The 57,671-nt window shown below is 69.3% G+C and carries 45 protein-coding genes (1 of these 45 running past the window's edge); 29 read left to right on the top strand and 16 right to left on the bottom strand.

The window, feature by feature from the left end; all coding sequences use genetic code 11:
* Together ACFY36_RS13135 and ACFY36_RS13130 are read left to right on the top strand one after the other, a co-directional pair.
* On the top strand, positions 1–285 hold the end of the coding sequence (locus ACFY36_RS13135; protein WP_499746163.1) for an HD domain-containing protein. The gene continues 294 nt to the left of window position 1, outside the view; only the last 285 of its 579 coding nucleotides appear in the window; its start codon lies beyond the left edge, outside the window; the stop codon is at positions 283–285.
* Between the two features lie 21 nt (positions 286–306).
* Positions 307–1,074, top strand: a complete 768-nt coding sequence (locus tag ACFY36_RS13130; protein WP_499746162.1) for an SAM-dependent methyltransferase — start codon at positions 307–309, stop codon at positions 1,072–1,074.
* On the opposite strand, the gene ACFY36_RS13125 is transcribed toward ACFY36_RS13130, so the two are convergent.
* The gene (locus ACFY36_RS13125; protein ID WP_499746161.1) at positions 1,035–1,979 is read right to left on the bottom strand and encodes a methyltransferase domain-containing protein; all 945 of its coding nucleotides are present in this window, start codon (positions 1,977–1,979) and stop codon (positions 1,035–1,037) included. The genes ACFY36_RS13130 and ACFY36_RS13125 overlap by 40 nt on opposite strands.
* A gap of 227 nt (positions 1,980–2,206) precedes the next feature.
* On the opposite strand from ACFY36_RS13125, the gene chvE reads away from it, so the two are divergent.
* From chvE to ACFY36_RS13090, 7 genes are all read left to right on the top strand, one after another.
* Positions 2,207–3,325 carry a multiple monosaccharide ABC transporter substrate-binding protein gene (gene chvE, locus ACFY36_RS13120; protein ID WP_499746160.1) on the top strand — a complete coding sequence of 373 codons (1,119 nt, stop codon included), beginning with the start codon at positions 2,207–2,209 and terminating at the stop codon, positions 3,323–3,325.
* Positions 3,322–4,854, top strand: a complete 1,533-nt coding sequence (mmsA, locus tag ACFY36_RS13115; RefSeq protein WP_499746159.1) for a multiple monosaccharide ABC transporter ATP-binding protein — start codon at positions 3,322–3,324, stop codon at positions 4,852–4,854. Before chvE ends, mmsA begins: the two co-directional genes overlap by 4 nt.
* Positions 4,851–6,101: a multiple monosaccharide ABC transporter permease gene (mmsB, locus tag ACFY36_RS13110; RefSeq protein WP_499746158.1), complete on the top strand. Its 1,251-nt coding sequence runs from the start codon at positions 4,851–4,853 to the stop codon at positions 6,099–6,101. Before mmsA ends, mmsB begins: the two co-directional genes overlap by 4 nt.
* A gap of 34 nt (positions 6,102–6,135) precedes the next feature.
* A complete protein-coding gene (locus ACFY36_RS13105) occupies positions 6,136–6,447 on the top strand; it encodes a hypothetical protein (protein ID WP_499746157.1) in 312 nt (103 codons plus the stop codon).
* Complete coding sequence (fxsT, locus tag ACFY36_RS13100) at positions 6,444–9,509, top strand: FxSxx-COOH system tetratricopeptide repeat protein (RefSeq protein ID WP_499746156.1); 3,066 nt, start codon at positions 6,444–6,446, stop codon at positions 9,507–9,509. Before ACFY36_RS13105 ends, fxsT begins: the two co-directional genes overlap by 4 nt.
* A 204-nt stretch (positions 9,510–9,713) precedes the next feature.
* Positions 9,714–16,901 carry a SpvB/TcaC N-terminal domain-containing protein gene (locus tag ACFY36_RS13095; protein WP_499746155.1) on the top strand — a complete coding sequence of 2,396 codons (7,188 nt, stop codon included), beginning with the start codon at positions 9,714–9,716 and terminating at the stop codon, positions 16,899–16,901.
* A 19-nt stretch (positions 16,902–16,920) separates the two neighbouring features.
* The gene (locus ACFY36_RS13090; RefSeq protein ID WP_499746154.1) at positions 16,921–22,353 is read left to right on the top strand and encodes a Tc toxin subunit A-related protein; all 5,433 of its coding nucleotides are present in this window, start codon (positions 16,921–16,923) and stop codon (positions 22,351–22,353) included.
* Positions 22,354–22,363: 10 nt separating this feature from the next.
* On the opposite strand, the gene ACFY36_RS13085 is transcribed toward ACFY36_RS13090, so the two are convergent.
* Entirely contained in the window at positions 22,364–23,221 is an 858-nt protein-coding gene (locus tag ACFY36_RS13085) for an alpha/beta fold hydrolase (protein ID WP_499746153.1), read from the bottom strand.
* A 99-nt stretch (positions 23,222–23,320) separates the two neighbouring features.
* Between ACFY36_RS13085 and ACFY36_RS13080 the strand changes: the two genes are divergently transcribed.
* Positions 23,321–24,745 (top strand): pectate lyase, encoded by a 1,425-nt coding sequence (locus ACFY36_RS13080; protein ID WP_499746152.1) that lies wholly within the window; start codon positions 23,321–23,323, stop codon positions 24,743–24,745.
* Between the two features lie 96 nt (positions 24,746–24,841).
* Here the strand turns inward: ACFY36_RS13080 and ACFY36_RS13075 are convergent, their stop codons facing one another.
* The 5 genes from ACFY36_RS13075 to ACFY36_RS13055 are packed head-to-tail and all read right to left on the bottom strand — an operon-like array spanning position 24,842 to position 29,656.
* A complete protein-coding gene (locus ACFY36_RS13075; protein WP_499746151.1) occupies positions 24,842–25,315 on the bottom strand; it encodes a GNAT family N-acetyltransferase in 474 nt (157 codons plus the stop codon).
* Positions 25,308–26,201 (bottom strand): hypothetical protein, encoded by an 894-nt coding sequence (locus ACFY36_RS13070; protein WP_499746150.1) that lies wholly within the window; start codon positions 26,199–26,201, stop codon positions 25,308–25,310. Before ACFY36_RS13070 ends, ACFY36_RS13075 begins: the two co-directional genes overlap by 8 nt.
* Positions 26,198–26,605: a PadR family transcriptional regulator gene (locus tag ACFY36_RS13065; RefSeq protein WP_499746149.1), complete on the bottom strand. Its 408-nt coding sequence runs from the start codon at positions 26,603–26,605 to the stop codon at positions 26,198–26,200. Before ACFY36_RS13065 ends, ACFY36_RS13070 begins: the two co-directional genes overlap by 4 nt.
* A gap of 24 nt (positions 26,606–26,629) precedes the next feature.
* Positions 26,630–27,961, bottom strand: a complete 1,332-nt coding sequence (locus tag ACFY36_RS13060) for a serine/threonine-protein kinase (protein ID WP_499746148.1) — start codon at positions 27,959–27,961, stop codon at positions 26,630–26,632.
* 21 nt (positions 27,962–27,982) lie between these two features.
* Positions 27,983–29,656 carry a GMC oxidoreductase gene (locus ACFY36_RS13055; protein ID WP_499746147.1) on the bottom strand — a complete coding sequence of 558 codons (1,674 nt, stop codon included), beginning with the start codon at positions 29,654–29,656 and terminating at the stop codon, positions 27,983–27,985.
* A gap of 48 nt (positions 29,657–29,704) precedes the next feature.
* On the opposite strand from ACFY36_RS13055, the gene ACFY36_RS13050 reads away from it, so the two are divergent.
* On the top strand, positions 29,705–30,469 hold the full coding sequence (locus ACFY36_RS13050; RefSeq protein ID WP_499746146.1) for an alpha/beta fold hydrolase: 765 nt from the start codon (positions 29,705–29,707) through the stop codon (positions 30,467–30,469).
* Positions 30,470–30,634: 165 nt separating this feature from the next.
* Here ACFY36_RS13050 and ACFY36_RS13045 read toward each other — a convergent pair whose 3' ends face one another.
* Entirely contained in the window at positions 30,635–31,246 is a 612-nt protein-coding gene (locus tag ACFY36_RS13045) for a hypothetical protein (RefSeq protein ID WP_499746145.1), read from the bottom strand.
* A 145-nt stretch (positions 31,247–31,391) separates the two neighbouring features.
* Between ACFY36_RS13045 and ACFY36_RS13040 the strand changes: the two genes are divergently transcribed.
* Positions 31,392–32,834, top strand: coding sequence for a flavin-containing monooxygenase (locus ACFY36_RS13040; protein WP_499746144.1), 1,443 nt, complete (start codon positions 31,392–31,394; stop codon positions 32,832–32,834).
* On the opposite strand, the gene ACFY36_RS13035 is transcribed toward ACFY36_RS13040, so the two are convergent.
* Positions 32,813–33,298 (bottom strand): cysteine dioxygenase family protein, encoded by a 486-nt coding sequence (locus tag ACFY36_RS13035; protein WP_499746143.1) that lies wholly within the window; start codon positions 33,296–33,298, stop codon positions 32,813–32,815. The genes ACFY36_RS13040 and ACFY36_RS13035 overlap by 22 nt on opposite strands.
* A gap of 10 nt (positions 33,299–33,308) precedes the next feature.
* A complete protein-coding gene (locus ACFY36_RS13030) occupies positions 33,309–33,716 on the bottom strand; it encodes a hypothetical protein (protein ID WP_499746142.1) in 408 nt (135 codons plus the stop codon).
* Between the two features lie 93 nt (positions 33,717–33,809).
* On the opposite strand from ACFY36_RS13030, the gene ACFY36_RS13025 reads away from it, so the two are divergent.
* From ACFY36_RS13025 to ACFY36_RS13015, 3 genes are read left to right on the top strand one after another with little or no spacing between them, the layout of a single operon-like run.
* Positions 33,810–34,223 (top strand): DUF1810 domain-containing protein, encoded by a 414-nt coding sequence (locus ACFY36_RS13025; RefSeq protein WP_499746141.1) that lies wholly within the window; start codon positions 33,810–33,812, stop codon positions 34,221–34,223.
* A 54-nt stretch (positions 34,224–34,277) separates the two neighbouring features.
* A complete protein-coding gene (locus ACFY36_RS13020) occupies positions 34,278–34,601 on the top strand; it encodes a YciI family protein (protein WP_499746140.1) in 324 nt (107 codons plus the stop codon).
* Positions 34,598–35,812 carry an RNA polymerase sigma factor gene (locus tag ACFY36_RS13015; RefSeq protein ID WP_499746139.1) on the top strand — a complete coding sequence of 405 codons (1,215 nt, stop codon included), beginning with the start codon at positions 34,598–34,600 and terminating at the stop codon, positions 35,810–35,812. Before ACFY36_RS13020 ends, ACFY36_RS13015 begins: the two co-directional genes overlap by 4 nt.
* Here the strand turns inward: ACFY36_RS13015 and ACFY36_RS13010 are convergent.
* Together ACFY36_RS13010 and ACFY36_RS13005 are read right to left on the bottom strand one after the other, a co-directional pair.
* Positions 35,809–36,834, bottom strand: a complete 1,026-nt coding sequence (locus tag ACFY36_RS13010) for an alpha/beta fold hydrolase (protein ID WP_499746138.1) — start codon at positions 36,832–36,834, stop codon at positions 35,809–35,811. The two genes, ACFY36_RS13015 and ACFY36_RS13010, sit on opposite strands and share 4 nt — an antisense overlap.
* Positions 36,831–37,823 carry a LacI family DNA-binding transcriptional regulator gene (locus ACFY36_RS13005; protein ID WP_499746137.1) on the bottom strand — a complete coding sequence of 331 codons (993 nt, stop codon included), beginning with the start codon at positions 37,821–37,823 and terminating at the stop codon, positions 36,831–36,833. The genes ACFY36_RS13010 and ACFY36_RS13005 overlap by 4 nt, the downstream gene beginning before the upstream one ends.
* 161 nt (positions 37,824–37,984) lie before the next feature.
* Here ACFY36_RS13005 and ACFY36_RS13000 point away from each other — a divergent pair, with 161 nt between their 5' ends.
* The 10 genes from ACFY36_RS13000 (at position 37,985) to ACFY36_RS12955 (ending at position 45,913) form a co-directional block, all read left to right on the top strand.
* Positions 37,985–38,875 (top strand): carbohydrate ABC transporter permease, encoded by an 891-nt coding sequence (locus ACFY36_RS13000; protein WP_499746136.1) that lies wholly within the window; start codon positions 37,985–37,987, stop codon positions 38,873–38,875.
* Positions 38,875–39,798, top strand: a complete 924-nt coding sequence (locus ACFY36_RS12995; protein ID WP_499746135.1) for a carbohydrate ABC transporter permease — start codon at positions 38,875–38,877, stop codon at positions 39,796–39,798. Before ACFY36_RS13000 ends, ACFY36_RS12995 begins: the two co-directional genes overlap by 1 nt.
* Positions 39,799–39,809: 11 nt before the next feature.
* Complete coding sequence (locus ACFY36_RS12990) at positions 39,810–41,156, top strand: ABC transporter substrate-binding protein (protein ID WP_499746134.1); 1,347 nt, start codon at positions 39,810–39,812, stop codon at positions 41,154–41,156.
* A gap of 8 nt (positions 41,157–41,164) precedes the next feature.
* The gene (locus ACFY36_RS12985) at positions 41,165–43,132 is read left to right on the top strand and encodes a beta-galactosidase (protein ID WP_499746133.1); all 1,968 of its coding nucleotides are present in this window, start codon (positions 41,165–41,167) and stop codon (positions 43,130–43,132) included.
* 130 nt (positions 43,133–43,262) lie between these two features.
* Complete coding sequence (locus ACFY36_RS12980) at positions 43,263–43,880, top strand: endonuclease V (RefSeq protein ID WP_499746804.1); 618 nt, start codon at positions 43,263–43,265, stop codon at positions 43,878–43,880.
* Positions 43,843–44,481 (top strand): lipoyl(octanoyl) transferase LipB, encoded by a 639-nt coding sequence (gene lipB, locus ACFY36_RS12975; RefSeq protein WP_499746132.1) that lies wholly within the window; start codon positions 43,843–43,845, stop codon positions 44,479–44,481. Before ACFY36_RS12980 ends, lipB begins: the two co-directional genes overlap by 38 nt.
* A complete protein-coding gene (locus ACFY36_RS12970; RefSeq protein ID WP_499746131.1) occupies positions 44,478–45,158 on the top strand; it encodes an MOSC domain-containing protein in 681 nt (226 codons plus the stop codon). The genes lipB and ACFY36_RS12970 overlap by 4 nt, the downstream gene beginning before the upstream one ends.
* A complete protein-coding gene (locus tag ACFY36_RS12965; protein WP_499746130.1) occupies positions 45,149–45,427 on the top strand; it encodes a TM2 domain-containing protein in 279 nt (92 codons plus the stop codon). The genes ACFY36_RS12970 and ACFY36_RS12965 overlap by 10 nt, the downstream gene beginning before the upstream one ends.
* Positions 45,424–45,666: a hypothetical protein gene (locus ACFY36_RS12960; RefSeq protein ID WP_499746129.1), complete on the top strand. Its 243-nt coding sequence runs from the start codon at positions 45,424–45,426 to the stop codon at positions 45,664–45,666. Before ACFY36_RS12965 ends, ACFY36_RS12960 begins: the two co-directional genes overlap by 4 nt.
* A 4-nt stretch (positions 45,667–45,670) precedes the next feature.
* Complete coding sequence (locus ACFY36_RS12955) at positions 45,671–45,913, top strand: hypothetical protein (protein ID WP_499746128.1); 243 nt, start codon at positions 45,671–45,673, stop codon at positions 45,911–45,913.
* Between the two features lie 303 nt (positions 45,914–46,216).
* Here ACFY36_RS12955 and ACFY36_RS12950 read toward each other — a convergent pair whose 3' ends face one another.
* Positions 46,217–46,921: a GNAT family N-acetyltransferase gene (locus tag ACFY36_RS12950; RefSeq protein ID WP_499746127.1), complete on the bottom strand. Its 705-nt coding sequence runs from the start codon at positions 46,919–46,921 to the stop codon at positions 46,217–46,219.
* A gap of 18 nt (positions 46,922–46,939) precedes the next feature.
* On the opposite strand from ACFY36_RS12950, the gene ACFY36_RS12945 reads away from it, so the two are divergent.
* Complete coding sequence (locus ACFY36_RS12945) at positions 46,940–47,599, top strand: hypothetical protein (RefSeq protein ID WP_499746126.1); 660 nt, start codon at positions 46,940–46,942, stop codon at positions 47,597–47,599.
* 53 nt (positions 47,600–47,652) lie between these two features.
* Here ACFY36_RS12945 and helR read toward each other — a convergent pair whose 3' ends face one another.
* Positions 47,653–49,773: an RNA polymerase recycling motor ATPase HelR gene (gene helR / locus ACFY36_RS12940; RefSeq protein ID WP_499746125.1), complete on the bottom strand. Its 2,121-nt coding sequence runs from the start codon at positions 49,771–49,773 to the stop codon at positions 47,653–47,655.
* A 159-nt stretch (positions 49,774–49,932) separates the two neighbouring features.
* On the opposite strand from helR, the gene ACFY36_RS12935 reads away from it, so the two are divergent.
* Positions 49,933–51,177 (top strand): vanadium-dependent haloperoxidase, encoded by a 1,245-nt coding sequence (locus ACFY36_RS12935; RefSeq protein ID WP_499746124.1) that lies wholly within the window; start codon positions 49,933–49,935, stop codon positions 51,175–51,177.
* Between the two features lie 1,003 nt (positions 51,178–52,180).
* Here ACFY36_RS12935 and ACFY36_RS12930 read toward each other — a convergent pair.
* Complete coding sequence (locus ACFY36_RS12930; RefSeq protein WP_499746803.1) at positions 52,181–52,411, bottom strand: hypothetical protein; 231 nt, start codon at positions 52,409–52,411, stop codon at positions 52,181–52,183.
* A gap of 356 nt (positions 52,412–52,767) precedes the next feature.
* Positions 52,768–53,493, bottom strand: a complete 726-nt coding sequence (locus tag ACFY36_RS12925) for an RNA polymerase sigma factor sigma-70 region 4 domain-containing protein (protein WP_499746123.1) — start codon at positions 53,491–53,493, stop codon at positions 52,768–52,770.
* A gap of 445 nt (positions 53,494–53,938) precedes the next feature.
* Between ACFY36_RS12925 and ACFY36_RS12920 the strand changes: the two genes are divergently transcribed.
* Positions 53,939–54,379: a hypothetical protein gene (locus ACFY36_RS12920; RefSeq protein ID WP_499746122.1), complete on the top strand. Its 441-nt coding sequence runs from the start codon at positions 53,939–53,941 to the stop codon at positions 54,377–54,379.
* Positions 54,376–57,671: NB-ARC domain-containing protein (locus ACFY36_RS12915; protein ID WP_499746121.1), on the top strand; the 3,296-nt coding region annotated here is incomplete at its 3' end. The genes ACFY36_RS12920 and ACFY36_RS12915, both read left to right, overlap by 4 nt.

Below are 57,671 nucleotides of genomic sequence, written 5' to 3'. Positions count from 1 at the left end.
TGTCATACCGGGGTCGGCATCACCCGCGAGGACATCGAGCGGCAAGGGCTGCCGCTGCCTCCGGGGGACTATGTGCCCAGCAGTGGCGAGGAGGCCCTCGTCATGTACGCGGACAAGTTTCACAGCAAGACGGCGCCGCCCGTTTTTGTCAGCGCCGCCACCTACCGGGCCGGTGTGGGCCGGTTCGGTGCGGGCAAGGCCGAGCGGTTCGATGAGCTCGTACGGGAGTTCGGTGTGCCCGAGCTGGGGGATCTGGCCGCCCTTCACGGGCACGCGGTGACCTGACGCCGGTGCCACACTGGGGCGGTGAGCGACTACACAGTGGACACCAGCGTTCCCCATTCGGCACGGGTCTGGAACTACTGGCTCGGTGGCAAGGACAACTACGCGGTCGATCGGCGGGTCGGCGATCAGGTGCGGGCCGTCTTTCCCGAGATTGTCGACGCGGCCCGGGAGACCCGGGCCTTTCTTCGGCGGGCCGTCCGGTTCCTCGACGGGCAGGGGGTGCGGCAGTTCCTCGACGTCGGCAGTGGGCTGCCGGCCGCCGGCAACACTCATGAGCTGGTGGGGCCGGGCAGCCGGACCGTTTATGTCGACAACGATCCTCTGGTGCTCGCCCACGCCCGCGAGCTGCTGCACGGCGGCGACGTGCACTTCGTCGACGGGGATCTGCGGGACGCCGGCGCCGTCGCCGAGCGGGCCGGAGCGTTCCTCGACTTCGAGCGGCCGGTCGCGCTGCTCATGCTCGGGGTGATGGGCCACGTCGAGGATCCGGCCGCGGCCCGGGGCATCGTCGGCGGGCTCGTCGGGCGGTTGCCGGCGGGCAGCTATCTGGTCATGTCGGACGGCACGGCCACCAGCGAGCGCGTCATCGAGTCGCACCGGCAGTACAACGAGAGCGGCGCCGTGCCGTACCACCTGCGCGAAGTCGTTGACTTCGAGGCGTTCTTCGGCGGGCTCGAGCTCGTCGCGCCGGGCGTGGTCCCGCTGACCCAATGGCGGCCCGAGGGCGGGCCGGGCAAGGACGTCGACGGCTACGCGGGGGTCGCGGCGAAGACCTTCGGGCGGGCGTAGACCGTCAGCTCGGTGGTGCACAGATCGACCGGGTCAAATTCCTGGAAATCCTTGTGTACGGGGAAAGCGCCGCTCAGCGCCGTCCGGGACTCCTCGTCGACGACGCGGTCGCACCGTTCCAGGCCGAAGCCGGCGTCGGCGAACATGCGGATCAGCTGCGGGGCGCGCAGGCGGTTGCAGTAGGCGTACTCGTTGCCGGCGAGGCGGATCCACTGCTTCGCCGAATAGCGCAGGAAGTTGATGCGGGTGATCGCGCTGTCCTGGTGGGCGAAATGGTCGCTGGGGTCGATGAGGTGCGCGGCGAAGCCGGACGGGCCGAGCAGGCGGCGCGACTCGGACAGGATCGCCCGCAGGGCGCGCGGCGTGACGTGCTCGAAAACGGTCATCGAGAAGCTCAGGTCGAAACTGCCGCCGGGGTCCGGCATGCGGGACGCGTCGCCGGGGGCCAGATAGCGGATGCCGATGCGGCGGAACAGCTCGCGCGGGCGGTCGGCCAGGTCGGCGATCACGGAGAGTCGCGCTCGCAGTGTGATGGGTGAGACCAGACCGTCGTACAGGGAAAGAATTTGATCCTCGGCCTTGACCATCCTGTGCAGCATCTCGGTGGTCAGGTCGGGCTGGAGGCGGCGGTGCAGGTCGACGGTGACGATCTCGCGCGCCCCGCAGAGATGCATGGCCACCGGCGCGATCGGCAGATGGCCGGTGCCGATCTCCAGGACGCGCATCCCGTCGAGCCGCAGGCCGAGACCGTCGAGCCGGCGCATCATCGCGGCGTGCTGCGGCAGGCGCCGGAACGGGTCGGCGGCGAGGCGGCCGAGACGGCGCTGGATCTGCCGGTACGCCATGTCGCCGCCCGGCGCCGCGGCGCAGAACCGCTGGATACGGGCCTTGGTGGTCCACCGCATAAGGTCACCCTAGAGGCCCGCGGGCGCCGCGGCGGGGATACCACGAATGGCGCCGGAATGCGCCCGTCGAGACCCACCTGTTATCGATAACAAAGTTTCGGCCTCGTGTCCGCAACGTTGCTTTGAACGGTTGACATGTTCCTATGTGAGCGTTCACACTCGACCGCACCCCCGCCTCAAGAGCGAGTTATTTCATTGAAGGAGTTCCCCGCATGAGACTGTCCAGGATGAGTGCGGTGGTTTCCGCCGCCGTGCTGGCGACAGCCCTGACCGCGTGCGGTTCGGCCGAGAAGACCGTCGATAAAGAGGCCGGCGCCGGCGGCGACAACGCGGGCGCGCTGATCGGCGTCACCATGCCCACCCGCACCTCGGAGCGGTGGATCAGCGACGGCGACAACGTCAAGAAGCAGCTCGAGGGTCTCGGCTACAAGGTCGACCTCCAGTACGCCGGCGACGACATCCCGACGCAGACGCAGCAGCTCGACAACCAGATCACCAAGGGCGCCAAGCTGCTGATCATCGCCTCGATCGACGGCACCGCGATCACCACCCAGCTGGAGAACGCGAAGGCCAACAACATCCCGGTCATCGCGTACGACCGCCTGATCCGTAACAGCCCGAACGTGGACTACTACGCCACGTTCGACAACGAGAAGGTCGGCGTGCAGCAGGCCACCTCGCTGCTGACCGGTCTCAAGGTGCTCAACGCCGACGGTTCGAAGGGCTCGGCCAAGGGCCCGTTCAACGTCGAGCTGTTCGCCGGCTCGCCCGACGACAACAACGCCACGTTCTTCTTCAACGGCGCCATGAAGGTGCTCAAGCCGTTCCTCGACGACGGCACGATCGTCGTCAAGAGCAAGCAGACCGACTTCAAGACCGTCGCGATCCTGCGCTGGCAGCCGAAGGTGGCCCAGGAGCGCATGGAGAACCTGCTGACCTCGACGTACAAGGACGGCGCGAAGGTCGACGGCGTGCTGTCGCCCTACGACGGCCTCTCGATCGGCATCCTGTCTGCCCTTAAGAGCAACGGATACGGTACGGCCGCGCAGAAGTACCCGATCGTCACCGGTCAGGACGCCGAGGCGGCGTCGGTGAAGTCGATCATCGCCGACGAGCAGTACTCGACGATCTACAAGGACACCCGCCAGCTGGCCAAGACCACCGTCGAGATGGCCGACGCGGTGCTCAAGGGCAACAAGCCGACGACCAACAACGACAAGGACTACAACAACGGCGTCAAGGTCGTCCCGGCGCAGCTGCTCGACTCGGTCATCGTCGACAAGGGCAACTACAAGAAGGAGCTCATCGACACCGGCTACTACACCGAGGCCCAGCTCGGGTCATGAGTGACACCATCCTGCAGATGCGGGGCATCACCAAGACGTTCCCGGGCGTGCGCGCGCTCGACGACGTCAACCTGGAGGTGCTCCGCGGCGAGATCCATGCGATCTGCGGGGAGAACGGCGCCGGAAAGTCCACCCTGATGAAGGTGCTTTCCGGCGTCTACCCCCACGGTGAGTACGACGGTGCGATCGAGTTCGACGGCGAGCCGTGCCAGTTCGGCGGCATCCGCGACAGCGAGCACAAGGGCATCGTCATCATCCACCAGGAGCTGGCGCTCGCCTCGAACCTCTCGATCGCCGAGAACATCTACCTCGGCAACGAGCTCGCCACCCGCGGCATGATCGACTGGAACCGCACCAACGCGGCGGCGGCCGAGCTGCTGCAGCGGGTCGGCCTGGCCGAGAACCCGACCACCCCGGTCCTCGACCTCGGTGTCGGCAAGCAGCAGCTGGTCGAGATCGCCAAGGCGCTGTCCAAGAAGGTGCGGCTGCTGATCCTCGACGAGCCGACCGCGGCGCTCAACGACGACGACTCGGCCCACCTGCTCGGGCTGCTCCGCGGGCTGCGCGAGGAGGGGATCACCTGCGTGATCATCTCGCACAAGCTCAACGAGGTCCTCGACATCGCCGACCGGGTGACCATCCTGCGCGACGGCCACACGATCACCACGCTGCCGTCCGAGGGCCTGACCGAGGAGCGGATCATCTCGGGCATGGTCGGGCGCGACCTCGACAACCGCTTCCCGCCGCACGTTTCTTCTGTTGGCGAGGAAGTTCTCCGGGTCGAGGACTGGACGGTGCACAGTCCGACCCAGCACGGGCGCGTGCTGGTCAAGGACGCCAATCTGACCCTGCGGCGCGGCGAGATCGTCGGGCTGGCCGGGTTGATGGGCGCGGGACGCACCGAGCTGGCGATGAGCATCTTCGGCCGCTCCTACGGCACGAACATCTCCGGGCGTCTCTTCAAGGACGGCAAGGAGATCAAGTTGCGGTCCGTCGGCGAGGCCATCGAGCACGGCCTGGCGTACGCCACGGAGGACCGCAAGCGCTACGGCCTCAACCTCATCGAGGACATCAAGCGCAACGTCTCGGCGGCGGCGCTCAGCCGGCTCGCCAAGGGCGGCTGGGTCGACGACAACGAGGAATACAAGGTCGCCGACGGCTACCGCAAGAGCCTGAACATCAAGGCGCCCAGCGTCTCGAGCATCACGGGCAAGCTCTCCGGCGGCAACCAGCAGAAGGTCGTCCTCGCGAAGTGGATCTTCACTGACCCGGACGTGCTGATCCTCGACGAGCCCACCCGCGGCATCGACGTCGGCGCCAAGTACGAGATCTACACGATCATCAACGAGCTCGCCGACCAGGGGAAGGCCGTGCTCGTCATCTCCTCCGAGCTGCCCGAGCTGCTCGGACTCTGCGACCGCATCTATACGCTCTCGGCGGGGCGGATCACCGGCGAGGTGCCGCGCGCCGAGGCCACCCAGGAGGGCCTCATGACCCTGATGACCGCCGGGCAGGAGGTTTCCTCGTGAGCAGCCTCGCCCCGACCAACGCCGACCTCTCGGTCGACGCGCCGCCGCCGGTGCCCGACCGCAAGGGCCGGCCCGGACTTTCGATAAACCTTCGCCAGAGCGGGATCTACTTCGCGTTCGCGGCGATCATCTTGCTGTTCACGATTCTGACCGGCGGCGACCTGCTCGCCCCGCAGAACATCAGCAACATCATCGTCCAGAACTCGTACATCCTGATCCTCGCCATCGGCATGATCCTGATCATCATCGCCGGGCACATCGACCTGTCGGTGGGCTCCATCGTGGCCGCCTGTGGCGCCGTCGCGGCGGTGCTGATGGTCGAGCACAGCGTGCCGTGGCCGCTCGCCATCCTGATCACGCTGGTGGTCGGCGGGCTGATCGGCGCCTGGCAGGGCTACTGGGTGGCGTACTTCGGCATCCCGGCCTTCATCGTGACGCTGGCCGGCATGCTGCTGTTCCGGGCGGTCACCCTGATGATCCTGGGCAACCGGGGCATCGGCCCGTTCCCGGACGAGGTCCGCACCCTGTCCAACGGCTTCATCGACGGCTACCTGGGCAACATCGGGCTGGGCGCGCTGGGCGGCGCCGACCTGCTGAGCCTGCTGGTGGGCGTGGCCGCGGTGGTGGGCATCGTGGTCGTGCAGTGGCGCGCCCGCGCGGGCCGCCTGAAGTACGGCCAGTCGGTCGAGGCGTTCCCGCTGTTCATCACGAAGATCGTGGTGGCGGCGGCGGTGGTCATGTTCGTGGTGGTCCAGCTGGCCCGCTTCCGCAACCTGCCATGGGTGCTGGTGCTGCTGGCGGCGCTGGTCCTGGGCTACTCGGTCCTGACGAACAGGGCGGTCTTCGGCCGCCAGATCTACGCCATCGGCGGCAACCTGCAGGCCGCCACGCTCTCCGGCGTCAAGGTCAAGTCCGTCATCTTCTGGATCTTCGTCAACATGGGCGTCCTGTCGGCGCTGGCCGGCATCATCTTCGCCGGCCGCCTGAACCAGGCCAACCCGACCGCGGGCAACAGCTTCGAGCTGGACGCGATCGCCGCCGCCTTCATCGGCGGAGCCGCGGTCCAGGGCGGCGTGGGCAAGGTGGTGGGAGCCATCACCGGCGGCCTGATCATGGGCGTCATCAACAACGGCATGTCCTTGATCGGCGCCGAGTCCGAAGAGGTCATGCTGGTCAAGGGCGCGGTCCTGCTGGCCGCGGTCGCCTTCGACATCTGGACGAAGCGCCGCGCGGGCGCGTCGCGCTGATCCGCTGGGCGGGCGCTTGATCGAGCGCCCGCCCATGGACCCGGTTGCCGCGGTGACCGATGATGTAGTGATGGTTCTGCGACGTTGGGTGATCATCGGCGCTGGCATCGTGTCGGTTGCCGCAGTGGGCGTGACCGCGTGGCTGTTCGGGCCCGACGGCGTCGAATATGCCAGCTGGCTCGCCGGCATAGCCGGTCTCATGATCACCGCGGGCACCCTCGCCCTCGCACGCCAGCACCAAGGCCGGCCGGAGATCCAGTCGCTACCGTCGTCCATTCACATCACTGGCAGCAATGACGGAATTCTGTCGACCGGCGACCACGCGTCGAATACTCAACAGAAGTGAGCCCGTGGCGGCGCGAAGGGCGCCGATCCGGTGACCCGGAGGTCACTGTGGAGGGCGGCAACTCCGGAATCATCTCGACCGGCCTGTTCGCCACCAACACGCAGGTGTCGCTCGAGAACGCGACCGTCCTGCCGCCGGAATATCTGGTCGCGCCGGAGAACATCCCGGCGCCGCCCGGGCTGATCAACCTGCCGGTGCGGCCGGACCTGTTCGTCGGGCGCGACGCCGCGTTGACGATGCTCGACGCGGGAGCCGCCGGGCGGATCGCCCAGGTGGTGCACGGGCTGGGCGGAATCGGCAAGAGCACCCTCGTCGCGCGCTGGGCGGCTCAACGGTCCGGGACGTTCCCGGTGGTGTGGTGGGTCACCGCTGACACTCCGGGGAACCTCAGTGCCGGCTTGGCCGGGCTGATCGAAGCGCTGCAGACGGGCGCCTCCGGTTTTCTCAAGGAGCCGGTGCTGCGGGAACGCGCGATCCGCTGGCTGGCGTCGCACGAGCGGTGGCTGCTCGTTCTCGACAACGTCACCGACCCTCGGCACATCACCGAGCTCATGGCTCGGATGCCTCTCGATACGACGGGCAGGATCGTCGTGACCAGCCGGCGGGCCACCGGCTGGCCGGAGTCCGCCGCCGTTTCACGCTTGGGCGGCATCGGACTGGACGCCGCGACCGTACTGCTGACGGCGATAGCCGCGCGGGGTGGCGTCGGTGTCGATCCGGCGGCGGCCGGTGCGGTGTGTGCGGAGTTGGGCTCGTTGCCGCTGGCCGTCGAACAGGCCGGCGCTTACATGGCACAGACCGGGACCGGACCGAACGACTATCTGCGCCTGCTGGCCGCACAGCCCGCGGCCATGTACCGCGACGCCGACGAGGGGCGGCCCGAGGAACGGACCATAGCCCGGGTCTGGCAGGTCACTCTTGATGCTCTCGTGAGGGAGAACGACGACCTTCCGGAAAGAGTCCTGCGAGCACTGGCCTGGTACGCCCCGGACGCGATCCCGCGTTTCCTGACGGACGCTCACCCGGCCGGTGAAGTGAACGTCCGCCGCGCGCTCGGCAGGTTGGCCGCATACAACATGATCAGCATCGATCACGGCAGCGACACTGTCAGCGTCCACCGCCTCGTCCAAGCCGTCACGCGCACTCCGGACGCCGGCGATCGGCACCGCCAGGCGGAAGACATCGAGGGCGCCAGCGCGGCCGCCAACTACGCGATCCTTCAGGTCCTGCCGGCGGACGACGAAGGGGTGTCCGGCTGGCCGCGCTGGCGTGCGCTGATACCTCATCTGAGCGCGCTCGTCGCCCACTCCCTGGCCGCCACAAGTCAAGGTGGACCCGGCAGCCTGGACCGGGATGACGCGCTCATCAAGGCCATCTGGCTGAATCGGGCCGGCGTGTTCCTGAGCGACCAGGGATCTCTCGACACCAGCATCACGTTCCTGGAGCTGGCGCGACAGATCTTCAGCCGTTTCGGAACGGGCGCCGAGGCGAGCCTTCTCGCGGCGACGAACAATCTCGCTCTCGGCTACGTGAAGTCGCGTGATTTCGGCCGCGCGGTCCCTCTCCTCGAACAGGCGGTGGCCGACTATCACCGGACTTTCGGCGCCGAGCATCCGAGCACCATCAACGCCGAGGGCAGTCTCGCTCACGCCTACAGCGAGCTGGGGCATATCGGTGCTGCCATATCTCTCCAGGAGAAGATTCTCGCCAAGAGCCGGAGAACCCGGGGCGAGGACCACGAGGGCACCATTCAGATCCTGAGCAACCTCGCCGCCGGCTACGAGTCGATCGGCGATTTCGGTCGCGCTCTGCCCATGTTGGAAGAGGCGCTGGCCAGTCGTCGCCGGGCGCTGGGCGACGAGCATCGGGACACCATTCTGTCCATGAACAACCTCGGTGCCACGCTTGTCTCCGCGGGGCAGATCCAGCGAGGCATCGCGTGGTGCGAGCAAGCTGCCGCCACTGGCGATTCCGTCCTGGGCGACGGCCATCCCCAGGCCATCGGTATCACGAGCAGCCTGGCCCGCGCGTACGAGGCGGCCGGCGACGTGTCCCGGGCCGTTGTTCTGAGGGAGCGAGTCGTCGCTCGAACCAGGCGCGTCCTGGGCGCCGATCATCCCGACACTCTCATGGCGGTCTCCTTACTGGCTGGTACCTACTCTTCGGCCGGTCAATACGAGCGAGCCGTCACCACTTCGCAGAAGGTGATCGCCGAGCTTCGTGGCGTGCTGGGTGACGCTCATCCGGAAACCGTCAAGGCGATCACCCGACTCGCCTTGATCCATCGGTCGGCCGATGATCATCGGCTCGCGGTCCAGCTGCTCGAGCAAGCGCTCGCCCATTGTCAGAACGAGCTGGGTGACGTTCACCCGGTCACGATGAACGTGGCCGGCAACCTCGTCGACGCCTGCCGAGAGGCGGACGACCTCGAGCGTGCCACCCAGCTATCGAGATGGCTGCTGGCCTACGCCGAGCAGGCGAACGGCACCGACCATCCCGGCACCCTGGCGCTGACCGATCTGCAGGCCGAGCTCGACGAGGCCGCCGGCGACCTGCGGTCCGCCATCTCGCTGCGGCAGCAGGCCGTCGACGGCCGCCGGCGGACTCTGGGTGACGCACACCCGGCGACGCTGGACTCGATGACCGTTCTCGCCTTCGCCTGTCTTCGTTCGGGCGAGGCGGAACGCGCCGTACCTCTCTTCGAGGAGCTTGTCAGCCACCGTCGAAGCGCTCTGGGAGGCGACCACCCCGTCGCGCTTCTCGCCCTCAACAATCTCGCCGGCGCCTACCAGGCCGTCGGTGACCTGGCCCGCGCTCTTCCGATCTTCGAGAGAGTCCTGGCGGCACGGCGCCGAGTAGTCGGTGAGAACCACCCGGACACACTCACCTCGGCCAACAACCTTGCCTACTGCTTGTACCAACGAGGTGACCGTGGATCCGCTGTCGCGATGCTGCGGCAGACACTCGCCACGTGCCGTGAGGTGCTCGGCGAGGAGCATTCATTGACGCGGACAGTGAGGTCTGGACTGCGAGCGACAGGCGCGGAGGCGGACGCCGGCTGACCAGACCAGTTGACGACAGTTCCCGCGAGTGGGCAAGCGTATCGTGAGTGCCTCGTAGAGGATCCTGCCGGCGACATCTCGTTCACGCCGTCCATGTCGGCCACGGGAACTCCATCGGACGTTTCGTGACGGGGTACCTAACCGGGAGTCGGCATGGTCACGACATCGAAGGCCGCGGCGACAGCTCCTGGTGCACAAGGTTCGGTGATCTCTCTGCCCAAGGGTGGTGGCGCGATCAACGACCTGGGTGAGAAATTCTCCGCCGACCTGTCCTCCGGATCCGGCTCGCTGTCGGTACCGGTGCCCGTGCCGGCCGGCCGGTCCGGTGCGACGCCGCAGCTTGCGCTCGAGTACAGCAGCGGCCACGGCAACGGGCTGTTCGGGTTGGGCTGGCATCTCGGTCTGCCCGGAGTGTCCCGCAAGACCTCACGGGGAATCCCTCTCTTCCGCGACGAGCAGGATGTGTTCCTGCTGTCCGGCGGTGAGGATCTGGTGCCGGTCGACGGGGGTGCGGCCGGCCGGCAGCGATATCGGCCCCGCACCGAGGGCCCGTTCGCGCGCATCGAGCATGTTCGCGGCGGCGGGAACGACTACTGGGAGGTGCGCGGCACCGACGGCTCGCTGACCTGGTTCGGCACCCCGCGTCCGGACGGCGCACCCGCGGATTGGCGAGATCCGGCCGTCGACGCCGATCCTGGCGGCCGAGGACGGGTGTTCGCCTGGCAGATCTCCGAGAGCCGGGACCCGCTGGGCAACATTGTCCGGTATGAGTACGGGCGCGATGCCGGCCAGGACCTCGCGCACAGCTGGGACCAGCCGTTGCTCACCGCAGTCGCGTACGCCGACTACGGCGACCGGGCGGCGCCCGCGTTCCTGGTCCGGGTGGAGTTCGACTACGAACCGCGTCCCGACCCGTTCTCGGACCGCCGGGCCGGGTTCGAGCTGCGGACGTCGACGCGGTGTCGCACGATCCGGGTGTCCACGCACGCGGCCGACGGCGTCGCGCGGATGTCACAGGAACTCCGCCTCAGCTACCGGCCGGCCGCGTTCACCGGCGCGTCGCTGCTCGTGCGGATCGAGCCGGTCGGCGTCGACGACCAGGGGCCCGCGCCGGTCGAGGAGGCGTTGCCGCCGCTGAGCCTCACCTACTCGGAGTTCGACCCGGCCAACCGTCGCCTGGATCGATTGTCCGGGGCCGGCCTGCCGGCCGTGCCCTTGGACAGCCCCGGCTTCGCCCTGGTGGACCTGCACGGCACCGGGCTGCCCGACATCGTCGAACTGGGCGCGGCGAAGCGGTTCTGGCGCAATGCCGGAAGCGGCCGGTTCGAGTTGCCGCGCTCACTGCCGGAGGCGCCGCCGCTCTCGCTGACCGACGACGGCGTGGAGTTCATGGACGCGAACGGCGATGGCCGCCCCGATCTGGTCGTGTCCGCGGTGACCACGGACGTTGCCAGCAGAGGGCTACCGGCCGGATATTTCCCCATGACGTTCGCCGGTGGGTGGTCACGTCGCTCCTTTCAAACCTATCGGCAGACGCCGGCCGTCAGGTTCGACGATCCGAGCACGAGGCTGGTCGACCTGGACGGCGACGGGCTCACCGATGTGCTGCGCTCAGGCAGCCGTCTCCAGGCCTGGTTCAACGACCGGGATCCGCGGGTGGCCTGGCAGCGCACCTCGGTGAGCAACAGCGCCGCGCAGCCGCCGGATCTGGCCGACCCCAGGGTCCGGCTGGCTGACATGACCGGCGACGGGCTGCAGGACATCGTGCTGATCACCAACGGCAACGTGTCGTACTGGCCGAACCTCGGCCACAACCGGTGGGGCGCGAAGGTGACGATGCCCCGGTCGCCGCGTTTACCAGGCGACGCGGGCGGCGGCATCGGCTACGACCCCCGCCGCGTTCTCCTCGGCGACGTAGACGGGGACGGCGTGGCCGACCTGATATACGTCGGGGACGGACGAGTTCTGTTCTGGGTGAATCAGTCCGGGAACGCGTGGACCGACGCCCCGTTCGTCATCACCGGCACGCCACGCTTCGCCGGCGCCGACTCCGCGCAGATGGTCGACCTGCACGGCACGGGGATGGCCGGGCTGCTGTTCAGCCGCTCGGCGGACCGGGCCGATCCGCGCTTCCTGAACTTCACCGGCGGGCTCAAGCCCCACCTGCTGGCCGGTTTCGACAATCACCTCGGTGCGATCACCCGGGTGGAGTACGGCACCTCGACAGCCGAATACGTACGCGACCAGGGCGACCCCGCGACGCGCTGGCGAACCCCGCTGCCGGTCCCGGTCCATGTCGTGTCACGTGTCGAGGTCACCGACGCGATCTCCGGCAGCCGGATGGTCACGCGGTACCGGTACCGCCACGGCTATTGGGACGGCGAGGAACGCGAGTTCCGAGGATTCGGTCTGGTCGAGCAACTCGACAGCGAGACCTTCGCCGATCCTTCGGTGCCGGACGGGCACTTCTCGCCGCCGGTGCTGACCAGGAACTGGTTCCATCTTGGACCGGTCGCGACCGTCGAGGCTGACACGTGGACCGAGCTGGACCTGAGTGCCGAGTACTGGCAGGACGATCCGCCGAAGCTGGCCGCCCCGGCCGGGCACGCCGAATTCCTGGCCGGTCTGTCTTCCGGCGCGAGGCGGGACGCGATCCGGGCCATGCGAGGACACCTCCTGCGCACCGAGCTGTTCGCCCTCGACGGCACGGCCCTGGAGTCGCGGCCGTACTCGGTGAGCGAGTCCGTCGTCGGCGTACGGCAGGAGGCGGACCGGGTCTTCCTGCCGTTCACGGCGGCCGGCCGGACCACCCAATGGGAACGGGGCACCGACCCGCACACCGAGTTCACGTTCCCAGCGGGCATCGACCGCTATGGCTTCCCGCTCGGGCAGATGCACGTCGCCGTGCCCCGCGGCCGCGATCCCATGACCGCCGGCCCGTCCGGCGCGCCGTACCTCGCGACGTCCTCGACGGTGGAGTACGCCACCCGGGACGACGCCGACCACTACCTGGCCGGACGGGTCGCCCGCACGAGCACCTTCGAGGTGGTCAACGACGGGCACCTCACGATGGCCGATCTGCGCGACGCGACACTCGCCGGTTCCGGTCAGGGTGTCTCACTCAGGCTGATCGGGCACAGCCGGACGTTCTACGACGGAGCCGCCTTCGAAGGGCTGCCACTGGGCGTCCTCGGCGAGCATGCGCTGCCTGTCCGCGAGGAGTCGCTGGTATTCACCGACGGGTTCCTCACCGGGCTGTTCGCCGCGACCGGCGCCCGGCCTGTTTACCTGGATCCCGACGGGGTCGCCTCCTGGCCGGCCGAGTACCCGGTCGAGTTCCGTACGCTGCTGCCGGCGCTGGCCGGATATGTGCACTACACCGGCGACAGCGTCACCGGCTCGCCGGGCGGGTATTACACGGTGACCAACCGGTTCCGCTACGACGTCCATGAACCCGGCCGTGTGCCGCGCGGCCTCCGCACGCGGTCGATGGACCCGCTGGGCAGCGTCAGCTCGATGGCGTACGACGTTCACGACCTGCTGCCGGTGTTGTCGATCGATGCCGCCGGACTGGAAACTTCGGCGGAGTACGACTACCGCGTGCTGCGCCCGCACACCGTCACGAACGCGAACGGCAACGGCAGCCGGGCCGTGTTCTCGCCGGCCGGGCTGGTCACGGCCGTGTTCGTGCGGGGCAAGGACGGCGAGGGCGACAGCTCCGAGCCCAGCACCCGCACGGAGTACGACCTCCACGCGTTCGACTCGCACGGCCGGCCGGCGTCGGCGCGTACCGCCGGGCGCGTGCACCACGACACGGACGTCGACGTCCCGGCCGCCGACCGGGCCGAGGTCATCGTTTCGGTCGAGTACTCCGACGGGTTCGGGCGCATCGTGCAGACGCGCACGCAGGCCGAGGACGTGCTCTTCGGCGACACGGCCGTCGGCGGCGGGGTGCTGCCGGCGGACCAGAACGCGCCGGCCGGCGGCGACGTGGCGGGCCGGGTCCGGGCACCGGCGGACCCGGAGAACGTCCGGGTCTCCGGCTGGCAGCTCTATGACAACAAGGGCCGGGTGGTGCGGGCGTACGAGCCGTTCTTCGCGACCGGGCTCGAATACGGCCGGCCGGGCGACGCATTGCTCGGGCCGATGGCCACGATGTTCTACGACCCGCGCGGCGAGGTCGTCCGCACCGTGCATCCCGACGGCAGCGAACAGCGAGTGGTCCACGGCGTCCCGTTCGACCTGTCCGACCCCGACCGGTACGCCCCCACACCATGGGAGTCCTACACCTACGACGCGAACGACAACGCCGGCCGGACCCATGCGGGCACCAGCATCGCGTTCCGCGACCACTGGAACACGCCGGCCAGCATCGAGGTCGACGCGCTAGGTCGTACCGTCAGCGCCGTGGCCCGCAACCGGCCCGATACCACCGACTCGATCGTCATCCGCCAGTCGTACGACATCACGGGCAACCTCCTGTCGGTCACCGACGCACTCGGAAGGGTGGCCTTCCGGTACACCTACGATCTGGCCGGGCGCCGCTGGCGCGCTGACGGCCTGGACGGCGGCCGCCGGGACACCGTGCTGGACGCGCTCTCCGAACCGGTCGAGAGCCGGGACAGCAAAGACGCGCTCGGCCTGCTCGCGTACGACGTCCTGCACCGGCCGATCCGCGGCTGGGCGCGTGATGCCGCCGACGGGAGGGTCACTCTCCGGCAGCGGATCGTGTACGGCGACGCCGGCGGGCCCGGCCAGCCGGCGGCCGATCGCGCCGTCGCCCGGGCGGCGAATCTGCTGGGCAGGCCGGTCCGGCAGTACGACGAGGCCGGTCTGGTGGTCACCGAGGCGTTCGACTTCAAGGGCAACCTTCTGCGGGCGACACGTCGCGTGATCGCTGACGCGCCGCTCCAGGACACGTATGTGCGGGCACAGGCCAACGGCTGGGTGGTGCCGGGATTCAGCGTGGATTGGCAACCCGCCCCCGGGCAGACCCAGGATCAGCGTGACGCGGAGCTGCTGGAACCGGCCGGCTACACCACCACCACCACGAGATACGACGGGCTGAGCCGGCCCACAGCGCACCTGCTGCCGGTCGACGTCGAAGGCGGGCGCCGGGAGATCCGGGCGGCCTACGACCGGTCGGGCGCACTGGTCCGGATGAGCCTCGACGGCACGGTGTACGTACAGCACATCGCCTACGACGCCAAGGGGCAACGGCAGCTGATCGCCTACGGCAACGGCGTGATGACCCGGTACGCCTACGACCCGCGGACCTTCCGCCTCGTCCGGCTCCGCACGGAGTCGTACAGCCGGCCGCAGGCAGCGACGTACCGGCCGGCCGGGCCGGTGCTGCAGGACTGCGGCTACACGTACGACCTGGTCGGCAACACCCTCGCGGTCCGTGACCGCACGCCCGGGGGCGGCCTGCCGCTGAGCCCGAACGCGCTCGACCGGCAGTTCGGCTACGACCCGGTCTATCGGCTGGTGTCGGCGACCGGCCGGGAACAGGCCACCCCGCCCAACCAGGATCCGTGGATCAACCTGCCGCGCGGGGTCGACGTCACGACCACCCAGGCCTACACGGAACAGTACCGGTACGACGCGGGAGGCAACCTGACCCAGCTGGTCCACAGCAGTGCGGGCGGGTACACACGGGACTTCACGCCGGCGCCGGGCACCAACCGGGTGCTCCGGATGGAGGCCGGAGGCAACCCGTTCGACTGCGTCTTCGACGCCAACGGCAACCTGTGCCTCGAGGCCGGCACTCGCCGCTTCGGCTGGAACCACGCGGACCGGCTGATGACGTTCGCGACGCAGACCGAGGGCGCCGAGCCGTCGGTGCACGCCCACTATCTTTACGACGCGACCGGCGAGCGGGTGAAGAAACTGGTCCGCCGCCAAGGCGGAGGGGTCGAGGTCACCCACTACATCGGTGGCCTCTTCGAGCACCATCGCTGGTCCGGCCCGACCGCCGGATCCACCAGTGGCGCCAACAACGCGGTGCATGTACTGGACGACCAGCACCGCGTCGCGGTCGTGCGGATAGGGCCGGCCCACCCTGACGACCATGGACCGAGGGTTGCCGTGCACCTCACCGACGACGTGGGCAGCAGCACGGCAACGGTCGACGGCAGCGGCGCGCTGACCAACCGTGAGGAATACTCCCCGTACGGTGAGACGACCTTCGGAAGCTACACCCGCAAGCGGTACCGCTTCACCGGCCGGGAACGCGACGAGGAGAGCTCACTGAGCTACCACGGCAGCCGGTACTACGCGCCGTGGCTGACGAGGTGGACCTCGGCCGATCCGGCCGGCGCGTCCGGCGGCGCCAACCAGTACGCCTATGCCGCGAACAACCCGATCCACTTCACCGATACCGACGGCCGCAGCCCGAAGAAGAAAGCGCCGGGCCGGCAGTCGAACTACGGCGTCGGCACCCACGGTCCGTACAAGGAACTGAAGAAGACCTACGCCAGCAAAGTGGGCAGGAACCAGGTCACCTTCCTCGAACATCCCATGCCGGGCTCCCACGTGGAGCTCATGATGACCGACCCGACGACCGGGAAGAGCGACTACAAGCAGAAGGGCGGTTACGAACGAGCCGAGGTCATGCGCACGGAGAAACGGGGCAAGGTCCCCAAGGACCGGCTCGACAACGCGCACCTGAAAAGGTTGAAGGAGCGGGTGGCCCGGGGCGAAGGGATCAACTACAAGAAGGACATCCTCATCCGGTCGAAGCGGGACTGGGACAGAGTCATGAACGGCGTCGAGTCCGCTTCCACCAGGGCGCAGCGCGGCGCGACGATCGTGGGGCAGGACGGCAGTCACTTCCAGACACTGTCGCTCCGGGAGGCGGGGAAGAAGACCGCCCAGTTCGAAGCCCGCTTCGAGCGCCAGATGGAGCGCAGACTCGCCCGCGCCGAGGTGCTCGCCAAAGGCGCCAAGGGCGTGGCCGCCAAGGCCATCGGGATCGGGGTCAAGGGCCTTGCCGTCGCCGGCAAGGTGACCATGGCATGGACGGTCGCCAAGCACTCCTTCCTGGCCGGTGCGCACCTGCGTGAGGGCAACTGGCGAGCGGCCGGGGGTGAGGTCGCGACCATGGCCTACGAGCTGTTGCCGGTCGACCCCCTGCTGTTCAAGCCGGACCACATGCGCATGCCGGGCTTCGGGCCGAACCAGACCATTTTCAAGGCCCGGATCGAGGGCTCCATGGGTGGCGGGGCCGGCGGAGGATGCCAGGCCTGCCACGACGCGGTCGCCGCGGACAACTATCTCAAGACCACCGTAGAAGGAACGACCTGGGAACTCGTGAACGGCGCGGGCATCGGCGGCAACGGGATACCGACGGACGCCGGCTGGAAGGCGTACGAGAACCGTTTCCGGCACTGAGCGGGAGGGGCCGAGATCCATGGCAGTCGTCCATTACTACGATCCCCGGATCGGGATCGGCGCACCGGCGCCCGGCGCCGTCGTGGGCGGTAGCTTCACCGTGAGCGGAACCGCCTCCTGCGACCTGTTCAAGGACATGCCGGGCGAGCCGCGGATCTTCATCCGGCACGCCGACGAGGCCATCACGGCCGTCCGCGTACGCCTAGGCAGCGGCCCGTTCGTCACCGCCACACCGACGGGGCCCTCGGCCGGCTGGACCAGATGGACGTGCACGATTAACGGCGTACCCGGCGGCGCGGTCACGATCACCGCGCTGGTGTTCGCGTCGGGCCCTTCGGGCGACGACGGCAGCGCCGGCGGCTCCCTGTCGGTGACCGTCGACGTGACACCGCCGTCGCTCACCGTCGGTCAGCCGGCGGACGTGGTCCTGCCCGCACCGCCGTACCTGGCGACGATCACGGGAACGGCGTCGGACAGCCCGGCCGGCGTGGCCCGGGTCGAATGGCAGTTCGGTAGTGGACCATGGACCACCGCGAGCGGTACAACCAGTTGGACGGCACGGGTGGCGCTGCCGGCCCTGGGGCTGCACACCGTCTCGTTCCGGGCGCGCGACAACGCCGCGAACCTCAGCGCCACCCGCACGGCGCAGGTCCGGGTCGGTGATATCACCGCGCCCTCGCTGACCATCACCACCCCGCAGGCCGCCGAGACGTTCACGCTCGCCAACGGCCAGGTCACCGTTTCGGCAAGCGGGACCGCGTCCGACACCCAGACCGGCGTCGGGCGCGTGGAGTGGGCGGTCGACGGCCAGAACGCCTTCACACAGGCCACGCCGCGCGCGGCGAACGACTGGTCGACCTGGACCGCGCAGGTGCCCATCGTCATCGCGGGCAATCATCGGCTGACCGTACGGGCCCTGGACAAGGCGTCCCCGGCGAACACCACCACAGCGCACCGCGAGTTCGTCGTGGCCGAGCCGTTCGAGCCCCAGGACCCGGAGGCCGTCTTCAGCCCCACCGCGTACCTCGACGACCTGCTCTCCTACGCCACGCGCCGGGTCAGGACGGCCGCGAACGGTGCGCTCGTCACCCGGCAGGACCTGGTGGACACGTTCCTTCAGCCCTATGTCGCACTGGTCGCCCAGGGCAACCGCGCTGTGGCGAATCAATCGACCAGCCAGGTGCGGCTGTGCGTCGAGGTGCTGCGCCGGTACTTGGCGAAGCACGGTGGCAGTGTGCCGGCCAGGGATGAGGTGGCCTACCGGCAGGCGGCCTACACCGCCGTGTTGCAGCAGCTCGGGGTGTCGTTCGACGAGGTGCGCCTGGCCCGCGTGGCCGACGACGCGACACGTGCCGCGCTGGCCGCCCGGCTGGGCATCGCGCTCAGCCAGTTCCGCCCGGACCGGCTCGACGATCTGCTGCTGCAGCCGTCCGCGCTGAACGAGGCCGCCCTCAAGACCCGGTTCGGCCTGGAGGAGACGACCGTCAGGCCGCTGATGGAGAGCCTGTTGCCGGAGCCGAGCCTGCTGATCTGGCAGAAGGAGTTCCTGCGCGGCACGTGGCAACAGCAGGACGATGCGGCCCAGTCGGATTTCGATCTGCCGCTGCCGGTGATCGACCCGGATCTGCTCGGCACCCGGGATCTGCGGCAGCCGAACCGGGGCAACGCCGCGTACGACCTCTGGAAGGCCAGGGCCGATGCGCTCATCGAGCTGACCCGGAACTTCGACACGCTGCGCCGCGCGGAGCCGACCCAGCAGGCCGGCTTCGACCGCATCGTCGGTGACACCGCCGGGCCCGTCGCCGGCCTGCTGACGATGCTCCAGACGCGGGAGGACGGCGACAGCATCGACGCCGAGCTGCGCTCCAGGCGGCTCACTCTGGCGGCGTTCCTGCACCTGATGCGTGTCCGCCGGCTCGCGGTGGCCGGCAGCATGCTCGACGCGGAGTGGAGCGACGTCTACGCCATCCTGGTGGAGATCAGGAAGTGCGGTCTGCGTACCGCGTGGCGGGCCGGGGAACGGCAGAGCGGACTGATCCTCGGGCCCGAGTTCTTCCGGCTCAGCGGGGGAGCGCCGGGTGAGGTCCCAGCATTGCCCAGGTGGCGGGCGACGCCGCACGCGAGACAGGTCTGGCGGCGGACGCTCGAGTCGCGCATCCAGCAGGAGGAGACGGTCACTCAGGCGATCCAGGCGGCTGTCAGCGCGGCCGAGGAGATCGCACTGCCGATCCTGCGGCACTCCTGCGTCGCCGCCATCGCCGGCACCCGCGACCCGGACGTGATCGCCGACCGGCTGACGCGAGAGCTCGGCATCGACTGCAAGGACAGCGGGCACCAGCGGACCACCCGCGCCCAGCAGGCGCTCGCGACCCTGCAGGAGGTGCTGATGTCACTGCGCACCGGCCGGTTCCGCGACGTACCACCGGTGCTCGGCACGGCGAACCCGGCCGCGAACTGGGTGCTGGCGCTCGATCCGGCCAAGCCGTTCACCGAGGCGGATTTCGACGAGGAGTCGCGCTGGATGGGTGGCTACGCGACGTGGAGCGCCGCGATGCGGGTGTTCGCGTACCCGGAGACGTTCCTCCTGCCCGAGCTTCGACCGCCGGCCGCACAGACTGCCGCGTTCCGCACTCTGATGGGGGATCTGCGCGACCAGCCCCGGCTCACCGCGAGACAGGCGCGCAGCCGGGCCGCGGCCTATCTGACGGCGCTGACGACCGAGCTGGGCGGCGCGCTGCCGACGAGCCTGATGGCGGGCGCGTTCGTCATCACCGAACAGCTGACCGACACCCAGCTCACCACGCGCAAGGCGTTCATCGCGAGTCTGTTCGGCGCGGTCACCAACCCGGCCCAGGCGCCGCTGTACCTGCAGGAGATCTTCTACCTGGTACCGATGGCTCTGGCGCTCCAGCTCCAGAGGTCCGGCCAGTTCCTGCCGGCGCTGGACTGGATCGAGACCTTCTACGTCGACCACTTCGCCCCCGCTGACCGCAAGATCTACCGCGGTCTCGTACTGGAAGAGACGCTGGCCACTCAATATCAGCGTAATCCCGACAACTGGCTGCGCATGGGACTGAATCCGCACGAGATCGCCACCGTGCGCGCCAGTGCGCACACCCGGTTCACGCTCACCACCCTGGTCCGCCTGTACCTCGACTTCGCCGACGCCGAGTTCACCCGCGACGACAGCGAGTCCATCTCACGGGCACGTGGCCTCTACGGCACGGCGCTGGACCTGCTCGCGCTGCCGGAGATGCAGGCGCCGACCGGCACGAACGCCAGCCCGTTCCCCCCGACCCCGGTACCCGAGGCACTTCGGCTGCGGGCCGAATTGAACCTGGCCAAGTTGCGCAGCGGACGCAACATCGCGGGCCTGGAACGCCAGTTGACCCCGCTGACGCAGCCGGCCCTGACGCTGGACCGGCTGACGGCAGCCGGCGCCCGGGGCTCGTTCCGGCCCACGCCGTACCGCTACGGCGTGCTTGTCGAGCGTGCCAGGAATCTGGTGAGCGTGGCCCAGCAGGTCGAGCAGGCGTTCCTGGCCGCTCTGGAGAAGCGAGACGCGGAGGTCTACAACCTGCTCAAGGCCGGCCACGACCTACAACTGGCCGGTGCCGCCGTGGCACTGCAGTCGCTGCGGGTCCGGGAGGCGGAGCAGGGCATCGGTCTGGCCGAACGGCAGCTCGACCGCGCCACGGTCCAGCGCGACACCTATCAGGGATGGATCGATGCCGGCCTCAACGACTGGGAACGCGACATGCTCGACGACTACGCCGAGATCGGCCGGCGCCGAAACCTCCTGGCCGACATCGACGCGGCCCTGACGGTCGCGCAGACCCTCGCCGCCGTGGAGTCCGGTGGCTTCCTCGGCACCGGCTTGGGTGCCGGGCTGGGCGGCACGCTCGTGGTCGGCGGCTTCGCCTACGCGCGGGCGTCCACGTCGAAGATGCTCAACAACGCCGAGACCTCCGCGCAGATCAACGCGGCCACGGCGAGCTTCGAACGCCGCGCGCAGGAGTGGGAGCTGCAGCGCCAGCTCTCCCAGAGCGACATCGCCATCGGAGAGCAACAGATCGCCATCGCACAGGCGCACACCGACACGATCCGCCAGGAGGAGGCCATCTCGCGCATCCAACACGAGCAGGCCCAGGCCACGGTGGACTTCCTGGCTCACAAATTCACCAACGCCGAGCTGTACGCCTGGATGAGCGGCGTCCTCGGCGGCGCGTACAGCTACTTCCTCCAGCAGGCCACAGCCATGGCGCAGCTGGCACAACACCAGCTCGGGTTCGAACGGCAAGAGGTGCCGCCGGTGTTCATCAAGGCGGACTACTGGGATACTTCCGGCGACAAGGCGGAGCAACCGGCCGGAGCGCCCGGGCCGGACCGGCAAGGGCTCACCGGCTCGGTACGGCTGCTGCAGGACATCACCCGTCTGGACCAGTTCGCCTTCGACACCAACCGGCGAAAGCTGCAGCTCGCCGAGACGTTCTCGCTCGCGCGGCTCTTCCCCCTGGAGTTCCAGCAGTTCCGGGCCAGCGGGCGGCTCCCGTTCACCACGTCCATGGCCCTGTTCGACCGGGGCTTCCCCGGCCATTATCTGCGGCTGATCAAACGGGTACGGATGTCGATCGTGGCCCTGGTCCCGCCCGTACAGGGGGTGCGCGCGACGCTGATCGCCTCCGGCATCTCGCGGGTGGTCAGCGGTGGTGACGTGTTCCAGACCGTCATCGTGCGCCGCGACCCGGAGGCCATCGCGTTCACGTCCGCCACCGGCGCCACCGGCGTCCTGGACCTGGAACCGGAAACCGGGATGCTTCTCCCGTTCGAGAGCATGGGCGTGGACACGAGCTGGGAACTGCAACTGCCGAAAGCCGCCAATCCCTTCGACTTCGGCAGCATCGCCGATGTGCTGTTCACTGTCGAGTACACGGCACTGCAGGACCTCTCGTACCGGCAGCAGGTCATCCGGCAGCTGGCGGACACATCGAGCGCCGAGAGCGCGATGAGCGTTCGCGACCAGTTCCCCGATCAGTGGTACGACCTGAACAACTCCGGCCAGTCCAGTACGCCGATGTCGGTGACACTGCCGCTGAATTCCGCGGCCTTTCCACCCAACGCGGTGGACCCACGCATCCAGCACGTGATGCTCGCGGTGGTCCGCGCCGAGGGCCAGGCGTTCGAGATTGCGAACATCCGGCTGATGGTGACATCGCAGGGCGAAACCGTGGCGGTCGGCGGTACGGTCCCCACCACCAGAGATGGCATCATCAGTACGCGCCGGGGCAACGCGAGCGCCTGGACCACCCTCATCGGCAGATCCCCCGCGGGGGCCTGGGAGCTGACGTTTCTCGACAACGAGGACCTGCGCACCCGGTTCCAGAACGAGCAGATCACCGACCTGGTCCTCGTGGTGACGTACAGGACAGAAAGTCCGGCGTGGCCCGCATAGGCCGCCGGGCTTATCGCAGGAAGCCGGTCAACGCGGCCGCCAGTGCCTCCGGATTCTCCTCGGCCATGTGGTGGCCGGAGTCGATCGGAAGGCCTTGGACGCCGGGGGCCCAGCGGCGCCAGATGGACAGCGGGTCGCCGTAGAGCTCTTCCATGTCGTCTCGCGTGGACCACAGGAACAGGGTGGGGCACGTGATGGTCCGGCCCTCGGCCCGGTCGGTCAGTTCGTGCTGGTTGTCCACGCCCAGGCCCGCTCGGTAATCCTCCAGCATCGCCCTGACCGTGTCGGGGTCGTTGGTGGCCTCCCGGAACTCGGCGTGGTTCTCCTCGCCCATGCGGGCCGGGTCGCCGCTGTACCAGGCGTCGGGGTCGGCCAGGATGGCTCGCTCGGGCTTGTCGGGCTGGGCGAAGAAGAACCAGTGGTACCAGTCGCGGGCGAAGCGGGCGTCGCAGCGGGCCAGGGCCTCGCTGATCGGGACGCCGTCCATGACGACCAGCTTCCGTACGGCCGTCGGGTGGTCCAGGGCCAGCCGCAGCGCCACGTAACAACCGCGGTCGTGGCCGGCGGCGGCGTACGAACGGTGGCCCAGCTTGGTCATCAGGGTGTGCAGGTCGCGGGCCACCGTGCGCTTCGACTGTTGAAGGTGGTCGTCCTCGATCGGGGCCTTGCCCGAACGGCCGTAGCCGCGCATGTCGGGGACGACGACCGTGAAGCCCGCTTTCACCAGCAGTGGGGCGACGCGGTGCCAGGTGGCGCCGGTGCGGGGATGGCCGTGGATCAGGAGCACGGGTGGGCCGTCTCCTCCGTGGCGGACCCGCAGGCCCACCTCGCCGACGTCGATCCACTCGTCCTGGAAGCCTTCGAACATGGCGGTGGACGTACCCGCGAAAAAATCTTTGGAACGCGAGCAACCTTTCGGGCGCCTCCGACCACTTGATCACGTCTGAAATGATCAGGAGGACGATTGATGAAGTACAAAAAGGGCGCGCTGATCGGCGGGGTCGCCGTGGTGGCGGTCGCGGCGGCGGGGCTCACCGCCACCGCGTTCGCCGCGGGTGGGCCGTCGTTGGGTGACAGCTTTGAGGACGGTGACACGAGCGGCTGGTCGAAGTCCGGCGGGTCGTGGTCGGTGGTGACCGACGGCAGCAAAGCGCTCCGGCAGGGCGACAACGGCAGCGAGCTGGCGCGGTTCTTCGCGGGGGACAGCGGCTGGACCGACTATTCGGTGCAGGCCTCGGTACGCCCGCTGACGCTGGCCTCGTCCGGCGCGTCGGCCGGCATCGCGGCCCGGGCCAGCGGATCGCACGAATTCGAGCGCCTGGTGCTGGCCGCCGGGACGGCGCGGCTGGAGGAGGTCAAGGGCTCGTCGGTGACGGTGCTGGGCTCGCTGGCCCTGCCGACCGCCGGCAGCGGCTGGCACAAGCTGCGCCTGGACGTGTCGGGCAAGCGGGTCACCGGCTACGTGGACGGCACGCTGGTGGGCGACGTGTCCACCGCCAAGCTGACCAAGGGCCGCATCGCCCTGCTCACGGTGGACGCGTCGGCGTCGTTCGACGACATTTCCGTGGGTACGCCGTCAAGCACCCCCACAGCCGCACCGACAGCCACCACGACCGCGCCGGCCGCGACGGCCACGGCCAAGCCGACGACCGCCGCCCCGACGGCCACGGCCACCGCCGAGCCCACGACCGCCGCCCCGACCGCGACCACCGCGGCGTCCTGGCCCACGCCGGTCAGCACCACCACTCTCACGGCCACCCGCAAGATCACGGGTTCGGTCGACGGCGGCAACGTCCGGTTCATCGGCGGCGGCGACCTGGGCGGCGACGGCCAGGACGAGGGCCAGGACCCGCTGTTCCAGCTGGCCGACGGGGCCACCCTGTCGAACGTCATCATCGGCAGCCCGGCCGCCGACGGCGTGCACTGCCTCGGCACCTGCACGCTGCGCAACGTCTGGTGGCAGGACGTGGGCGAGGACGCCGCCACCTTCAAGGGCACCTCGGCCGCACAGACCATGACGATCGTCGGCGGCGGCGCCATGCACGCCTCCGACAAGACGTTCCAGCACAACGGCCCGGGCACCTTCGTCATCAAGGACTTCCAGGCCAGCGACATCGGCAAGCTCTACCGCTCCTGCGGCAACTGCTCCAAGCAGTACGCCCGCAAGGTCCAGGTCTCGAACGTCACCGTGACGACCCCGCTGAAGGCCCTGGTCGGCGTCAACTCGAACCTCGGCGACGTGGCCACCGTCGACAACGTCACGGTCGTCGGCGGCACCAGCAAGACCGTCATCTGCGCCATCTTCAAGGGCGTGACCAGCGGCGAACCGACCCAGATCAGCTCCGTCCCCGACGGCAAGTCCTGCACCGCCACCAACATCACCCTGAAGTAGCGCGCCCCCGTACCGGAGCGGGGGCGCGCAGCCCCGCCCCCGCTCCCCGGGCCGTCCGGCCGGTCGGGACCCCGGCCGGACCGCCCTGGGCAGCCGTCAGTCGAGGCGCAGCAGGGTTTCCTCGATCTCGGCGCGGCGGCCATGGGCGTATCCGGAGTCGGAGCCGGTCACGGCGAAGCCGGCCTTTTGCAGGACACGGATCGAGGCCACGTTGTCGCTGGCCGCGCGGGCCAGGATCGGGCGGGCCGGCACCTCGGCCAGGAGCAGGGCCAGCGCCCGGCCGGCGATGCCCTGACCCCAATGGGCGCGATCGATCCAATAGGTGACCTCGGTGTCGCCCTCGATGACGAAGCTCGCGATGCTGCCGACCAAGTGACCGTCGAGCGTGATGACGCGGTTGGTGACGTCGTCCCTCGCCCTGATCTTCGCCATGTGGGCGTCGAAGGCGGCCCGGTCGTCCGGATCGGCGGCCGTGAAGGCGGCCATGCGGACGGACTCGGGATCTCGCATCTGGTCGAACAGCGCGTCGAGGTCGCCGTCTTCGATCGGGCGCAGTGCCACCTCAGCCATTGTTTGCCTCCCCGTGTGGTCTTCGGGCCGGACCGTACCAGCGGGGTATGACGAGTCCGGCCGTCAGCAGCAGGGCCGCCGGCGGAAGGGCGGTCACTGCCAGCTCGATCGCCACGACGGGGAACGCCGGAATGCCCTCGGCGGTGAACAGGGCGGCCCGGATCAGGACCGTGTTCAGCAGGAACAGGCCGGCGGCCATGGCCAGGCGCTCGTCGACGGCCAGCCAGAGCAGGCTGCCCAGGAAGAGAGCGGCCACGGCGGCGAAGTTCAGGATGCCCGACACGCTCGGGAAGAAGGACGTCAGGATCAGCACGAGCGGCAGGGCCGGGGCGTACTTCAGCAGGGCGGTGGCCGGCGCCGGCCGGCGGCGTACCAGCGGCACGAGCAGCACGATCGCCAGCGGGAAGCACCAGAAGCCGCTGAAAACGGGGCTGCGCATGGAGTTCGCGACGATCAGGGTCAGCCCGAAGGCGGCCGAGGCGGTGGCGATCGCGGGCAGGAAGCGGTTTGCCGCCGCGGCCGCCACGGCCAGAACTCCGAGGGCGAGGGCCGCGATGGTCAGGAGCATCTCGGTGGAGGACCAGAGGGAGGGCCCGCCCCGCAGGGACTCGTTGGTGAGGACGACCGCCCGGTCGGCCACGTCGTAGACGAGCAGCATGAGGGCGGCGGCCCGGAAGGCGGTGAGCCAGCCGCCCCGGTGATGGCCGGCGTGGGCGCGCAGAGCGCCCAGCACCAGCGCGGCGGTCTCTCGGAGCGGTGGACGGGCGCGCGCGTCCTCGGTGGACTCGAGCAGCGTGGCCAGCAGTTCCGGACCGCGATCGCGCCGATAGCCGGCCGGATAGAGGCGGAGGAGACGCGCGTAGCGGCGCTCGAGGGCGGCGCTCACGCGAGACGGCCGTTGCGGTCGGCGGCGGCGCGGAAGGCGGAAGCGAGGCGGGAGCCGCCGGCGGCGAGGGTGCCGGCGGCCGAGGCGAAACGGCCCGAGGGGCCGGGGGCCGGGCGATCGGTGACGACGCGGGCGGCGGCGGCCAGGTGGGCGGCTTCGGCGCGCAGGGCGGTCACGCCGTCGGGGGTCAGGGCGTAGTAGCGCCGGGCCCGCCCGTTGACGACCTCCTCCTTCACCACCCGCACGAGGCCCTCGTGGGTCAGGCGGTCGAGCGCCGTGTAGAGGGTCCCGGTCGCCGGTTTCACCCGGCCCTGGGACAGGGCCTCGGTCTGTTTGATGATCGCGTAGCCGTGCAGCGGCTCATCCTGGAGCGCGGCCAGGATGAAGTACGTTGGTTCACGCATGGCCGAACTATATATGTAGCTGACCTATGTATGAAGGGCCGCTCGCAACACGTCGATAACGGCCGCCGGGTCCAGCGGGCGCTCCGGCCCGGCGCTGTAGAGTGCACCCGTCCGGACCGTCCATCGAAGACGGTCATCGACGCGGCGGCAGGTGAGCATGGCGTGCGCCGAGCGGTCGCGCTTCTGGTAGGCCAGCGTCTTTTCGCCCGGCCCGTAGGCCATGGCCGCCACGTTCAGCACCGTAGTCCCGCGGCCCGACAACTCGATCGGGTCCACGTTCTGGAAGATGACCCGCAGCTCCCCGATCGTGACCTCGCGGGCGGCGGCGTCGATCCGGGCATCCGGCAGGGCCTCGACGATCTCGTCGAAAGCGTCCTCGAGGATCGCCGACAGGTCGGTCTCCGCCTGGCGCCGCTCCTGCCTCTGACGCTCGTCGGCTGTCATCTTGGCGTTGATCGCGATGTCCTGGTCGCGTCTCCACGCCTCGTGGCGGCGGACATCGTCGACCAGCGCCTCCTGCGCGGGCGTCAACTTCTGGCGCAGGTTGTCGACGGCCTCGACGACCGCCCGGGCGTCCTGCGGCCGGTCGGCCGGCGCCTTCGCCACCAGGCGCGCGAGCAGCCGGGACAGGCGCGGCGGCAAGTCCGGAGTTTGGGGCGGCGCCGCCGTCAGATGCTGCCTTTCGAAGTCGTCCTCGGACGGGCCGGGGAAGGGCCGCTCGCCGGTGAACACCTCGTAGGCCAGGACGCCCAGCGCGTACAGGTCCGACTTGGCCGTTCCCCGCTGGTCGGTCCAGACCTCCGGCGCCATGTACGGCAGGGTTCCGCCCCCGCCTGTCGTATACGTTCCCGTCACCTCGGTCAGGATCCGGGACAGGCCGAAGTCGCTGATCCTCCACGTGTCGCCGAAGCGCAGCACGTTGCCCGGCTTCAGGTCGCGGTGCGCGATCGGGACCGCCGCCAGCTCGACCAGCCCCTCGGCCACCTGCCGCAGCACCGTCAGCCCGGCGCCGAGCTCCAGCCGGCCGTGCGCGAGCTCGTCGTCCAGGGAGCCGTCGGCCAGCGGCATCACGATCAGCAGGTCGCCGCCGGCGAACGCGATGTCGAGCGGCAGCACCAGATGGTCGATGCTGTCACCCGTCCGGGCGGCTTCCGTGAGCCGGTCGCCGACCTCGATCTCGCGCTCACGGACCCGCTCGGCGCGGGTGCCGGCCCATTTCAGGCGGACCCGTTTCACGGCGACCGGAGCACCGTCCACCAGCGACTTCCCCCGGAAGACCGCGCCCATGCCGCCCTCGGAGCCGTTCGAGTCGTCGTACTCCCACTCGCCGCCGTCGCGGCCCGAGAACTGTGGCATGCCCGCATGGTAGGGCAGCGCTCACAGCCGCAAGGCTCCCGGCGCATCGGCGGGAACGGCCGGCCTGGCCGGTGCGATCGGGCTGATTCGCTTGTACGGCGAACCGAGCTCCGGGCGCGGATCCACGTCCCCTTTGTTCGGCCACAGGGCCACCGCCCGCTCGGCCATCGCCGCAATCGTCAGCGACGGGTTCACGCCCAGGTTGGCCGCCACCGCCGAGCCGTCGATCACGTGCAGTCCGGGATGACCGAAGACCCGGTGGTACGGATCGACGACCCCCGCCTCGGCCGACGTGCCGATCGCGCAGCCGCCGAGGAAGTGCCCGGTCACCGGGCGCCCCATCAGCTCGGTCATGGCCCCCAGCGGCACCCCGTCGATCGCGGCCGCCACCCGGCGGGCGACATCGTGCGCCGCCGGCACCCATTCGGGATTGGGCTCGCCGACGCCCTGCCGGGTGCGCAGCCGCCCGCGTTTCCGATACACCGTGATCGAGTTGTCCAGGGCCTGCATGGCCAGCAGCACCACGGTCTCGGTCGACCACCGGCGCGGCGACATCATCAGGCGCAGGTCACGCCGGTCGCGGACGAGCTGCCGCACGCCGGCGAGCAGCCGCGACCTTCCGCCCGCGTCGTCGACCAGCGTGGTCGCGAGCAGCGCGAGCAGGTTGCTGCCACGCCCGTACCGCACCGGCTCGACATGGGTCGACGCGTCGGCGTGGATCGAGGACGTGATGGCCACGCCCCGGCTGTAGTCGGCGTCGCGCCGCCGGGTGCGCGCGCCCAGGATCGACTCCGAATTGGTGCGGCTCAGCTCACCCAGCCGCGCTGACACACGCGGCAGGGAGCCGCGGTCGCGCAGCCGGTGCAGCAGCCGCTGCGTGCCCAGGGCCCCGGCCGCGAAGATCACCTGCCCGGCGGTGAAGACACGGCGCCGGACGCCGCCGGTGCGGTGGGTTCGGACCTCGAAACCCCCTTGGGGCAACGGTCGTACGTCGGTGACGGTCGTCAACGGGTGGACAGCCGCACCGAGGCGCTCGGCCAGATAGAGGTAGTTCTTGACGAGGGTGTTCTTGGCGCCGACGCGGCAGCCGGTCATGCAGGCGCCGCAGTGGGTGCAGGCCGCCCGCGACGGCCCGGCGCCGCCGAAGAACGGGTCGGGAACGGCCGCGTGGCCCCCGCTGTCCGGGTCACGGCCGGGATTTCCGAAGAGCACTCCCACAGGCGTACGGCGGAAGGTGTGCCCCACCCCGAGATCATCCGCAACCGATCGCAGCGCCCGGTCGGACGCGGTCTCCAAGGGGTTGACGGTCACGCCGAGCATGCGTTTGGCTTGGTCGTACGGCCCCGCGAGCTCCGCCTTCCAGTCGGTGACGGACGACCAGCGGGGATCGGTGAAGAATGTGCCGGGCGGTTCGTAGAGCGTGTTGGCGTAGCCGAGCGAACCGCCGCCGACGCCCGCGCCGGACATGATGAGCACGTTGTCGAGCAGGGTGAGGCGCAGGATGCCGAAGCAGCGCAACGCCGGGGCGTACACATAACGGCGCAGCCGCCACGAGGTCTGCGGCAGCTCGTCGTCGGCGAAGCGGCGGCCCGCCTCGAGCACACCGACCCGGTAGCCCTTCTCGGTGAGCCGCAGCGCGCTGACGCTGCCGCCGAAGCCCGAGCCGACGACGAGGACGTCATAGTCGTACGTCATGGGGTATGGTGGCGCCGTTGTTGGCGGGCTGTCAACAAGGAGGCGCCTGTGAATTACCACCGGCAGGGCAGCGGAAGTCCGCTCGTGCTGATCCACGGCATCGGCAGCCGCTGGCAGGTGTGGCAGCCGATCCTCGACGAGGTCGCGCTGCACCATGACGTGATCGCGCTCGACCTGCCCGGCTTCGGCGGGTCCAAAGCGGACGGTGGCCGCGGCGACGTGCCCCACCTGGCCGACCGCGTGACGGCGTTCCTCGACGAGCTCGGCGTCGTCCGGCCGGCGTTCGGCGGCAGCTCGCTCGGCGGCGCGGTCGCGCTGGAGCTGGGCCGCCGGGGTGTGGCCCGCTCGGTCACCGCGTTCTCGCCGGTCGGGTTCTTCGGCCCGATCGGAGCGCGGTGGTGCCAGGGCGTGGTCAGCGCGGCCCGGGCCGGCGGGGCGGCGCTCGGCCCGGCGGTGCCGTGGCTCATGCGCACGACGCCGGGGCGGGCCGCGCTGTGCGGCGTCTTCTACGGCAAGCCGACCCGCCTCGACCCGGCCGACTGCGTGACCGACGCGCGAGCGCTGGTCGCGGCGCCCGGCTTCGGCGCGGCCCGCAAGAGGCTGGGGGAGTGGCGCTACGAGAAGGGCATGGCCGACGGCATCCCGGTGACGATCGCGTGGGGCACCCGCGACCTGGTGCTGCCCTATCGGCAGGCGGCCAGGGCCTGGGTCCTGCTTCCCCGGGCCCGGCACGTGCGCCTGCCCGGTTGCGGCCACCTCCCGTTCGCCGACGACCCGGCAACCTGCACCCGCCTGCTCCTGGAGGCAAGCTGACCCGGGCCGGCGTCGGGTCGCGCCCGCCCGGCCGCTGCCAAAAGCGAGCTGACCCGCGCGGCGTCGGGTCGCGCCCGCCCGGTTGCTGCCAAAAGCGAGCTGACCCGCGCGGGTCAGGTCGTGCTCGCCCGGTTGCTGCTGAAAGCGAGCTGACCGAGGCCGGCGTCAGGTCGCGGTGGCGCGGCCGCTGAGGAGGTGGACCATTTCGAGGGCCATGTCCCGCGCTCGGGCGAGCTCGTCCTGCTGGGTTCGCGGTGCCGGGCGCGAGCGACGGAGCGGGGCCTCCTCGACCGTGACGGCGATCTGCACGCGGCGGCCGAGCCGGCGTGACAGGGCCTCGGCGATCGCCGGGCGCAGGCGGGCCTCGACGACGTCGCGGGTGAACGCGTCGGCGGCCACCAGCAGGACGGTGTTGCCGACGATCGTGTCGATCGCGACCTGCTCCAGATGGTGCGACCGGCCGGCCGACGTGACGACCTCGGACCACAGCTGCTCCGGATCGACCACCGGCGCCGCCAGCACATCGTGGACCAGCCGCGCCGCGCACGCCCAGTCGGACGTGCCGGCCCGGCCGGCCTGCTCGTCGAGGAGCGCGGCGGTGGCGGCCGAGACGGGCACCGGCACGATCCTCGCGCCCGGCTGGCCCTGGACCGCGGCGTCGGCGAGAGCCTGCCGCCGGCCCGCCGCCGCCAGCCACTGGCCGACACCGACGCCGGCCGCCGCGGCCGCCTCCGCGAACATCTCGTGATCGTCGGACCCGATCTTCACCTTGGTCATGTGAACCCCTCCGGTGGCTGCCGAAGCGGCCATTCAACACGTTCGCCGGGCCGACACGCGGGTGAGCCGGGTCCTGCCGTCATCGATCGCGTCCGCGTGTCGCCGCCTATTGGCACCCCGTCAACAAGCTGATAATTTCGCGGCAATGAATCCGCGTGTGGTTGTCATCGGGGCCGGTTTCGGCGGCATCGCCGCCGCCTCGGCGCTGCTCGGCGCCGGGTTCACCGACGTGGTCCTGCTCGAGCGGGCGGCGGCCGTCGGCGGCGTCTGGCGCGACAACACCTACCCGGGGTGCGCCTGCGACGTGCCCGCGCCCCTCTACTCGTACTCCTTCGCCCCTAATCCGGCCTGGAGCCGGCGTTTCCCGCCGCACGACGAGATCTTCGCGTACCTGCGGCGGGTCGCCGACGAGCGCGACATCACGAGCCGCGTGCGGCTGAACACCGACGTGCTCGAAGCCCGCTGGGACGGCGGCCGGTGGCTGATCACCACGGCGTCCGGTGAGCAGATCGAGGCCGACGTGCTCGTCCCCGCGGTCGGCCAGCTCACCAAGCCGGTCGTGCCGTCGTTGCCCGGCGCCGAGCGGTTCGCCGGGCCGGCCGTGCACACCGCCCGCTGGCGGCCCGGCCTGCCGATCGACGGGCGCCGCGTCGCCGTCGTCGGCACGGGTGCGAGCGCGATCCAGCTCGTGCCCGAGATCGCCGGCCGTGCGGCCCACGTGACCGTCTTCCAGCGCACGGCTCCCTGGACGCTGCCCCGGCCCGATCGTCGCTACGGCGCGGGCCGCCGGGTGGCGTACCACCGAATCCCGGTCCTCATGGGTCTTCCGCGGGCCGGCGTCTGGGCCATGACCATCGTGACCGGCCGGGCGCTGCTCGGCCGTCGCGCGTCGGGCGCCCTGCTGCGTGCCGTCTCCGGCGTGCAGCGGCGCTGGCAGGTGCGCGATCCGAAGCTGCGGGCCCAGGTCACCCCCGACGAGCCGATGGGCTGCAAGCGGGTCCTGTTCACCAGCGCCTGGCTGCCCGCCCTGTCCCGCCCCGACGTCAGCCTGGTCACCGAGAAGATCGTCGAGGTCACCGACGGCGGCGTCCGCACGGCCGACGGCGCCTCCCATCCGTGCGACCTGCTCGTCTACGCCACCGGTTTCGCCGCCTCCGACCTGGTCACCCCGCTGCGGATCGTCGGCCGCGACGGCGTCACCCTCGACGAGGAGTGGCGCGACGGGGCGTACGCCCATCTCGGCATGACGGTCCCCGGCTTTCCCAACCTCTTTCTGATGTACGGCCCGAACACCAACACCGGCAACACGTCGGTGCTCTATTTCCACGAGTGCCAGGCCCGCTATCTGGTTCAGGCCGTCCGCCGGCTCGCTGAGGGGTCAAAGCCTTTGGAGGTACGCCGGGACGTCGCGGCCGCCTACGACGCGGAGATCCAGCGGCGCCTGTCGGGTTCGGTGTGGACGGCCTGCCAGAACTGGTACCGCAACGCCTCCGGCCGCATCGTCACCAACTGGCCCGGCATGGCGTCGGAGTACAAGCGCCGAACGGCCCGGCTCAACCCGGCCGACTACTCGAACGGCGGCCGGTAGACGCTCACGCGCCGGGAGACCGGGTCGTACTCGTGCCGCTCCTGGGCGACGATGTCCGTCCCGTACACATGAACCGAGACCGCGTCCTGTTCACCCAGCGCCTGCACGGTGTGGATGACCCCGTCGGGCACGACGCTGACCTGCCCGGCCGCGTTCTCGAAGCTGCGCTCCTCCCGCAGCCCGCCGTCCGCGTCCCGGCTGAACCACGTCTCCCGCTCCCGCCCCCGATGAATCCCGATCACCGCCCACGCTCCGTGATCGTGGATCGGCGCCCGGGCCCCGCCCCGGAACACGGCCACCACCACCGAGCATTCGGGCGCCCGGTGCAGCGCGTGCAACTGCCACTCCCTGCCGGGCTCCCGCCGACATCGCGGCCAGTCCCCGCCGAGCAGCCCCGGCAGGATCTCCCGCACCGCCTCCGGCCCTTCGGCCGCCGCCTTCACGATCCGGCTCACCTCATCCATGCCACCGACGCTAGAAACCATCGCGCGCCAGGACATCCGTACCAGTACCGATTTCAGAACCCCGGCGTGACCTACTTGTCGTCAGCTCGCTGGTAGGAAGCCGCACGAGCGCCTGAGCCTGATCCTCGGTGAGGCCCGCGGCCGCGGTCGCGGGGAGTTCTCCGAGCCGGCCGAACGCTTCGGCGCGCTCGATGCCCAGCGCCCGCGACAGGACGACGGCGGCCGTGGCGCGGGCTCGCCCGGCCATGATGACGTCACAGTCTCCGTGGCCGGCGAGCAGCAGGCGATCCTCGCCGGTGTCGTCAGCCGGGTTCGCCGCGACCTGGAGGAATCCCTCAGTGAACCGGAACTGAATCGCTACCAGCCAGGACGGGTCGTCCGAGAAACTCACATGCACGATCTCGGCCAGGTTGGTCAAGCCTGATGGTGCTTCAGGCACCGAGCAGAAAGCCACCGGCCTGTTCGTGGAGTACTAGGCTCGGCGACTACGCGCGGGACGGGGTGGGGGACGATGCCGGATCTGGACAGGTTCGTGTCGGCGCAGCGGGGGGTCTACGAGGACGCCCTCGGCGAGATCAAGCAGGGCCGCAAGCGGACGCACTGGATGTGGTTCGTCTTTCCGCAGCTGGCCGGGCTCGGCTCCAGCTCGACCGCGCGGTTCTACGCGATCCGTGACCTCGCCGAGGCCCGGGAATACCTGGCCCATCCCGTGCTCGGGCCCCGGCTGGCCGAGATCTCCGAGGCCGTGGTGGGGTCGCCGGCGGCCAGCGCCGATCAGCTTTTCGGCTATCCCGACAACCTCAAGGCTCGGTCATCGATGACGCTCTTCCGTCACGCGGGCCCGGATCAGCCCGCCTTCGCCGCTGTTCTGGACCGGTACTACGACGGCGCGCCCGAACCCCGTACCGAAGAGTTGCTCGCCTGAGTTGTCGGATCGGGGCCGGGCCGTTCGTTGCACAGGTGACCGAGGGAGATGGGCATGCAATATCTGGTTTCCGTGATCGACGACAAGAGCAACTCCGGCACCGACGACGAGATGGCCGCCATCCACGTGTTCAACGAAGGGCTCCAGGCGCGGGGGCACTGGGTCTTCGCGGGCGGGCTGGCCGACCCCAGCACGGCCACCGTGATCGACAACCGGGACGGGCGGGCGCTGGTCACCGACGGGCCGTTCGTGGAGACGAAGGAGTACACGGCCGGGTTCTGGGTGATGGAGGCGGACGACCTCGACGTGGCGCTCAAGCTCGCCGCCGAGGGGTCGCGGGCCTGCAACCGCAGGGTCGAGGTGCGTCCGTTCCTGTGAGCGCGGTGGCGGCGGCCTATCGCGAGGAGTGGGCTCGGGTGGTCGCCGCCCTGTGCCGGCGCTTCGGTGACCTCGACGTGGCCGAGGAGGCCGCGGCCGAGGCGTTCGCCACCGCCGTCGAGCGGTGGCCGGCCGACGGGGTGCCGCCGAACCCGGGGGCCTGGCTGACCACCACGGCCACCCGCAAAGCGGTCGACCGGCTGCGGCGGGAGAGCCGGCGCGACGGCAAACAGCGGGAGGCTGTGATGCTGTACGACGGGGGGCTGCCCGCGCCGATCGGGGCCGTCGGCGACGAACGGCTGCGGCTGATCTTCACTTGTTGTCATCCGGCGCTGGCCATGGAGACGCGGGTGGCGCTGACCCTGCGCATGGTGGGCGGGCTGACCGTGCCCGAGATCGCGCGGGCCTTCCTGGCCGGCGAGGTCGCCATGGGGCAGCGGATCACCCGGGCCAAGAGCAAGATCAAGGCGGCCCGGATCCCGTACCGGGTGCCGGCGGCCGAGGATCTTCCGGCGCGCGTGTCCGGCGTGCTGGCCGTGCTGTTCCTCGTCTTCAACGAGGGCTATCTGCCGAGCGGGCCCGGCGCCGAGGTGCGGCCGGACCTGACCGGCGAGGCGATCCGGCTGGCGCGCCTGCTGCGGGCCCTGATGGCCGGTGACGGGGAGGTGGCCGGGCTGCTCGCGCTGATGCTGCTGACCGAGGCCCGCCGCCGGGCCCGGGTAGCGCCCGGCGGCGAGCTGATCCCGCTGGACGAGCAGGACCGGTCGGCCTGGGACGCGGAGCTGATCGCCGAGGGGCACCGGCTCGTGCGGGAGCGACTGGCCAGTGGGGTCGCGCCCGGCCGCTATCAGATCCTGGCCGCCATCAACGCGGTGCACACCGACGCCCGCGACTTCGCCGGCACCGACTGGTCGCAGGTCGTCGCCCTCTACGACCAGCTGGTCCGTCTCGACCCGTCGCCGGTGGTCGCCCTCAACCGGGCCGTCGCCGTGGCCGAGCTCGACGGTCCCGCGGTGGGGCTGGCCGCCGTCGACGGCCTGGCCGGGCGGCTGGACGGCTATCACCCCTTCCACGCGACGCGGGCCGACCTGCTGCGCCGGCTGGGTCGTGGCGCCCCGGCCCGGTCGGCGTACGAGCGGGCCATCGAGCTGGCCGGCAACTCCGCCGAGATCGCCTATCTGACCCGCCGCCGGGATGAGCTGAGCGCCTAGAAATCCCATTCGGCGGCACGGCGGACGAGCTCGATCCGGGAGGTGACCCCGAGCTTGCGGTAGGCGTGCTCGATGTGCGACTCGACGGTCCGCTCTGTGATGAACAGCCGCGCGGCGATGTCACGGGCCGTCAGGCCCTGCACGGCCAGGGACATGACTTCCCGCTCTCGGGGAGTAAGCAAGGCCGGGCGAGGAGGCCGTACGCCGGTGAGGAACTCCCCGATCGCGGCCAGTGGCGCCTCGGCGTCGCCGATCCAGGGCCAGTGGTCGTCGCCCGCGAGCTCGGTCAGCCGGGCGTTCGGCAGATGGGCGGCGACCCAGCGGGAGTGCTCGACCGACAGCCACGGGTCGCCGGTACGGTGCAGCAGGAGCGTGTGCACCTCGAGGCCGGGCAGGGCGTCGCGGAAGTCGGCCGCCGCGCACAGGCCGAACAGCTCACGGGCCTGCCGGGGGCTGGCGGCGGCCCGGGCGTGCCGGACGAACCACTCGCGGTGGCGGGAGTCGCCGGCCAGGGACGGGTTCATCGTGTCGAGGCCGGCGCCGGACGCCCAGTGCTCGTCGACGCCGGCCAGCACCCCGGCCAGGAACGACGGCGTCCAGCCGGCCGGATAGCCGGGCGCCTCCAGCAGGCGGGCGTGACCGGCCCAGAGCACCAGCGAGCGCACCGATTCCGGGTGGCGCAGCGCGTACTCGGTGCAGATGGCCGCGCCGACCGCCGCGCCGAAGAGCGCGGGGCGCTGCGATCCGGCGGCGCGCAGCACGACCCGTACATCCTCAACCGCGTCACTCAGGGTGAGGCCCTCCGGGGCTGGATCGGACAGGCCCGTGCCGCGCCGGTCGAAGAGGATGAGCCGGGCGAAACCGGCCAGGCCGCGCAGGAAGCGGGCCAGCCTCGGCTCCTCCCAGGCCAGATCGAGGTGGGTGACGAAACCCGGGAGGAAGAGCAGGTCGGGCCCGGTGCCGAGCACCTGGTAGGCGAGGCTGAGCTCGCCGTGGCGCGCGTACCGGACCTCGGGAGTCATGGCCGGCGTGGGGGAGGGGCGGTGCTCTCGCGGGTGACCAGCCGGGTCGGCACCAGAGCTCGGCCCGGTGGGGAGGCCTCGCCGCGAATCTGGTGCAGGAGGCGGTCGACGCAGCGCCGGCCCATCTCGGCGAAGTCCTGGTGGATGGTGGTGAGCGGGGGCAGGTAGGAGACCGCGTCGGGGATGTCGTCGAAGCCGACCACGCTGATGTCCTCGGGGACGCGGCGGCCGCGCTCGTGCAGGGCCCGCAGCACGCCCAGGGCCATCTGGTCGTTGGCCGTGAAGACGGCGGTGCACGAGGGGTCGCCGGCGATCTCGAGGCCGGCCCGATATCCGGACTCGGCCGACCAGTCGCCCTGGAGCATGGGCGGAACCGGGCGGCCGGCCTCGGTGAGCACGTCGCGCCAGGCCTGGGCCCGCCGGCCGGCCGAGAACGAGTCGGCCGGGCCGCTGACGTGCCGGACCGTCTCGTGGCCGAGGCCGAGCAGGTGGCTGACGGCCTGGCGGGCGCCGTCGGCCTGGTCGGTGTCGACCACCGGATAGCGGTCGCCGGCGTCGGAGTCGACCACCACCACCTGGGCGCCCGGCGGCAGCTCGAGGGCGACCGCGTCGAGCAGGTGGACTTCCATGATCACGATGACGCCGTCGACCGCGAGCTCGCCGAGGCGGGTGAAGGCGCCGAGCACGCCGTCCTGGGTGGGGCTGGCCACCGGGATCAGCGTTATCGCATATCCCTGCTCGGCGGCGTGGTTGGCGATAGCCTCGACCGTGCGGCTGTTGCCGGTGGTGGCGAGGGTGAAGAGGATGACGCCGATGGTCCGGAACTCGCCGCGCTTGAGGGCGCGCGCGGCGCTGTTGGGCCGGTAGCCCAGCTCCTTCATCGCGTCGAGGACCTGTTGCCGCGTCGCATCGACGACACCGGGGTGCCCGTTCGAGACGCGCGACACCGTCTGGGAGGAGACCCCGGCCAGCCGGGCGACATCCGCCATGGAAACTCGCCGAACACTGCTTGACGACGATCGCACGCGGTGACACTATCGCACTCACGATGTTTACGTAAACATCGAACATTCGAAAACAAGAAGAAACATCGAACGACATCGGTGCATGATGTTTACGTAAACATCATCGCATCACTGAGAGGGTGACCATGGCGGTCCTCCAGCCGGCGGTGGCACGCCGGCGCCGCTCCTGGCGAGGCTGGCAGTTCGTCGGCCCGTTCATGCTGATCTTCGCGCTGGTCTTCCTGGCGCCGATCGTGTACTCGATCTACCTGAGCCTGTATCGCAACCAGCTTATCGGCGGCAACTCGTTCGTGGGCCTGGACAACTACACCCGGCTGTTCTCCGACAGCCAGTTCTGGGAGTCGTTCGGCCGGGTCGCGATCTTCCTGGTCATCCAGGTGCCGATCATGCTGATCCTGGCCCTGCTGGTGGCCCTGGCCATCGACAGCGGGCGGCTGTACGGCAAGGCGTTCTTCCGGGTCTCGATCTTCCTGCCGTACGCGGTGCCGGCGGTGGTCGCGACGCTGATGTGGGGCTTCATCTACGGCGATCAGTTCGGTCTCGTCGGCAACATCAACGACGCGTTCAACATCTCGTTGCCGAACCCGCTGTCCCCCCACCTCGCGCTCGCGTCCATCGGCAACATCGTGACGTGGGAGTTCATCGGCTACAACATGCTGATCTTCTACTCGGCGCTGCGGGTCATCCCGCCCTCGCTGTACGAGTCGGCCTCGATCGACGGCGCCGGGCAGTTCCGGATCATCACGGCCATCAAGCTGCCGGCGATCCGGGGCGCGCTCAGCATCGCGACGATCTTCTCGATCATCGGCAGCTTCCAGCTGTTCACCGAGCCGGTGATCCTCCAGCCGCTCGCGCCGAACGCGATCACCACGTACTTCACCCCGAACCTGTACGCCTACCAGCTGTCCTTCTCGGGTCAGCAGTACAACTACGCGGCCACGGTCGCGATCATCATGGGCATCATCACCATGGTCATCGCGTACGTCGTGCAGCTGCGCGGAAACCGGGAGAGCTGATGACGACCTCGGTGCAGAGCTCAGCCCGTACCCCCAAGAAGAACTTGACCGTCACCCAGTCGGCCCGCAAGAAGCGGCGGACGGGCAGCGTCACCCTGACCGTGCTGACCGCGCTCATGGCGCTCTACAGCCTGGTCCCGCTGGCCTGGCTGGTGATCAACTCGTCGAAGACGCAGGGCGGGCTGTTCACGTCGTTCGGCCTCTGGTTCGACAGTGACGGCAAGTTCGCGCTCTGGCAGAACATCCACGACACCTTCACCTACAACGACGGCATCTTCCTGCGGTGGTTCGGCAACACCCTGCTGTACGTCGTCGTCGGCGCCGGTGGCGCGACCCTGCTGGCCGCCCTCGCGGGCTACGGCCTGGCGAAGTTCAAGTTCGTCGGCAAGCGCGCGGTCTTCGCGATCGTGCTCGGCGCGGTCGCGGTGCCCGGCACCGCCCTGGCCGTGCCGACGTTCCTCATGTTCAGCAAGCTGGGCCTGACCAACACGCCGTGGGCCGTGATCATCCCGTCCTTGATCACGCCGTTCGGCCTGTACCTGATGTGGACCTTCGCCGCCCAGGCGATCCCGGACGAGATGCTCGAGGCGGCCCGGATGGACGGGGCGGGCGAGTTCCGTACGTTCTTCAAGATCAGCGTCCCGCTGCTCGCCCCCGGCATCGTCACCGTGGCCCTGTTCAGCATCGTCGCGACCTGGAACAACTACTTCCTGCCGCTGATCATGCTCAAGGACCCGGACTGGTATCCGCTGACCGTCGGCCTCAACGCGTGGAACGCGCAGTCGACCACCGCCGGCGGTGAGGCCGTCTACAACCTGGTCATCACCGGCTCGCTGCTCACGATCCTGCCGCTCCTGGCGGCGTTCCTCCTGCTTCAGCGCTATTGGCAGTCCGGCCTGTCGGCCGGCTCCGTGAAAGAGTGAAAGGTCCTCATATGTCCAAGCTCCTGAAAGTCGGGGCGGCGGCCACCGCGGCCCTGCTGTCCCTCGGCCTCGCCGCCTGCGGTGGCGGCGACGACGACTCCAGCTCGTCCGGCTCGTCGTCGACCGTCTCCGACGCCGACGTCACCGCGGCGCTCGAGAAGGGCGGAAACCTGACGGTGTGGGCCTGGGAGCCCACCCTGAAGAACGTCGTCACCGAGTTCCAGAAGAAGTACCCGAACGTCAAGGTCGACCTGGTCAACGCCGGCACCGGCAACGACCAGTACACCGCCCTGCAGAACGCCGTGGCCGCCGGCAAGGGCATCCCGGACGTCGCGCAGATCGAGTACTACGCGCTCCCGCAGTTCGCCCTGGGCAAGTCGCTGACCGACCTGTCGGGCTTCGGCGTCGAGAACCTCAAGGCCGACTTCGCTCCGGGACCGTGGAACTCGGTCCACTCGAGCAACGTGGCCTACGGCCTGCCGATGGACTCGGGCCCCATGGCGCTGTACTACAACAAGAACGTCTTCGACAAGTACGGCATCAAGGTCCCCACCACCTGGGACGAGTACCTCGAGGCGGCCCGCAAGCTGCACAAGGCCGACCCGAAGGCCTACATCACCAACGACACCGGTGACGCGGGCTTCACCACCTCGATGATCTGGCAGGCCGGCGGCAAGCCGTACACCGTGGACGGCACCAACGTCACGATCAACTTCCAGGACGAGGGCTCGAAGAAGTTCGAGCAGGTCTGGCAGACGTTGATCACCGAGAAGCTGATCGCCCCGATCTCCAGCTGGTCCGACCAGTGGTTCCAGGGCATGCAGAACGACACCATCGCCACCATCGCGACCGGCGCCTGGATGCCGGCCAACTTCGTCTCCAGCGCCCCCGCCGCCTCCGGCAAGTGGCGCGTGGCCGACATGCCGCAGTGGACCGCCGGCGCCAACGCCTCGGCCGAGAACGGCGGCAGCGCCCTGTCGCTGATGAACAAGGGCCTCAACAACAACCAGGCCTTGGCGTACGGCTTCACCAAGTTCGCCAACGACGGTGACGGCGTGCAGATCCGCGTCGACGGTGGCGCCTTCCCGGCCACCACCAAGCAGCTCAGCGACTCCAAGTTCCTGAACTCCGAGTTCAAGTACTTCGGCGGCCAGAAGGCCAACGAGATCTTCGCCAAGTCGTCGCAGAACGTGGTCACCGGCTGGACCTACCTGCCCTTCCAGGTCTACTCGAACAGCATCTTCAACGACACCGCCGGCAAGGCGTACGTCTCCAGCACCACCCTGGCCGACGGCCTGAAGGCGTGGCAGGACCAGTCCGCGAAGTACGGCAACGAGCAGGGCTTCACCGTTAAATGAGCAACTCAGTGACACCCCGTTGGCTGCGCACGGGCTCGCGTATCGAGTACGGCGCGGACTACAACCCGGAGCAGTGGCCGAGGGAGGTCTGGGACGACGACGTCCGCGCGATGCGCGAAGCCGGCGTCACCATCGTCTCCCTCGCCATCTTCTCGTGGGCCCGGATCGAACCGGCCGACGGCCGGTACGACTTCGCCTGGCTCGACGAGGTCATGGACCTGCTGCACGCCAACGGGATCTCGGTCGACCTGGCCACGGCGACGGCATCACCGCCGCCGTGGCTGACCACCGCGCACCCGGAGATCCTGCCCGTCAACCACGAGGGGCAGATCCTCTGGCAGGGTGGCCGCCAGCACTGGCGGCCCACCTCGCCGGTCTTCCGGGAGTACGCGCTGCGCCTGGTCCGCACCATGGCGCAGCGGTACGCCGACCACCCCGCGCTGGTCGCCTGGCACGTCTCGAACGAGCTGGGCTGCCACAACATCTACGACTATTCCGACGACGCGGCCCAGGCCTTCCGGGTCTGGCTGCGCAACCGCTACGGAACGGTCGAGGCGCTGAACGAGGCGTGGGGCACGGCCTTCTGGGCGCAGCGCTACGGCGAGTGGGACGAGATCCTGCCGCCGCGGCTGGCCGCGTCCTTCCCGAACCCGACCCAGCAGTTCGACTTCAAGCGGTTCTCCTCCGACGTGCTCAAGGACTACCTGCGCGCCGAGAAGGAGATCCTCCGCGAGATCACCCCCGAGGTGCCGGTCACCACCAACTTCATGGTGATGGGCGAAACCAAGGGCATGGACTACGCGGACTGGGCGGCCGAGGTCGACTTCGTCTCCAACGACCACTACCGGCTGCCCGGCGCGCAGAGCCTCGACGAGCTGTCGTTCTCGGCCAACCTGACCGGCAACATCGCCGGCGGCCGGCCGTGGTTCCTGATGGAGCACTCGACCAGCGCGGTCAACTGGCAGCCGGTCAACCTGGCCAAGCGGCCGGGCGAGCTGTCCCGCGACGCGCTGACCCACGTGGCCCACGGCGCCGACGCGGTCTGCTACTTCCAGTGGCGGCAGTCGCGGGCGGGCGCCGAGAAGTACCACTCGGGGATGGTGCCGCACGCCGGCACGGACAGCCAGCTGTTCCGTGACGTGGTGGCGCTGGGCTCGCGCCTGCGTGAGCTGTCGTACGTCCAGGGCAAGCGCCGCACGCCGGCGAAGGCGGCGATCCTGTTCGACTGGGAGTCCTGGTGGGCCTCCGAGCAGGACTCGCACCCGACCGAGCTGCTGCGCTACCGGCAGGAGGCCCTGGACTGGTACACGACGTTCCTGGACCTCGGCGTCCGGGTCGACGTGCTGCCGGCCGCATCGGATTTCAGCGGCTACGACCTGGTCGTGGCGCCGGTCCTGCACGTGATGCCGTCATCGCTGGCCTCGCGCCTGACCTCGTTCGTGGAGAACGGCGGCCACCTGGTGGCGACGTACTTCTCGGGCATCGTCGACGAGAACGACCACGTCTGGCTCGGCGGATATCCGGGACCGCTGCGTGACCTGCTCGGCCTGCGGATCGAGGAGTTCGCGCCGCTGCTCGCGGGCGATACGGTGGCGCTCTCGGACGGACTCGAGGGCACGCTGTGGAGCGACCGGATCGACCTGATCGACCCGGCCACGGAGGTGCTGGCGACGTACAAGACCGGCGACTACGCGGGACGCCCGGCGGTCACCCGCCGCGCGGCCGGCCAGGGCTCGGCGGCGTACGTCTCGACCAAGCTGGCCCCGAACGCCCTGGCCCCGCTGCTCAAGGACCTGGCCGGCCGGGCCGGCGTGGTCAGCGAGCTCCCGTCGGAGCTGCGCGGCCGGGTCGAGCTGACCGTCCGCGAGGGCGTCCGTTTCGTCGTCAACCGCACCGACGAGCAGCTGGACATCAGCTCGCTCGGCGCCACGGAGACGACGCTGGCCGCCCGCGGCGTGGCGGTCCTGCCCGCCTGACGTGATCAGAGGAAGCATCCCGGGGACCGGTATCGTCTCCGGGATGCTCCCGTCCGAGGCTTCGGCGCTCCAGGAGGCTCTGCGCCCACGGTTGATCATGCCGCCACCGGGCTTCGACGTCCCGCCCACGGTGGTCGGCCTCGATGTCACCTACGCGGACTCGTTCGGGGTGGCGGCCGCGGTGGTGATCGACGTGGAGACCCTGTCGGTGGTCGAGGTCGCGACGGCGTCCGGGCCGGTCTCATTCCCGTACGTCCCGGGCTTGCTGGCCTTTCGTGAACTGCCTTTGCTCCAGGACGCCCTGGCCGGCTTGTCTTCTGCCCCGCGCTTGCTGATCTGCGACGGCTACGGTGTGGCCCACCCGCGCCGGTTCGGCCTGGCCTCCCATCTCGGCGTCCTTCTCGACACTCCGTGCTTCGGGATCGCCAAGACCCCCTATGTCGGGATTTATCCGCTGGTAGCGGACGCTCGCGGCTCCTGGTCGGACATGGTGGACGACGGTGAGATCGTCGGCCGTGCCGTGCGTACACAATCTGGTGTGAAGCCTGTCTTCGTCTCGGCCGGGCACCGGATCGCGCTGGAAGACTGCACTGCCTTGGCCGTACGGCTGAGCGGGCACTACCGCATCCCGGAACCGACCCGCCAGGCCGACATCCTGTCGCGGCAGCGTCTCGCAGATCACCTGTCGGCGGGCGGGGAGGAGTGGCACCATGGCGGCCATGGTGGACAGCTCGCTGCACCGGGTTGATCTCGGCGAGGTTCCGTACGACGAAGGCCTCCGGCTCATGTCCCAGTGGGTCGACGAGCGGCGCGAAGGGCGTGCGCCCGACCGGCTCTTCCTGCTGACACATCCGGAAGTGATCACGTACGGCAAGCACACGCCGGTCTCCGATCTGCCGGTGGATCCCGGGTTCCCGGTGGTGCCGGTCGACCGTGGCGGGCACGCGACCTATCACGGTCCCGGGCAGCTCGTCGGCTATCTGGTGATGAACCTGCGCGGCGGGGGACCGGCCGATGTGGTGCGGTGGCTGGAGACGTCGCTGATCGAAGGGCTGGGCTCGCTCGGGTACGAGACGGTCCGGCGCGACACCCCCAAAGGCGCCGACAGCCTGGTCGGAGTGTGGACGCCGGAGCACCACAAGCTGGTGTCGATCGGCATGCGCATCCGCGGCGGCATCACCTCGCACGGCTTCGCCCTCAACATCGATCCCGACCTGACGGTCTTCGACCGCTTCACCGCCTGCCGCCTGCCCGGCGTCGAGATGACGTCCCTGCGCCGCGTCTCGGGAGCCACCCCCGGCGAGGCCGCCGTCCGCGACGCGATCGCGAAGCACCTCGGCGCCTCGTGAGAGTCACCGAGATCCGCCGCTACCCGGTGAAGTCGATGCTGGGCGAGCTCGTGCCCTCGTCACCGGTCGGCCCGCGCGGCCTCGACGGCGATCGCCTGTGGGCGGTCCGCGACACCGACGGCAAGTTCGGCAGCGGCAAGAACACCCGCCGGTTCCGGCGGATGGAGGGTCTGTTCCGTTTCCGGTCGTACGTCTCCCAGGGCGCCCCGACCGTCGAACTGCCGGACGGCCGTCGCTTCGCCGCCGACGACCCGGCCGGCCACAGGGCGATCAGCGAAGCCCTGGGCCGCCCGGTGACCCTCACCCCCGAGGCGGCGGTCAAGCACCACGACGAGGGCCCGGTCAGCCTGCTCACCACGGCGTCGCTGCGCCTGGTCGCGAACCTGACCGGCAACCCGGCCGAGGCCCTGCGCTTCCGGGCCAACCTGCTGATCGACTCGCCGGCCCTGGAGGACGACTGGCCCGGCCGCCGGCTGCGCGTGGGCCCGGCGACGGTGCTGCGGGTGATCCGCCCGCTCACCCGCTGCGTAATGATCGACATGGCCCAGGAAAACGCCCCCGACCGCAACGACCTTCTGAAGGCCTTGGCGGCCCACCACGACATGACGCTGGGCGTCGTAGCCGAGGTGGTAACTCCCGGCCCCGTCTGCGCCGGCGACACCTGCACATGGATCTGACCGCGGCCCGGGCCGAGTTCGAGTTCAACGCCGTCAAGAAGGACACCCGAGTGGCGTACGCCCTCTGGCTCCTGACCGGCCTCTTCGGCGGCCACCGCTTCTACTTGGGCGACACGGCCCGCTCGATCTTCATGCTCTTCACCCTGGGCGGCCTGGGCGTCTGGACCTTGCTGGACGTCTTCTTCATCGCCCGCCGGGTCCAGTCGGTGAACGATTCCCGCCGAGCCGCCATCATGGCCCGCCACGGCCTCGTGGAAGTCCCGGCTTGAGCCGCCACACCCCACCCGACAAGCTCCTCGCGGCCGTCCTGGACGCGTCGATCGCCTGTATGGGCGCGGCCGCCGACCCGCGCGTCTTCGACCGGCGGGCCATCGTCCGGATGGCCGACATCTGGGACAACAACGCGATGCCGTTGTTCGGCGCGCTTCTCTCACGGCCGGGCCGGGTGCGGCACCGCCGGGGCCGCCGCGCTGCGATGGATGGCCGATTGCGGGCCGGAGCGCCGTGAGTGGATGGTTGAGCAGATCGGCCCGGAGATGGCTGAGCTTCTCGGGCCGCCACGCGCGGAGTCGCCGCACTATCGCGACTCGCTGGGCCGCGTGCGCCCGTCCGTGGTGCCGATCCGGTCGGGATACGCCGAGGATTATGACCTTTGCCGGGCCACGGTCCGGTCCGTTCAGGTCGAGCGGGCCGGAACCGCGATGGCCGCGACCGTCGTGACAACCGCGCCGCGCCGGTTCGCGGTGCCTTCGTAGGAGCGGGCGAGGGGATCCGCCGCGCGGCGAGCCGCCCGCCGTGGGCGCGCGAGCGAGCGTTCCAGAAGCTAGCCGAAGGATGGCTCGGCTCCTGTCCACGACTGGCCGGCCGGATGGCCCGCTCCTTTCCGGACAGTCACTGGCTCCATGCGATCGCCGAGCCTTTCGAGCCGGCCACCGTCTCCGGGCGGGCGGCTGGTGCTCGCCGAGTTCGGCGGGTCGTCCGCGACCGTCGTGCACGCCGCTGGTGACGATCTCCGGGTGGTGAGGCACGAGACGGTGACCCGGTTCGCGCTCGACACCTCAGTGGGGCCGCCTCATGTACCACGTCGTCGTCGTGACCGTCCGGAAGCCCATCGACTCGTACAGCGGACGTCCGGCCTCGGTGGCGGTCAGCACCAGCGGCCGTTCGGCATGGGCGTTCACGGCGTGGGTCATCACCGCCCGGCCCAGGCCCGCCGACCGGTGCCCGGGTGATGTGGCCAGCCAGTAGACGCCGACGACTTCGCCGTCGTCGAACGTGCACGCGGCGGCCGCCGGGCGGTCCTTCACGTACGCGAGCCAGACGGAACAGCCGGGAACGTCCAAGACCCGGGCCGGCAATGCCTCGCCCCGGCGCCACGGTTGCAGGGCCGGCACCGGGAAGCCCTCGACGATCGTTCGTTCCGCGACGGCCAGTTCACTGGGATCCGAGACCCGGACGATCCGCGCGGGGTTGCGCGGCGCGGACGCGGGCCCGGCCGGGCGGAGCATGACGGGCATGTCGGCGAGGCGCACGGCCGCGTCCGCCGGCTCGGCCCGGTCGGCGCCGAACACGTCCTCCAGCACCACGGTCTTCGTCGACGGGGCACTCGCGACGAGACCGGAGATGACGTCGGCGGAGGCCGGCGCCCGCAGGATCAGCCGTGTGACGCGGGGCTTCTCCGCCCGGAAGACCGACCGGTCGGCGGAGACCTCGGCACCGGTCCCGGTCCACCACGCCACGGCGTTGTCCACGATTTCGATCACCCGTGGGATCTTAGGACGATGAGCTTCGACCTCCAGCTGACCCGCGTGGTACCGGCCTCCTATTCGGCGCGGTTCCCCATCCAGGAGGCCGAGGTCGTCGCGTACGTCGAGCGAGCGCCGGACATGAGGATGGTGCCCCGGCTGACACCGGGTTACCCGGGCCGCTTCATCGACGTGGACGGCGGTGGCTGGACCCGGCTCACCGACGGCATGATCGCGGTGAAGAACCCGGACGAGGGCATCTACCGGCGGATGGCGGCGATGGCGGCCGCTCTGGACGCCTGGATGCTGGTGGAGTCGGTCCAGTTCGTCATCGTGCGGGAGGACCGCGTCTCCGAGCGGGAGGTCGGCCTGGCCGACCTTCCGCATCCTCGCTACTTCGTGGCGCGCGACGCCCCGATCGGAGCGGACGAGTGGGCCGGCGCGGTCGCGGGAATGGACGATTTCGCCTGGGAGACACGCATCAAGGCGCGTCTCCCTTCCGGGCGTGAATGGATCGCCTGCCCGCCCGTGGCGTGCTGGAACGGGCACCCGTCCGGTGAGCCCGTTCCGTTTCACCTCGACGAGGATGAGGGTGTCGACGTGTGGCAGCCCGACGCGCTTACCCTCGATCGGATGCGGACGCTGGCGGCGGTGCTCGGCGGCTGGGTCAGTGACGATTCCGGCAAGCGTATTTGAGGACGTACGTCGCGACGCCTGTTACGGAAGGCCACGCTGAACGACTCTCTGTGTCAGGACTTCTCAGTCAGGATCACCAGCTGCTGGGTGGCCCGGGTCATCGCGACGTACCGGTCGACCGCGCCGTCGTACCCCTCCGGGTCGATCAGCACGACGAGGTCGAACTCCAGGCCCTTGGAGAGCTCGGGCGTCAGGGATTTGATCTTCGGATGGGTCGGCGGAGCGGGCGTACGGCTGATCACGCAGGCCACCCCCTCGCCCTCCGCGTGTTCGGCCAGCCACGATGCCAGGATGCCGTCCAGGTCGCCGATCGCGCCGTGCACGACCGGGCGGCCGCTGCTGCGGATGGAGGTCGGCACGTTCGCGTCGGGCAACGCCGCCCGGATGACCGGGGCCGCCTCGGCCATGACCTCCTCCGGGGTCCGGTAGTTGATCGTCAGGGACGCCTGCTCGACGTGGTCGAGGCCCACCCGGGCCAGCCGTTCGCGCCACGACTCGGTGAACGGGCGGCGGGCCTGGGCCCGGTCGCCGACGATCGTGAAGCTGCGCGACGGGCACCTCAGCAGCAGCATCTGCCACTCCGCGTCCGTCAGCTCCTGCGCCTCGTCGACCACGATGTGCGCGAACGGCCCGGCCAGCAGGTCCGGATCCGCCTTCGGCAGCACCGACTCGTCGACCAGCACGTCGCGCAGGTCCTGCTGCACCAGCATCTTCATCAGGCCCTCGCCGTCGTCGTACTGGGCCGAGTCGATCAGGTCGTCGACCACGCGGTCCATCCGCCGGCGCTGATCCGCCACGGCCGCCTCCTGCCGGCGCCGCCGCCGCGATTCCTCCGGGTCGCCGACGCGCTGCCGGGCCGCGTCGAGCAACGGCAGATCGGCGGTGGTCCAGGCTTGCGGTTCGGTGCGCTGCAATTTCCGTACGTCATCAAGCCCGAGCCAAGGCGCACAGCGCCGCAGATAGGCGGGCACGGACCAGAGATCGCCGACGATGTCCTCCGGGTGCATAACCGGCCAGGCCCGGCCGAACGCGCTCGCCAATTCGTGACTTCGCGCCAGCGAGCGCGGGTCCGTGTCGTGTTTCGCGGCCAGGATCGTCAGCAGCTCCTCCCAGACCTGGTCGCGGCCCTCGTTGTGCGGCGTACCCGGCCCCGGCGCCTCGAACGCCTCGGCCCAGTCGTCAGCCGTCAACAGGATCTCGGCGTCGTCCGTCGTCACCGTCAGGCCCTTACGCGGCGGCTCCTCGTAGAAGCGGACGGCCGCCTCGACCGCCGTCACCATGCGGGCCCCGGCCTTCAGCCGGGCCACGTCCGGGTCACTCTCCGGGGTGGCCAGGCTTCCCTGGGGTACGAGGTCACGCAGCGTACAGGTCTGGACGTCTTCCTCGCCGAGGCTGGGCAGCACGTCCGAGACGTACGCCAGATAGGGCTCGTGCGGTCCGACGAAGAGCACGCCGCCCTGGCGGTGCCCCAGGCGCGGGTCGGAGTAGAGCAGGTAGGCCGTGCGGTGCAGCGCGACCACCGTCTTGCCGGTGCCCGGCCCGCCGTCGACCACGAGCGCGCCCCGCGACCCGGCCCGGATGATGGCGTCCTGGTCGGCCTGGATGGTGCCGAGCACGTCGCGCATCCTGGCCGACCGGTTGGTGCCGAGGCTGGCCACGAACGCCGACTGGTCGTCGAGGGCCGCGGTGTGAGCCAGCCCGTCCGGCGTGAACACCTCGTCCCAGTAATCGGTGACCCGCCCCCGCGCCCACCGGTAGCGGCGACGGCTCACCAGGCCCATCGGATTGGCGTGGGTGGCGCCGAAGAACGGCTCGGCCGCCGGCGACCGCCAGTCGACGAGCAACCGCCGCCCCTGACTGTCGGTGAGCCCGAACCGCCCGATGTACACCGGCTCGCCGTCGTCGGCCCCGACCATGCGCCCGAGGCAGATGTCCAGGCTGTAGCGGCGCAGCGAGCGCAGCCGGGCGGTCAGCCGCTTGACCGCGTCGTCCCGGTCGACGGCCTGCCGCCCCATGCCCGCGGGCGCCTTCCGCTCGGCCTCGAGGCGCGCGGTCAGCTCGGCGATCGACTCGGCCAGGCTCTGCGCGATGACGGCGAAATGCTTGTCGTCCCCGGCGATCAGGGCCGGGTCGGCCTTGGCCGCGAGATTGTCCGGCAGATCGAATGCGTGCATGTAAATATCCCCCGAGAATCGCCGACAATTCGGCCATTCTGCGGCACTACCGGGCTCTTGCCGCAAGGCCCCCTATGTGCTATATGTTGGAAGTGGCGAGAGGTGCTTTTTACTTCTCGTCTTTTTCTTTGCCGTCCTATATAGACGATCGTAACTTCCATGGTTCTCTCACCGATCCTCGCCGGCTTGATGACGCTGACGCTCGCACCGGCGCCCACCGCCACCGCCGCCCCGCCACGCGCCAACGCCGTGGTCACCTGGAACGCACACGCTCAGACCGCCATCTACGAGGTGGCCCGCCAGGCGCCGTACGTGGCCCCGCGCAGTTTCGCCATGGTGCACGGTGCCGTCTACGACGCCGTGAACGCCATCGCCGGCACGCCGTACGAGCCGTATCTGACCGCACCCCGGGCCCACCGCACGGACTCGGCCGACGCGGCGGTGGCCGCCGCGGCGTACACCGTGCTCCTCGATCTGTTCCCCGCCCAGAGCGACGCGCTCCGCGAGCAGTACGACACCGCGCTGGCCGCGATCCCGGCCGGCCGGTCGAGGGCGGCCGGCATCGAGGTCGGCGCCCGAGCCGCCAACGCCATGATCACCGCCCGCCGCGGCGACGGCGCCTTCGAACCGGCCACCTGGAACATCTCGGCGGAGCCCGGCCAGTGGCGCCCGACCCCGCCGACGCTGGCCGCCGACGGCGCGTGGGTCGGCGACCTGAAACCGTTCGTCATACCGGGCAACACCATGTTCCGTACGGCCGGACCGCCCCCACTGACCAGCAACCGCTACGCCGCCGACCTCAACGAGGTCAAGGAGATAGGCGGGGCCACCAGTACGGTACGCACCAAGGACCAGACCGAGGCCGCGATCTGGTGGCACGACCGCCGCCTGACCGAGTGGGAGATCAAACGCCAGGTGGCCACCCGCCAGCACCTGAACACGTTGCAGGCGGCCCGCTTCTTCGCCATCGCCGAAATCGCCAACGCCGACTCGCTCATAGCGTGCTTCAACGAGAAGAAGCGTTGGAACTTCTGGCGCCCGGTAACGGCGGTGCAACTGGCCGACACCGACGGCAACCCGCGCACGACAGCAGACCCGTCGTGGATGCCATTGCTGGTGACCCCGCCGTTCCCCGACTACACCTCAGGCCACACGTGCTCGACGTCAACCATCATGGCCACGATGCGAGCGTTCTTCGGCCGCGACGACATCCCGTTCAGCGCCTACAGCGCCGACGCGGGCACAATCCGTTCGTTCACAAGCTTCTCCGGCGCTTTGGCCGAAGTGGTCGAGGCCCGCGTCTGGGGCGGCGTCCACTTCCGCTCAGCCGACGTCCAGGGCGTGAAAATCGGAAACGGCGTCGCGGCGTACGTCCTCAGACACGCTTTCCAGCGCCGTCACTGACCAGCAGCGCGTCGCCGAGGCCCACAGCCGCTCCGAGCAGGCCAAAATCGGGACGGGCCTCGGCGAACGGCCACCCCGGCGAACTCCGTGATCTGAAGGAGCACGGGCAGGTCGATGCCCCCTACGGTCATCCTCGTGATGAGCGAGTAGGCCGCTTCTTAATGTGCTACGGACCTCGGCGGATACCGCCCCTGCGAGTTCACCTAAGAGCGGTATCCGCTGGAGACCGCGCCGTCTGTCGCCGACGAGCTCGGAGATTCCGACGGCTTGGCGACCAGGAGCAGCGCGACGACGGCAATGTCGAGCGGCTGGCTCGGCTGTAGAACCAACTCTCGGCCGCGGGCGCGATGTTGCCAGACGTGGCCTATTGCCGATCTTCAGTCCGCTTCGACCTCGTGCGTTTCTGGTCCGTTTCTTGGCCAACCAGCAGGACTGCGTTACCTGCCATTGTCGTGCATCAATACGGACTCGATTTCGAGCTCGAGGAGCGACGAAGAAGACTCGGAGTCATCTATCGATGTCCGTCGTCGTTAGAGGAGTTTGCCTGCCGGCACTGGATCGAGAACCGAATTTGGCGCCACTGGGACGGCTCGGACTCGGGCAGCTTACCGCCGGAGTCCGAAAAGTACCTTTCGCACTACTCATCCTCAGCGTCTTAACTTGGTCTCAGCGGACGAGGTCGCGCTCTGACAGCGGCACGACAGTGTGTCCGACTCAGTAGCCGTATCAACGGTTCACACCGCTGGGGTGTTCACTTCCATGCGGAACGCCAGGATGCTTCCGCCCCGCATTTGCCGTGTAGGTATGCAGTCGCATTAGCACCGTCAGATCCTGAGCGACTTTGATGCCGCCGCACGCTCGACGCGAATTGCAAGTACGGGCAACGATAGGTGCGTCGATGCTCGGGCCAGTCGCGGAGCACGTCCGTCAACGGGCCGCCAGGAATTCACGGGCGATCGGAGCCCGACGGTTCGCGCCCTCGATTCCGCGCTATGCTCAGCGTTCACACCAGACGCCTGCTGGACTCCCGATCGGTCAACTGAATAAGATCCTCTGATTCAGCGGCGGCGGCCGCCAAGCGATCATTCTCCGCGCGAAGACGCGTTACCTCGAATTCCAGGGCCTGCAAGCGGGAGCGAAGACGCGTGACCTCGTCCAACAGGCGTCGGTCCGACCCCCCGCCGGTCGCACCGTAGCGAACGCGACCGCCCTCCGCACTGCCTCGATACTGAATCGGATCGTCGTTTAGAGGCAAAGACTTGCGGCCTCCGGCCGACGAGTCTGGCAAAGCCGGTATGCGGCCCACGACATCTTGTTCGCTTCGATAACTGCCCAAGTCATGGTGCAGGCGTGCCTGCGACTGCTGCACCTGATCAAGGCGCTGGCGCATTCGAAGAACCTCGACCGTGTCCTTATGGGCGGTATCCGAGTTCGAACCATCGACGTCAGCTCTTCCAAATGACGACGCGCCGATCAGTTCCTGCGCCTGGCGGATCTCCTCGAAGAAGGGTGAGTCCTGGTCTGGTAGGTTACCGTGCAGTACGCGAAGGACAGATGCGATCTCGGCGACGCGCCCGCTTTGTTTGTCAGTCATGCCGGCCTCCCTGTAGCTGTACGCAAGGCTCGGACCTGGCGTGAGCGAAGACGCTCACTCAGCGTGGCCGGCGAAATGCCCATCTCTGCGGCCGCTTCGGCATAGGTCCACTTTCCGGCATCGATGAGTCGGGCGACGGTTCGGAGATCTTCATCGGCTATGGACTCCAACCCGGTGAATTCCTCTCGCTGGGAGTAGTCCCCGTTGGCCAACCCTCGATCCAGCAATCGCATCTCTTCGGACGAAGAGTCTTCAGGCTGCGAATTTGTCATCCCCGCCTTGCTACCCAACTTATGGTCTACCAGAGCTTGAAGCTGTTCTGGGAATTCGCGCAGACACACGGTCAGGAACAGCGAACTAAATGTCGCCGCATTAACCGTCGGAGATGACGATCGGAGGAGATCCTCGCGAAGTCGCCGCAGGGCGTGCGCAATTGTCCACTTCGCGAGTTCGGAATGATCGTGATGGATCCAGTTCCCCCAAGCGAACTGACCGTCAACGTCCACCGGAAGGCCGATTCTTTGGCACCTCTTGAAGATTTCGCCGGTGCGGATCCACCTCAGCACCGTCGGCAACGCGAAGGCGACCAGTTCCACCTCGAACGCCTCGTACATCGGGCCAGCGAAGGCCCGCTCGCGGAGCTGCCCGAGCAGTCGTCGATCATCCCCGTCCCAGGACTCGTCGATGCGTTGCCCGTTCAGGGTCTGCTCGCTAAGTGTCATCGGCGGCCTCGTCCGTCCGAGCAACCTCAATGTATCTGGCTTCAGCTCGGGCGATCTCGCCTCGCGCGCGCGATGTGCGCATTATTTATTCCCTTGCAGCAAGATTCTTTGCCTGCGGCCAGTCTCATCAGTATGACCGGATCATCTCGGATGGGAAACCGCGTCGTAGAAAATCGACACACAGTAATAGATCAACAAGCGAAAACATGGTGGGGTATTTCTCGCTTTGCCCTCATCGCGAAAATTTGAAGAAGCGTCCGAAAGGCGGGCATACGGTGCCAATGGTCGCCTTGAGCGGGCGAGGCGCATAAATCATCACCTTAATCTGAGCAACCGCTGGTGATCAATTCGCGGTCGGCTCTGAATGTGTACTTTCCGACTGCGAGAATCTGTGGCACGCCAATCGACCTACCGTGGAGCGACTCAACGAGGACGGAGGCTAGAGATGGTTGCGGATTGGCTGGTGGCCCTGGCAGCAACCGCAGGGTCGACCATCGTCGGCGCGGCAACAGGCGATGCCTGGGGCACCGCCAAGGAGGGTATCGCCCAGCTGTTCAGGCGCAGCGGGGAACGCCGCCGGGAGTTAGCGCAACGGTGGGCAGAAGAGACGGCGGTCGAGATCTTGGCGACGCCGACGGAGCGTCGGCCAGAGGCTCAGCAGCGCCTGGCATCAGTATGGCAGCAACGACTGGCCGATCTATTAGACGAGTTTCCCGAAATGGCCGAGGAGCTTCAGGCGTGGACTGATCACGTCCGTACTGAGCTTCCCGAGGCGCAGAATACTTGGGTACACACCTATGTCTCCCGCGACAATTCGAACCAGTACAACGCTCCGCACGGCGAGATCAACGTGACCACCGAAGCTGGACGGCCGAATCCGTCGTGACCGCCGGCTACGGTACGGACTACGGCGACTACGAGGCGCGGGACAACGCCCATCAATACAACGCGCCTGGCGGCTCGATCAACGTGCATTCCTACGCCAGTGCCACCCGGCTCAACACGCCCTGGATGGCGCTGGCGCAGATCCGGGAAATGGTTGTCCGCCCGGCGATCTGTGCTCAACTGCTTGAGATGGTGTGTGACGTCGAAACGCCGCAGACCGCCTGTGGCCTGCACGGCCCTGGAGGATTCGGCAAAACCACCCTAGTGAGGTGGTTGTGCCAGCAGGACAAAGTACGTGAGACGTTCTCCGGCGGACTGCTATGGGTGACCATCGGTGAGGAAACCGGCGGTGCCAAGCTGGCCGCACGGATCAATGATCTAGTCGAGCAGCTCACCGAGGTCCGACCCACATTTTCCGACCCGCAACAGGCTGGTTTCCGCCTGGGACAGTTGCTCGATCGTCAGCCGCGCCCCGCGCTTATGGTCATCGACGACGTGTGGACCGAAGCTCAGCTTGAGCCGTTTCTATACGGCGGCGCCCGGTGCCGACGCCTGATGACCACGCGATACCCGGGTTTGGTTCCGGCACAGGCTCGAATCCAAGTGGGCGAAATGACGGCCAGGGAAGGAAAAATTTTACTCGCTCGGAGCCTTACTGACGCCTCACCGACACTGATCTCGCAAATTCTCACCGCGACCGGTTGTTGGCCGGTACTACTCGCGCTCGCCGGCCGCGCCGCAGCCCGGGCCGCCGGCTACGGCACGGCCACGAACAGTGCACTGCAGGACATCCTGATGCGGCTGAAATCCGACGGTCCGACCGCGTTCGATCCGGATAACCCGCACCAGCGTAGCCAGGCGGTCGCGGCCACGGTAGAAGCCGGCCTGCAGTTCCTCCCACCCGGCTCCGCGGACCGCTTTGCCGAATTGGCGATCTTCCCGGGTGAGGTTGACATACCGACGGTCATGCTCGAACTGCTCTGGAACGCGACGGGTGAGCTGTCGCCCGCCGGCGTACGTCGGCTGTGCGAGGCGTTGGCCGACTCCTCGCTGCTGTTGTCGTACCGGACCGATCTGAGGACCGTTCGTGTGCACGACACCATTCGCGGTTATCTACTCCACAACGCCACGGACTCGTGGCTGAGCGAATTGCACGGCCGGTTCCTGGACAGCGCCGCAGACCTCCTCCTGCCTGCTGCCTCGAGGAGCACCCGGGCCTGGTGGGACCTACCTGCCGGCCACGATTTCCTGGCTCGCCATCTCGCTCGTCACCTGCACGGGGCGCGCCGGCAAGAGGAACTGGCTATGACAGTCACCGATCTGCGCTGGGTGGAGGTCCAGCTGCGCTTACACGGCCACGCCGAGATTGAGGCAGACCTAGCGCTTGCGGGCGGGAAGCTTGCAACCACCCTCGCCCAAACGCTGCGACGAAACGCTCATCTGCTGACACCGACCAGTCCGCCGGAAGCGCTCGGCGCCGTACTCGCCAGCCGTCTCACCGGTACCGCCGAGCTCGAGGAGTCGGTGGGCGCCTTCGAGTCCACGCTACGACGACCGCGGATAACTGCCGCCTGGGCGCTGCCCGACCGGGCCACAGGAGCACTGCGTCGCACCCTGGCTGGCCACACGGAGCCCGTCGTGGCAGTCGCCGTCGCGCCAGACGGTGACTGGCTGGCCAGCTCGAGCGAGGACGGCACCATCCGCATCTGGGATTCGGGCAGCGGAGCCTGTCGGCGCCTCCTTACCGGGCACATTGGGCCGGCCCGCGCCCTGGCTGTCGGATCCAGCGGAATCTGGCTGGCAAGCGGAGGCAGTGACCGCACCGTGCGAGTCTGGGACCCCGCACGAGGCGAGTGTCTCCGCGTACACCGGGGCCACACTGGCGCGGTGAATGCCCTCGCCGTAGACCCAGGCGGTGAGTGGCTCGCAAGCGGCGACGACCATGGCCTCATTCTGATCGAGCACCCCGTCACCGGCGTCAGTCTTGGCAGACTGGCGGGGCACACCGGTGCGGTAAACGTGCTGGTCGCTGCGCCGGCCGGACATTGGCTGGCGAGCGCGGGAGATGACGGGACCGTGCGGGTCTGGCGCGCCGCCGACGGCTGGCAGGGCGAAGTGCTGGGCGCGCACGACGAATGGGTCAGCTGCATGGCTGTCGCTGCAGACGGACGATGGCTGGCGACCGCCGGCGCAGATCTCTCGGTACGGATTTGGAACGCGGCCACCGGCAACTGCGTCCATCGCCTCGTCGGACACACCGGCCTGATCAACGCCGTCGCCGTCGAACAGCACGGCCGATGGCTGGCCACTGCCGCCAATGACCTGTCGGTTCGGGTCTGGGATACTAAGACCGGTGACTGCCTGCACGTGCTCACTGGGCATGCCGACTGGGTGCGCACCTTGGCCATCGCGGCTGGCGGCGGCTGGCTTGTCAGCGCTGGCGACGACCGGACGGTGCGCTTCTGGGACACCGACACCGGCGTCTGTCGCCGCGTCCTGACCGGGCACACAGGCTGGGTGCGCAGCCTCGCCATCGCACCCGACAACACCTGGACGGTCACCGCCGGCGACGACCGGACCGCCCGGATTTGGGATAATGGCGGAGACGCCGGCACTGATGTGGCACGACACCTCAACGGGGTGAATGATGTTCAGCCCGCCCGCGGTGGGAGCTGGCTCGCGAGCGCCGGAGGTGACCGGACTGTCAAGATCTGGGACGTGGCGACGGGCGCCTGCCGCCGCGTCCTCACCGGTCACACCGACTGGGTACGCGCGATCGCCCTCGCACCGGACCTCACCTGGTTGGCAAGCGCCGGCGACGACCGGACTGTTCGCGTCTGGGATCCCGAGACCGGTGTCTGCATTGGCGTCCTGGTCGGCCACACCGGAGCGATCAGCTGCCTCGTCGTGAGCCTCGACGGCAGCTGGGTGGCCACAGGCAGCAGCGACCGGACTGTACGGATCTGGGACGTGCACGGGGGCACAACGCGGCACGTGCTGGCCGGCCACGGCGGACGGGTACGCGCCTTGGCGATTGCGCCGCAGGGCAGCTGGATAGCCAGCGCAAGCGGCGACCGGACCGTCCGCCTCTGGAATCCTCGCAACGGCGCCTGCCTGCACACCTTCACTGGGCATACCGACGCCGTCAACGCCCTTGCCACCGCGCCCGACGGCAGCTGGATAGCCAGCGCGAGCAGCGACCGGACCGTCCGCCTCTGGAATCCTCGCAACGGCGCCTGCCTGCACACCTTCACTGGGCATACCGACGCCGTCAACGCCCTTGCCACCGCGCC

The sequence above is a fragment of the Actinoplanes sp. NPDC000266 genome (genome assembly GCF_042899005.1).
Lineage (GTDB): Bacteria > Actinomycetota > Actinomycetes > Mycobacteriales > Micromonosporaceae > Actinoplanes.
Note: the sequence above shows the minus strand (reverse complement) of the source record. Positions and strands in the feature narration are given on the sequence as shown.

Excerpts from the sequence above, each read along its gene's own strand:
- ACFY36_RS12920 (WP_499746122.1), top strand. The coding sequence starts at position 53,939 with ATGGTTGCGGATTGGCTGGTGGCCCTGGCAGCAACCGCAGGGTCGACC.
- ACFY36_RS13045 (WP_499746145.1), bottom strand. The coding sequence starts at position 31,246 with ATGACCAAGGTGAAGATCGGGTCCGACGATCACGAGATGTTCGCGGAG.
- chvE (WP_499746160.1), top strand. The coding sequence starts at position 2,207 with ATGAGTGCGGTGGTTTCCGCCGCCGTGCTGGCGACAGCCCTGACCGCG.
- ACFY36_RS13065 (WP_499746149.1), bottom strand. The coding sequence starts at position 26,605 with ATGCGTGAACCAACGTACTTCATCCTGGCCGCGCTCCAGGATGAGCCG.
- ACFY36_RS13005 (WP_499746137.1), bottom strand. The coding sequence starts at position 37,823 with ATGGCGGATGTCGCCCGGCTGGCCGGGGTCTCCTCCCAGACGGTGTCG.
- ACFY36_RS13000 (WP_499746136.1), top strand. The coding sequence starts at position 37,985 with ATGGCGGTCCTCCAGCCGGCGGTGGCACGCCGGCGCCGCTCCTGGCGA.
- ACFY36_RS13080 (WP_499746152.1), top strand. The coding sequence starts at position 23,321 with ATGAAGTACAAAAAGGGCGCGCTGATCGGCGGGGTCGCCGTGGTGGCG.
- helR (WP_499746125.1), bottom strand. The coding sequence starts at position 49,773 with ATGCACGCATTCGATCTGCCGGACAATCTCGCGGCCAAGGCCGACCCG.
- ACFY36_RS12995 (WP_499746135.1), top strand. The coding sequence starts at position 38,875 with ATGACGACCTCGGTGCAGAGCTCAGCCCGTACCCCCAAGAAGAACTTG.
- lipB (WP_499746132.1), top strand. The coding sequence starts at position 43,843 with ATGGCGGCCATGGTGGACAGCTCGCTGCACCGGGTTGATCTCGGCGAG.
- ACFY36_RS13020 (WP_499746140.1), top strand. The coding sequence starts at position 34,278 with ATGCAATATCTGGTTTCCGTGATCGACGACAAGAGCAACTCCGGCACC.
- ACFY36_RS12925 (WP_499746123.1), bottom strand. The coding sequence starts at position 53,493 with ATGACACTTAGCGAGCAGACCCTGAACGGGCAACGCATCGACGAGTCC.
- ACFY36_RS12990 (WP_499746134.1), top strand. The coding sequence starts at position 39,810 with ATGTCCAAGCTCCTGAAAGTCGGGGCGGCGGCCACCGCGGCCCTGCTG.
- ACFY36_RS13085 (WP_499746153.1), bottom strand. The coding sequence starts at position 23,221 with ATGTTCGAAGGCTTCCAGGACGAGTGGATCGACGTCGGCGAGGTGGGC.
- ACFY36_RS12945 (WP_499746126.1), top strand. The coding sequence starts at position 46,940 with ATGAGCTTCGACCTCCAGCTGACCCGCGTGGTACCGGCCTCCTATTCG.
- ACFY36_RS13035 (WP_499746143.1), bottom strand. The coding sequence starts at position 33,298 with ATGGATGAGGTGAGCCGGATCGTGAAGGCGGCGGCCGAAGGGCCGGAG.
- ACFY36_RS13025 (WP_499746141.1), top strand. The coding sequence starts at position 33,810 with ATGCCGGATCTGGACAGGTTCGTGTCGGCGCAGCGGGGGGTCTACGAG.
- ACFY36_RS12955 (WP_499746128.1), top strand. The coding sequence starts at position 45,671 with ATGGTTGAGCAGATCGGCCCGGAGATGGCTGAGCTTCTCGGGCCGCCA.
- mmsA (WP_499746159.1), top strand. The coding sequence starts at position 3,322 with ATGAGTGACACCATCCTGCAGATGCGGGGCATCACCAAGACGTTCCCG.
- ACFY36_RS13075 (WP_499746151.1), bottom strand. The coding sequence starts at position 25,315 with ATGGCTGAGGTGGCACTGCGCCCGATCGAAGACGGCGACCTCGACGCG.
- ACFY36_RS13055 (WP_499746147.1), bottom strand. The coding sequence starts at position 29,656 with ATGACGTACGACTATGACGTCCTCGTCGTCGGCTCGGGCTTCGGCGGC.
- ACFY36_RS13040 (WP_499746144.1), top strand. The coding sequence starts at position 31,392 with ATGAATCCGCGTGTGGTTGTCATCGGGGCCGGTTTCGGCGGCATCGCC.
- ACFY36_RS13060 (WP_499746148.1), bottom strand. The coding sequence starts at position 27,961 with ATGCCACAGTTCTCGGGCCGCGACGGCGGCGAGTGGGAGTACGACGAC.
- ACFY36_RS13125 (WP_499746161.1), bottom strand. The coding sequence starts at position 1,979 with ATGCGGTGGACCACCAAGGCCCGTATCCAGCGGTTCTGCGCCGCGGCG.
- ACFY36_RS12965 (WP_499746130.1), top strand. The coding sequence starts at position 45,149 with ATGGATCTGACCGCGGCCCGGGCCGAGTTCGAGTTCAACGCCGTCAAG.
- ACFY36_RS13105 (WP_499746157.1), top strand. The coding sequence starts at position 6,136 with ATGGACCCGGTTGCCGCGGTGACCGATGATGTAGTGATGGTTCTGCGA.
- ACFY36_RS13010 (WP_499746138.1), bottom strand. The coding sequence starts at position 36,834 with ATGACTCCCGAGGTCCGGTACGCGCGCCACGGCGAGCTCAGCCTCGCC.
- ACFY36_RS12935 (WP_499746124.1), top strand. The coding sequence starts at position 49,933 with ATGGTTCTCTCACCGATCCTCGCCGGCTTGATGACGCTGACGCTCGCA.
- ACFY36_RS13090 (WP_499746154.1), top strand. The coding sequence starts at position 16,921 with ATGGCAGTCGTCCATTACTACGATCCCCGGATCGGGATCGGCGCACCG.